Source organism: Pseudomonas sp. GW821-FHT03E01 (genome assembly GCF_059420765.1).
In genome coordinates this window covers 1-57,671 of record NZ_JBWKUI010000023.1, presented here as the reverse complement: position 1 = coordinate 57,671, position 57,671 = coordinate 1, and the positions used below count along the sequence as shown (strand labels likewise).

The 57,671-nt window shown below is 59.9% G+C and carries 46 protein-coding genes (1 of these 46 running past the window's edge); 12 read left to right on the top strand and 34 right to left on the bottom strand.

Annotation, left to right across the window (positions count from 1 at the left end; translation table 11 throughout):
- The 15 genes from AC07VO_RS28320 to pdxR form a co-directional block, all read right to left on the bottom strand.
- On the bottom strand, window positions 1-1,694 hold the 5' portion of the coding sequence (locus tag AC07VO_RS28320; protein ID WP_192350249.1) for a peptidase U32 family protein. Its footprint begins 304 nt before the window's first position; the window shows 1,694 of its 1,998 coding nt (coding positions 1-1,694); the start codon lies at window positions 1,692-1,694; the stop codon falls past the left edge of the window.
- Window positions 1,695-1,913: 219 nt separating this feature from the next.
- The gene (locus AC07VO_RS28315; protein WP_457327232.1) at window positions 1,914-3,386 is read right to left on the bottom strand and encodes a LamG domain-containing protein; glycoside hydrolase family 16 protein; all 1,473 of its coding nucleotides are present in this window, start codon (window positions 3,384-3,386) and stop codon (window positions 1,914-1,916) included.
- Window positions 3,383-4,447 carry a UDP-glucose 4-epimerase GalE gene (gene galE, locus AC07VO_RS28310; RefSeq protein WP_018928891.1) on the bottom strand — a complete coding sequence of 355 codons (1,065 nt, stop codon included), beginning with the start codon at window positions 4,445-4,447 and terminating at the stop codon, window positions 3,383-3,385. The genes AC07VO_RS28315 and galE overlap by 4 nt, the downstream gene beginning before the upstream one ends.
- Window positions 4,448-4,530: 83 nt before the next feature.
- A complete protein-coding gene (locus AC07VO_RS28305; protein ID WP_192350252.1) occupies window positions 4,531-5,949 on the bottom strand; it encodes an oligosaccharide flippase family protein in 1,419 nt (472 codons plus the stop codon).
- A 13-nt stretch (window positions 5,950-5,962) separates the two neighbouring features.
- Window positions 5,963-6,916 carry a glycosyltransferase family 2 protein gene (locus AC07VO_RS28300; RefSeq protein ID WP_086945652.1) on the bottom strand — a complete coding sequence of 318 codons (954 nt, stop codon included), beginning with the start codon at window positions 6,914-6,916 and terminating at the stop codon, window positions 5,963-5,965.
- Between the two features lie 17 nt (window positions 6,917-6,933).
- Window positions 6,934-8,247, bottom strand: coding sequence for an O-antigen ligase family protein (locus AC07VO_RS28295; protein WP_192350254.1), 1,314 nt, complete (start codon window positions 8,245-8,247; stop codon window positions 6,934-6,936).
- The gene (locus AC07VO_RS28290) at window positions 8,247-9,356 is read right to left on the bottom strand and encodes a glycosyltransferase (RefSeq protein ID WP_192350256.1); all 1,110 of its coding nucleotides are present in this window, start codon (window positions 9,354-9,356) and stop codon (window positions 8,247-8,249) included. The genes AC07VO_RS28295 and AC07VO_RS28290 overlap by 1 nt, the downstream gene beginning before the upstream one ends.
- Window positions 9,353-10,432 carry a glycosyltransferase gene (locus AC07VO_RS28285; protein WP_086945649.1) on the bottom strand — a complete coding sequence of 360 codons (1,080 nt, stop codon included), beginning with the start codon at window positions 10,430-10,432 and terminating at the stop codon, window positions 9,353-9,355. The genes AC07VO_RS28290 and AC07VO_RS28285 overlap by 4 nt, the downstream gene beginning before the upstream one ends.
- 9 nt (window positions 10,433-10,441) lie before the next feature.
- Window positions 10,442-11,149, bottom strand: coding sequence for a WecB/TagA/CpsF family glycosyltransferase (locus AC07VO_RS28280; RefSeq protein WP_018928897.1), 708 nt, complete (start codon window positions 11,147-11,149; stop codon window positions 10,442-10,444).
- 10 nt (window positions 11,150-11,159) lie between these two features.
- A complete protein-coding gene (locus AC07VO_RS28275) occupies window positions 11,160-12,551 on the bottom strand; it encodes an undecaprenyl-phosphate glucose phosphotransferase (RefSeq protein WP_192350265.1) in 1,392 nt (463 codons plus the stop codon).
- Window positions 12,552-12,695: 144 nt separating this feature from the next.
- Window positions 12,696-14,942, bottom strand: a complete 2,247-nt coding sequence (locus AC07VO_RS28270; protein WP_192350267.1) for a GumC family protein — start codon at window positions 14,940-14,942, stop codon at window positions 12,696-12,698.
- Window positions 14,943-14,945: 3 nt separating this feature from the next.
- Window positions 14,946-15,479 (bottom strand): polysaccharide biosynthesis/export family protein, encoded by a 534-nt coding sequence (locus tag AC07VO_RS28265; protein ID WP_026286626.1) that lies wholly within the window; start codon window positions 15,477-15,479, stop codon window positions 14,946-14,948.
- Window positions 15,480-15,492: 13 nt separating this feature from the next.
- Complete coding sequence (locus tag AC07VO_RS28260; protein ID WP_495007723.1) at window positions 15,493-16,653, bottom strand: outer membrane beta-barrel protein; 1,161 nt, start codon at window positions 16,651-16,653, stop codon at window positions 15,493-15,495.
- A gap of 235 nt (window positions 16,654-16,888) precedes the next feature.
- Complete coding sequence (gene rfaH / locus AC07VO_RS28255) at window positions 16,889-17,410, bottom strand: transcription/translation regulatory transformer protein RfaH (protein ID WP_192350269.1); 522 nt, start codon at window positions 17,408-17,410, stop codon at window positions 16,889-16,891.
- Window positions 17,411-17,898: 488 nt separating this feature from the next.
- Window positions 17,899-19,431: a MocR-like pyridoxine biosynthesis transcription factor PdxR gene (gene pdxR, locus AC07VO_RS28250; protein ID WP_192350272.1), complete on the bottom strand. Its 1,533-nt coding sequence runs from the start codon at window positions 19,429-19,431 to the stop codon at window positions 17,899-17,901.
- Between the two features lie 129 nt (window positions 19,432-19,560).
- On the opposite strand from pdxR, the gene AC07VO_RS28245 reads away from it, so the two are divergent.
- Entirely contained in the window at window positions 19,561-20,196 is a 636-nt protein-coding gene (locus AC07VO_RS28245) for an FMN-binding negative transcriptional regulator (protein WP_192350274.1), read from the top strand.
- A 37-nt stretch (window positions 20,197-20,233) separates the two neighbouring features.
- On the opposite strand, the gene AC07VO_RS28240 is transcribed toward AC07VO_RS28245, so the two are convergent.
- The 6 genes from AC07VO_RS28240 to AC07VO_RS28215 form a co-directional block, all read right to left on the bottom strand.
- On the bottom strand, window positions 20,234-21,226 hold the full coding sequence (locus tag AC07VO_RS28240) for a LacI family DNA-binding transcriptional regulator (RefSeq protein ID WP_019651691.1): 993 nt from the start codon (window positions 21,224-21,226) through the stop codon (window positions 20,234-20,236).
- 75 nt (window positions 21,227-21,301) lie between these two features.
- Window positions 21,302-22,804: a glycoside hydrolase family 32 protein gene (locus tag AC07VO_RS28235; RefSeq protein WP_192350276.1), complete on the bottom strand. Its 1,503-nt coding sequence runs from the start codon at window positions 22,802-22,804 to the stop codon at window positions 21,302-21,304.
- Window positions 22,801-23,934, bottom strand: a complete 1,134-nt coding sequence (locus tag AC07VO_RS28230; protein ID WP_138867408.1) for an ABC transporter ATP-binding protein — start codon at window positions 23,932-23,934, stop codon at window positions 22,801-22,803. Before AC07VO_RS28230 ends, AC07VO_RS28235 begins: the two co-directional genes overlap by 4 nt.
- 27 nt (window positions 23,935-23,961) lie before the next feature.
- Window positions 23,962-24,804 (bottom strand): carbohydrate ABC transporter permease, encoded by an 843-nt coding sequence (locus AC07VO_RS28225; RefSeq protein WP_018928908.1) that lies wholly within the window; start codon window positions 24,802-24,804, stop codon window positions 23,962-23,964.
- Window positions 24,801-25,763, bottom strand: coding sequence for a carbohydrate ABC transporter permease (locus AC07VO_RS28220; protein WP_086945640.1), 963 nt, complete (start codon window positions 25,761-25,763; stop codon window positions 24,801-24,803). The genes AC07VO_RS28225 and AC07VO_RS28220 overlap by 4 nt, the downstream gene beginning before the upstream one ends.
- A 21-nt stretch (window positions 25,764-25,784) precedes the next feature.
- Window positions 25,785-27,059 (bottom strand): ABC transporter substrate-binding protein, encoded by a 1,275-nt coding sequence (locus AC07VO_RS28215; RefSeq protein WP_018928910.1) that lies wholly within the window; start codon window positions 27,057-27,059, stop codon window positions 25,785-25,787.
- A 167-nt stretch (window positions 27,060-27,226) separates the two neighbouring features.
- Between AC07VO_RS28215 and AC07VO_RS28210 the strand changes: the two genes are divergently transcribed.
- Window positions 27,227-28,792: a carbohydrate porin gene (locus AC07VO_RS28210; RefSeq protein WP_192350278.1), complete on the top strand. Its 1,566-nt coding sequence runs from the start codon at window positions 27,227-27,229 to the stop codon at window positions 28,790-28,792.
- A gap of 120 nt (window positions 28,793-28,912) precedes the next feature.
- Here AC07VO_RS28210 and AC07VO_RS28205 read toward each other — a convergent pair whose 3' ends face one another.
- Window positions 28,913-30,799: a sigma-54-dependent Fis family transcriptional regulator gene (locus AC07VO_RS28205; RefSeq protein ID WP_192350280.1), complete on the bottom strand. Its 1,887-nt coding sequence runs from the start codon at window positions 30,797-30,799 to the stop codon at window positions 28,913-28,915.
- 346 nt (window positions 30,800-31,145) lie between these two features.
- Between AC07VO_RS28205 and AC07VO_RS28200 the strand changes: the two genes are divergently transcribed.
- The 5 genes from AC07VO_RS28200 (at window position 31,146) to AC07VO_RS28180 (ending at window position 36,557) form a co-directional block, all read left to right on the top strand.
- The gene (locus AC07VO_RS28200; RefSeq protein ID WP_457327229.1) at window positions 31,146-32,204 is read left to right on the top strand and encodes an ATP-NAD kinase family protein; all 1,059 of its coding nucleotides are present in this window, start codon (window positions 31,146-31,148) and stop codon (window positions 32,202-32,204) included.
- Window positions 32,205-32,237: 33 nt separating this feature from the next.
- Entirely contained in the window at window positions 32,238-33,215 is a 978-nt protein-coding gene (locus tag AC07VO_RS28195) for a thiamine pyrophosphate-dependent dehydrogenase E1 component subunit alpha (protein ID WP_018928914.1), read from the top strand.
- A gap of 33 nt (window positions 33,216-33,248) precedes the next feature.
- Entirely contained in the window at window positions 33,249-34,268 is a 1,020-nt protein-coding gene (locus tag AC07VO_RS28190) for an alpha-ketoacid dehydrogenase subunit beta (protein WP_018928915.1), read from the top strand.
- Entirely contained in the window at window positions 34,265-35,377 is a 1,113-nt protein-coding gene (locus AC07VO_RS28185) for an acetoin dehydrogenase dihydrolipoyllysine-residue acetyltransferase subunit (protein WP_192350284.1), read from the top strand. Before AC07VO_RS28190 ends, AC07VO_RS28185 begins: the two co-directional genes overlap by 4 nt.
- Window positions 35,378-35,471: 94 nt before the next feature.
- Window positions 35,472-36,557, top strand: a complete 1,086-nt coding sequence (locus tag AC07VO_RS28180; protein ID WP_225602761.1) for a 2,3-butanediol dehydrogenase — start codon at window positions 35,472-35,474, stop codon at window positions 36,555-36,557.
- Between the two features lie 71 nt (window positions 36,558-36,628).
- On the opposite strand, the gene AC07VO_RS28175 is transcribed toward AC07VO_RS28180, so the two are convergent.
- From AC07VO_RS28175 to AC07VO_RS28120, 12 genes are all read right to left on the bottom strand, one after another.
- Window positions 36,629-37,684 carry a hypothetical protein gene (locus AC07VO_RS28175; RefSeq protein WP_192350288.1) on the bottom strand — a complete coding sequence of 352 codons (1,056 nt, stop codon included), beginning with the start codon at window positions 37,682-37,684 and terminating at the stop codon, window positions 36,629-36,631.
- A 33-nt stretch (window positions 37,685-37,717) separates the two neighbouring features.
- Window positions 37,718-39,526, bottom strand: a complete 1,809-nt coding sequence (locus AC07VO_RS28170) for a hypothetical protein (protein WP_192350290.1) — start codon at window positions 39,524-39,526, stop codon at window positions 37,718-37,720.
- 3 nt (window positions 39,527-39,529) lie between these two features.
- Window positions 39,530-40,840 carry a hypothetical protein gene (locus AC07VO_RS28165; RefSeq protein ID WP_192350292.1) on the bottom strand — a complete coding sequence of 437 codons (1,311 nt, stop codon included), beginning with the start codon at window positions 40,838-40,840 and terminating at the stop codon, window positions 39,530-39,532.
- Between the two features lie 19 nt (window positions 40,841-40,859).
- Complete coding sequence (locus AC07VO_RS28160) at window positions 40,860-41,783, bottom strand: hypothetical protein (RefSeq protein ID WP_138867414.1); 924 nt, start codon at window positions 41,781-41,783, stop codon at window positions 40,860-40,862.
- 67 nt (window positions 41,784-41,850) lie between these two features.
- A complete protein-coding gene (locus AC07VO_RS28155) occupies window positions 41,851-44,229 on the bottom strand; it encodes a hypothetical protein (RefSeq protein ID WP_138867415.1) in 2,379 nt (792 codons plus the stop codon).
- Between the two features lie 10 nt (window positions 44,230-44,239).
- Window positions 44,240-45,379 carry a hypothetical protein gene (locus AC07VO_RS28150; RefSeq protein WP_019651677.1) on the bottom strand — a complete coding sequence of 380 codons (1,140 nt, stop codon included), beginning with the start codon at window positions 45,377-45,379 and terminating at the stop codon, window positions 44,240-44,242.
- The gene (locus AC07VO_RS28145; RefSeq protein ID WP_192350294.1) at window positions 45,358-46,803 is read right to left on the bottom strand and encodes an alkaline phosphatase family protein; all 1,446 of its coding nucleotides are present in this window, start codon (window positions 46,801-46,803) and stop codon (window positions 45,358-45,360) included. Before AC07VO_RS28145 ends, AC07VO_RS28150 begins: the two co-directional genes overlap by 22 nt.
- Window positions 46,793-48,025, bottom strand: coding sequence for a metabolite traffic protein EboE (gene eboE / locus AC07VO_RS28140; protein ID WP_192350296.1), 1,233 nt, complete (start codon window positions 48,023-48,025; stop codon window positions 46,793-46,795). The genes AC07VO_RS28145 and eboE overlap by 11 nt, the downstream gene beginning before the upstream one ends.
- The gene (locus AC07VO_RS28135; protein WP_192350298.1) at window positions 48,022-48,906 is read right to left on the bottom strand and encodes a TatD family hydrolase; all 885 of its coding nucleotides are present in this window, start codon (window positions 48,904-48,906) and stop codon (window positions 48,022-48,024) included. The genes eboE and AC07VO_RS28135 overlap by 4 nt, the downstream gene beginning before the upstream one ends.
- Window positions 48,907-48,942: 36 nt before the next feature.
- Window positions 48,943-49,716: an EboA domain-containing protein gene (locus AC07VO_RS28130; RefSeq protein ID WP_192350300.1), complete on the bottom strand. Its 774-nt coding sequence runs from the start codon at window positions 49,714-49,716 to the stop codon at window positions 48,943-48,945.
- Window positions 49,713-50,603, bottom strand: a complete 891-nt coding sequence (locus AC07VO_RS28125) for a UbiA family prenyltransferase (RefSeq protein ID WP_028940744.1) — start codon at window positions 50,601-50,603, stop codon at window positions 49,713-49,715. Before AC07VO_RS28125 ends, AC07VO_RS28130 begins: the two co-directional genes overlap by 4 nt.
- Window positions 50,600-52,486: a 3-dehydroquinate synthase gene (locus AC07VO_RS28120; RefSeq protein ID WP_192350302.1), complete on the bottom strand. Its 1,887-nt coding sequence runs from the start codon at window positions 52,484-52,486 to the stop codon at window positions 50,600-50,602. Before AC07VO_RS28120 ends, AC07VO_RS28125 begins: the two co-directional genes overlap by 4 nt.
- Before the next feature lie 103 nt (window positions 52,487-52,589).
- Here AC07VO_RS28120 and AC07VO_RS28115 point away from each other — a divergent pair, with 103 nt between their 5' ends.
- The 5 genes from AC07VO_RS28115 (at window position 52,590) to AC07VO_RS28095 (ending at window position 57,593) form a co-directional block, all read left to right on the top strand.
- On the top strand, window positions 52,590-52,922 hold the full coding sequence (locus tag AC07VO_RS28115; protein WP_192350304.1) for a hypothetical protein: 333 nt from the start codon (window positions 52,590-52,592) through the stop codon (window positions 52,920-52,922).
- A gap of 166 nt (window positions 52,923-53,088) precedes the next feature.
- Window positions 53,089-53,994, top strand: a complete 906-nt coding sequence (gene ltnD, locus AC07VO_RS28110) for an L-threonate dehydrogenase (protein WP_018928932.1) — start codon at window positions 53,089-53,091, stop codon at window positions 53,992-53,994.
- Window positions 53,995-54,004: 10 nt separating this feature from the next.
- Window positions 54,005-55,303, top strand: a complete 1,299-nt coding sequence (gene otnK, locus AC07VO_RS28105) for a 3-oxo-tetronate kinase (RefSeq protein WP_192350306.1) — start codon at window positions 54,005-54,007, stop codon at window positions 55,301-55,303.
- Window positions 55,300-55,938, top strand: coding sequence for a 3-oxo-tetronate 4-phosphate decarboxylase (gene otnC, locus AC07VO_RS28100; RefSeq protein WP_192350308.1), 639 nt, complete (start codon window positions 55,300-55,302; stop codon window positions 55,936-55,938). The genes otnK and otnC overlap by 4 nt, the downstream gene beginning before the upstream one ends.
- A gap of 194 nt (window positions 55,939-56,132) precedes the next feature.
- Window positions 56,133-57,593 (top strand): GntP family transporter, encoded by a 1,461-nt coding sequence (locus AC07VO_RS28095; RefSeq protein ID WP_018928934.1) that lies wholly within the window; start codon window positions 56,133-56,135, stop codon window positions 57,591-57,593.
- The last annotated feature ends 78 nt before the right edge of the window (window positions 57,594-57,671 follow it).

Sequence of the window (57,671 nt, the reverse complement as noted above, 5' to 3'; positions counted from 1 at the left end):
GCCTCATAGGCCGCGTCGATCAGCTTGACGCCGTGCCGGTGATAGAAGTCGCGGGCTTTCTGGTTGTAGACGTTGGCCAGGAACGACAGGTGGGACTCCGGGTACACCGGTGGCGGATTGGTCTCGGCCTTGCGACCACCCCGTGGGTGGGCTTCGATGCGGGCCGCGGTCAGCGCTTCGATGACTTCGCGGCGCAAAGCCTTGAGCTGGGAGTTCGGGATGAAATACGCCTGCGGTGCATCCAGCTTGATATCCGTGGCGTGGTATTGCGTGGTGCCCAACTGGCCGAGCAAGTCGTGCAGTTGCTCCAGGGCCTGTTCCGGCTTGTTGGCCAGGCCGAATGGACCGTCGAGGGCGACATTGGCGCTGACACCTTCCTCGCTGGTGGCGGTCAGTTCGAGGCGATCCTCACGCAGGCGAGCGACCCAGGCCAGACCCACCCGGCGCTCGGCGGAGGTCTTGAGCAGGGCTTGCTGCCAGTTGTGGTCGAGGTTGCGACTCAGCGGGTGATTCGGCCGCAACTGGTGCAGCCCCTTCGGCATTTCGTTGGGCTCGACACGGTAGCGGTAGCGCTTTTCACCGTCTTCTTCGAACTCGCCCTTGGGCTCGGCGATGTTGGTACGCCAGCCCACCACCTCGCGCTTGACCAGCACATTGAGGCCGTCGCCGTTGGACAGCGGTTCGTGGGTGACCACCAGCAGGTCGCGCTTGCCGACTTTCTCCACCACGCCCACCGGCAGGCCGGTGAAGGTCGGCGAGTCGAAGGCGCCGATGTCGATCTTGCGCTCGCTGACGAAGTAGTCGGTGCTGCCACGATGGAAAGTCTTGTCCGGATCGGGCAGGAAGAAGTGCGCGGTGCGGCCGCTGGAAGCGCGAGCCAGGTCCGGACGGTCTTCGAGGACGTCGTCCAGGCGCTGGCGATAGTAGGCGGTGATGTTCTTCACATAGCCCATGTCCTTGTAGCGCCCCTCGATCTTGAACGAGCGTACACCGGCTTCCACCAGCGCGCGGATGTTGGCGCTCTGGTTGTTGTCCTTCATCGACAGCAGGTGTTTTTCGTAGGCGATCACACCGCCTTTTTCATCCTTGAGGGTGTAGGGCAGGCGGCAGGCCTGGGAGCAGTCGCCACGGTTGGCACTGCGACCGGTCTGCGCATGGGAGATGTTGCACTGGCCGGAGAACGCCACGCACAGCGCGCCATGGATGAAAAACTCGATGGCCGCGTCGGTCTCGTCGGCAATGGCGCGGATCTCCTGGAGGTTCAGCTCGCGGGCCAGTACCAGTTGCGAGAAACCGGCCTGATCGAGGAACTTCGCCCGCGCCAGGGTGCGGATGTCGGTCTGGGTGCTGGCGTGCAGCTCGATCGGTGGAATGTCCAGCTCCATCACGCCCAGATCCTGGACGATCAGCGCATCGACGCCGGCGTCGTACAACTGGTGGATCAGCTTGCGCGCCGGCTCCAGCTCGTTGTCATGCAGGATTGTGTTGATGGTGGTGAACACCCGCGCGTGATAGCGACGGGCGAATTCCACCAATTGGGCGATATCGCTCACCTCGTTACAGGCGTTGTGGCGGGCGCCGAAGCTCGGGCCGCCGATGTACACCGCGTCGGCGCCATGCAGGATGGCCTCGCGGGCGATGGCCACGTCGCGGGCGGGGCTGAGCAATTCCAGGTGATGCTTGGGTAGGGACATGTTTTTTTAGTCTGGCTTGTCACGGTCAAGGTGCGCATTGTAGCGGCGAAACGCCTGACCGGCACCCATGTGCTGCCCGATGGCGTTTGTCCGCTGAGCAACACGAATAACCATCGGCTTCATCCCTTGGCCGAATCCGATGGCTGATGTAGTGAATCTGCCGCTGAGCAAGGATGGAAGGGGAAGGATCAAATTCAAAGACGCTGGATCAAGACCCGGCTATCGACCGCGCCGCCACACCTTGAGGTAGTCCACGCTGAAAGTGGAGGGCAGATCGGCGTCGTCGACAACGCCGAACCAATTCCACATGGCCTCGCTGTCAAAGTTGATTTGCATCGGGAAGAACCAGTGGGTGTTCTTGGCCTCTCGCACCAGGACGCCGTCTACGTACCAGCGCAAGGTGTCGGGTTGCCAGTCAAAACCGTAGACATGAAAGTCGCTGGCCAGGCGCCACGGGGCGATCCAGCTGCTGCCGTCGCTGAGGTGGGCGGTGCTTTGTGGCGTGGCCCAGACATGGGCGTTCATGTTGTATAGACGGTCGAAGGCGGCGCCCTTGGTCTTGCCGCCGATCTCGAATATGTCGATCTCCGTGGCATTGTCGGCAAGCCCCGTCCACGCTAGCCAGAAGGCGCTGGAACCCGCCGATTCCATGGGTTTGGCGCGGGCTTCGTAGTAGCCGTAAAAACTGCGCTCGATCGTGCGGACCATCGCCGAGCTATAGCCTTGGTAACCCAGCCGAACGTACTTTTGCGGCACGTTTTCCTTGCGGAAAACGATGTTGAGATTGCCATCACTCAGGTAGGCATTGTTCGGCGTGAACAGCGCCGGTTTACGCCCGAGCGATTCGGTGCCCGTGGCATTGTTGACGTGCCAGCGACTGGTGTTAAGGGTCGCACCGTTGAAGTCGTCGGAAAATTGGCTGTCCACCCTCCATTGGCCGACATTGGCCTGATCGGACAACGGCAGTTCGGCATTGATCCGCTGCGGTACAGCGTCCAGGGGGCCGATACGGGTCCAGGAATTGGCAGCCTTGGGGATAGCGACGGACCACTTTTGCGCCAGATACTGAAACGCGCGCTGCCGTTCCTCCAGAGAGGCCAGGTGACGGTCGTACACCAACACTTCCGCGATGTCGCCACGCAAGTCTTCAGTGCTACCGACCACATTGCGCCCCACCGCAAACGGGCCTATAGGCACGTCGTTGAGTTCCAGAACAAACAGGGTTGGATCGTAGGCGGTGGGCTGTTGCACGCTGATCGCGAAATTCGGTGCCACGTTGTCGTTTTCAGCGATCCACGGGCGCGAGCTGAACAGCCGCTGCCAGGTCTCGCCGCCGCTTTGCCCGTTCAGTCTGCGTGACACGATCAATAAGGTCATGGGGCCTTTTGCGGCACGAATTGTCTTGCCAAGGAACGCCGACGAGCCACTCAAACGCACCACCGAATGGCCATTCATGGCGTCCTCCACACGCAGCGGAAGTGCGGCGCCTGCGGCATCGTCTACGGTAACGTCATTGGATTTGCCGGACTTGTCGTGCCACCGCAGGAGGTGGTTCTGGGCATCGAAGGTCATTTTTGAAGCATCGGCAGCGTCGAGCCACAGCACCAGGCCGTTGGCCAGCGGCGGGGGAGTGCCCCCCGACGCGTAGCACACAACCGATACCAGGGCTGCCAAAAGGATGTACCTGCTCATACCCATTGCTTTAACACAATCGATGCGGCCAATCCGGGTTGGGAGCGGTATCCGTGCGGATTACACATTTGCCATCGCCAGGTGTCGATGATCATCTGCATCAGGTCGCGCTGTGCGTACCAGCCCAGATCACGCCCCGCCTTGGTGGGGTCGGCCCAACATTCGGCGATATCGCCGACACGGCGCGGCGCGAACCGGAACGGGATGGTAATACCGGTAATGTCCTCGAAGCTGCGGATGATTTGCAGCACGCTGTGGCCAATGCCTGTTCCCAGGTTCCAGACGTGGATACCGTTTCTGTTCTGCAACGCCCGCAACGCTTTGAGATGGCCTTCGGCAAGGTCGACCACATGGACGTAATCGCGCACGCACGTTCCGTCGACAGTGGGATAGTCGCTGCCGTATACGGTGAGTTCGGGCATTTGCCTCATCGCGACTCGTGTCAGGCAAGGCAGCAGATTGTTGGGCTTGCCATTGGGGTTTTCCCCGATCAGCCCGCTATCGTGAGCACCAATCGGGTTGAAGTAGCGCAGCACCGCAATGCTCCACTGCGGATCGGACAGGCACAGGTCGGTGAGCAACTCTTCGATCAGCAGCTTGGTACGACCATAGGGATTGATCGGTTTGCCTGTGCCCAGATCTTCAATGAGCGGTATCTGTCGGGGAATGCCATACACCGTGGCCGATGAGCTGAACACCAGTTTGAAGACCTCGAATCGGGCCATCGCATGGCAAAGATTGAGCGTACCAATGACATTGTTGGCGTAATAGTCGAGCGGCTTTCGAATGCTTTCCTCCACGGATTTGAGACCGGCAAAGTGCACCACGGCATCGATGTCGTAGCGGCTGAAGATTTCATCGAGCAGGTGGTTATCGCGGATATCACCTTCAATGAAGTCGACTCGCTTGCGAGTCAGATACTCCAGGCGCGCGAGCGATTCGCGGCAGCTGTTACACAAGTTATCGAGGACCAGCACCTGTTGACCGGCGTCAATCAGGGTCAGGGTGGTATGCGAGCCGATGTATCCGGCCCCGCCGGTAATCAACGTGGTTTTGTGCATGATGAGGCGTTCCTGTCACAAGGAAATTGCGCGAGTCAGGAGAATGTGGGCCGGGTAGGAGAAAGGTTGTCGGGTGCGTCCTCTCAGCGGGTGGTGAAAACCGATTTGAATTCTTGCAGCCAGCGCGGATGCATCACGCTGTACGCCACGGCATAGCTCAGCGCGCCAACCACGATGTTGCAGAACAGGTGCAGGTAGCCTTGAACACTCAATCGGAAAGAAACCATCAGGACGATCGCAGCCATGACCAACGAGGCAACCACGCTGCGATAGTTGGTTTCGAAAAACAGCCGCCAGTCATAGCCGATTGCGCGGTTCAACCCACGGATTTGCAGTGGCGTGATGATCGCCATCCGGGCTAGCAGGGCGAGGGCGGCGGCCATGCCGCCATAAAGGCTGCCGAAGCTATAGACCAGCGCCAGTGCCAGTACGGTGGTTGCCACTTCGGCCTTGATGGTCAGGTGGCTGCAATTGACCGCGACCAGTGCGGTTGTGGCGTACATGGCGGTATTGCCGATGGCTGCCGTGCACGCAAGCACTTGCAGCAGGGGAATGGCCTCGGTCCATTTGGCGCCGAAGATCAACAGGATCAGGTCATGCGCCGTGAGTGCGATGCCGATGAACAGGGGCGTCAGCAGGAAGCCGCTGACGGCAGTCGAATCGCTGATGATCGCGCGCAACCGCGAGGGATCGGCGCTGCGCCGGGCAAACACCGGCAGCGCATAGCTGATCAGGCCGTGATAGATCGCCGTGCGCGGCAGATCGATGATGCGCATCGCCATGTTGAACATGCCCACCGCGTTGCTGCCGGCCGTCATGCCCAGGATGACGGTGACCCCGCGCTGTAGCGTTTGCGAACTCAGCGCGTTGATGGCAACCGGTGCGCCGGCCTTCAACAGTTCGCGCAGGAGCGGGCCGTCAATGCTAAAGGCAATGCGGCGCGGGTCTGCACGCATCAATACGACAATGGACACGAACTCCATGATCAGTACCTGGGCAATGACCGCCCAGGCCCCCAACCCCCAAAGCGCGACAGCGATGCCACCCACGCCACCACATACTTTGCCCAGTAACGTGCGCGACGCCAACATCCTGAAGTTGCCGCTACGGCGCATTTGCGCCACATAGACCCGCGCCATCATGGTGAACAGGATTTTCACCGAGGCCACCGCTGTCATCCATCGCAGCACCGGTTCGGGTGTGTACAGCGTTACCGCGCCCGAGATGACGACGATGGACAGCAGGCTGACGAGTACCGACGCCCAGAAGGCTGTGGCGATGTGTTTGTCTTCCAGTCGTTCGAGTCGTACCAGCGGGTCTTCCAGAACCGAGGAATAAATCATCCCGATCAACTCGACGACGGCAATGATGACCGTGCCCACACCCAACTCTGTGGGCGACAGCAGCCTGGCATACGCGACAAAGGTAATCATCGACAGGAAAATCAGGCCGAATTTCTCGGTGAAAATCCAGATCAATTTAACCAGACGATGATTGGCCATGGCGGATACCGGCTCAATGAGCGGTGGTGGACGCAGGTGCCTTGCGCAATGATTGGACGCATGCATAGAGGAAGCGCAATGTCGGTTTGCCGTTCCTGAAGATCAGCGCTTGCCAGGAATACTCCAGCATTCGCCGGTACACACCGATCACTTGGGCATGCTCTCCTCTGCGGGAAAACAGTTCGAGAAAGTCGGAGAGGCTGCCCAGCGCGAAATCGATCCGTTGCTGCTTGCTGAGCTGCGGGCCAAAGTGGGCGAGGTACTCTTCGATGAACCTGATCTTGTGCGGGTAGTACCTTGTCGGTTGCGCGGTCATGTTGGCGCTGTTGACCATGCGCTGCAGCAGCACCTCTGGCACCGTATGGACCTCCCAGTGTTCGGCGATCCGGGTCCACATGAAGCGGTCTTCGGAGTAACGCAGGCTGGCATTGAAGCCGCCGAGTTGCATGATCACGTCGCGTTTGACCATCGCGGAGGACACGCCATTGAGGACGTTGGCGCGGATGAAATCGTCGAAATGCCTACCGTTTTTTTGCCGGTCTTCCAGTATTCGCCTGCCGTCGCTGTAGTCGTTATGCACGTAGCAATCTATCAGCCCCACCGGCCGTCCCTGACGATCCAGTTCTTCAAACAGTGCCACTTGTTGCTCCAGCTTTCGCGGATACCATCTGTCATCGGCATCGAGAAACGCCACAAGAGTCTCTTCAGTGTGCTGCAGTCCGTGGTTGCGGGCGCTGGCCTGGCCTTCGTTGGCTTGATGCAACAGCGTCAGGCGAAACGGCGCCTTGAAGTCCCTGACCCGTTGGGGGCCATCATCGGTGGAGCCATCGTCGATGACGATGACGTGATCGGGCAGTCGCGTTTGCCCGGCCACGGACGCCAGTGTTTGCTCAATGCTGTCGGCGCCGTTGTACATCGCGATTATGACGCACACGGTATTGGGTGAAGGGTGGGCTTGGTCTGGCATGGTTATTTCTCCTTTCGTTACGCCTTGGCTGAATCGCGCGGCAATGCCTCGCCGGACGGACGCTGACGCAGGGTTGCTGCTGACAACACGGGGTATTTCGCGTGGTGATGCCGAAAGGACAGGGCCAGGACGCAGAACACCAGAAACTCCGCCGAGCGGTAGTTGGGCACGACATACGCTACATAGTTGGTGAGCATGAATGATCCGACGATGACCATCGCGCTGACATGAAACCGTGCCGATTGGTCCGCCATCACGGCCCGATAGTGTTTTAGCAGTGCCTCGATCAGCATGAGGAGCAGCGCTATCAACTGAACGATACCGCCGTTCAGCAAGGTTTCGATGTAGCCGTTGTGGGCATTACCGATGTAACCCCAGCGGCTGATAAAGACCTCGGCGCTGGGGCTGGACCAGAAGGCGCCGAAGCCGTAACCCTTGAGGAATTCGGCGTCGATCAGCGGTGTGAGCAGGTCCCAGATCAACGTGCGGTCGGTGAGTGATGGATCGCGACCAGTCAGCTCCAGCAGCAGCGTGTAGTTGCCGTAGAGAAAGAAACAGATCAGCAAATAGACGATCGTCGTGCCGAGGAATGCGGGCCATGAACGGTTGATGTGCAAACGGATCAGCGTGAGGAAGTACCAGTAGCTCACGGTGCCGGCAACAATCAGTGCTGTGGCGGTGGCGGATTGGGCCAGTGCAATCGCGATCAGCGAGAACAACGAGCAGATGATGGCCCAGGGATTGCCCTGACGGATCATCGGCAGCAGTAGCAAAATGGCGATCGCGTTGATCCGGGCGCCGGCATTTTTATCCGGGAAAATCCCTTTGAATGCACCCTCGCGAACACCGCCGTTAATGAAGGCGACATCGGGCCTGACAAGCGCCAGTATCAAGCCGAACAACGCAGCGGCGCCGATGAGACAGCCGAGCATGAAGGCGATTTTCTCGAGGCTGTAGTTGTAGGCGATGAAACCCGCAAAGAAGACCACGCTGATCAGCGCCACAAAACGTTTGAAACTTAACATCGGGTCGTGGGACCAACTGATCGATACCGCCAGGCAGAGCATGAACACCAGCAGGAAGGCGTTGTTCCTGTAAAAGCTTTTGCTGAGGAAGACCTTGTTGCGGATGAAGAAGAACAGCGGTACCAGCAGGGTGATCAGACCGCAAATCTGATTGACCGCGTTGCCTTCGAGGTCTTTTTCGGCCAAGTCCAGATTTGACGTATCCGCCAGCCCGGAAAAAAATCCGATCACCTGGATGTAGAACAGCACACCGAACAGCGTGAAGGCGTTGCGCAGCGTGCTGTACCTGACTTCCAGTGTGTTCATCACGACTGGCTCCCGAGTAGCGCATCGAGATAAGTTTTCGCCGCGCAAGCGCTCACGAAACGGGCGGCGGCATCGATGCGGGCCTGGCGATTTACATCACGCGGCAACGTCAGCTGCATCGTGATGGCCTGCGCCAGCGCGTCAGGGGCGTCGACGGCCACCAGCGGAGCGATCGCGCCATTATCGAGAATCTCTTGCGGCCCATAGGGGCAGTGAGTCGATACCACCGGAGTGCCAGTGGCCATGGCCTCGACCAGTGCGTTGGGGCTGCCCTCGAAACGCGACGACAGTACAAAACAATCGGCCGCCGCCACTTCTGCCATCGGATCACTGGTATAGCCTGGTAAATCGAACCGGTCGGCCACGCCCACAGCAACCGCTTGTTCGAGCAATTGGGCCCTGAGCGCGCCTTCGCCGAAAATGATCAATCGGGCGCTGGGATCAGGCAGTCGGGCGAAGGCATCGATCAATACGTCAAAACCTTTTTGCCGCGCCAGGCGGCCCACGGCGACAATCACCGGGGTGGACTTTTCCTGCAGCCAGCGGTGGTTTGGACGCGCCGGTGCCTTGTCGCGAAAATCGTTGTCGAGCACCGGATTGTCGGCGATGGTGACATCCTGGGGGCGGGTTATGGTGGTGTCGATCAGATCCTGGGCGACGCCGCGCGAGACGCAGATCACCGGATTAGGGATCAGTCGATACAGCAATGGTGCCAGCAGATACGCTGTGCGCACCTTCAACGCAGGGTTGACATATTTGTCATGGGAAAACGCGTTGCGCTCGCTGACATGCAGGCGCGCCAGCGTACCTGACAGCGCGGCGGCAGCGATGGCCACGACGTTGACGTGGGTGAGGGCGGCCAGTAACGCGTCGAAGCGATTGTGGCGAAGAAAACGTGCCAGCGCCGGCACGGCCCTGGAGCTGCGCGCGCTGTGCAACTCGACCTGTTTTACCCGTGGGTCGAGGTGCGCCGAGTTCACGCCGGTGCCAGTGAGCATCAGTAAAGTCACGTCATTGCCAGCGTCAGTCAGCGCTCCAGCGAGGCGCGCCATCATTTTTTCGGCACCGCCTCCACCCAAGTCCTGCAGAATAATCAGCAATTTTTTCATTGATTCCATACCTGGTAATACGCCTGCGCGGCGTATTGACTGGTGTACTGGCGGACTGCATCAGCGGCCACTTGTGCGTTTGGCGCAGCCTGGTCTTGCGAGGCCAGGCTGCGCAGCATTCCTTCGGCCAGTGCCGGTACATCATTGACCTTGACCAGTTGGCCGAGTCGGCCGTTATCAAGCAGCTCCCTGGGCCCGGTCTCGCAGTCGCAGGCCAGCACGGGCGTACCCAGCGCCAGGGCCTCGATCAGGACGGTCGGCAAGCCTTCATGAAAGGAACTCAGGATCAGCAGTCGTGCATGCCTGATCAATGGGTAGGGATTGCTCAGGAAACCAGTGAAATGCACACGGTCCTCGATGCCCAGGTGGTTTGCCTGCAATGTCAGCGCGGCGAGTTGCGGACCATCGCCAATGATCACCAGATCCGGCAGCGCGGCGCTGCTCAAGGCCATGGCATAGGCATCGAGCAGCAAATGGAAGCCCTTCGGCTCCACCAGCCGGCCCACTGCCAACCAGAACTCGGTCGGCAACCCTCTGAGCAGGGGCGTCTGCGCGGCGCTGAGCAGTTGTTCGGTGACCACCGCATTGGGGCAATAACGGATACGCTGGCGACCCCAGGGCACCAGATCGGCGAGGGCCTGATGCAGGCCTTTGGATACCGCCACCACCTGATCGTTGCCGCAGAGGTACAACCCATAGAGCAGGCGCAGGGTAGTGAGGCCGATTTTCTGCTCGCCGCAATCCAGTGCCGCGTGACGGGCGTAGATGACCTTGCATGAGCGACCCAGGGTGGCAAACCAGGTGCAGAGGTTGGCCTGTTCCTTGGCGGCGATAAGGTGGGTTACACGCTCACGACGGATAAGGCGACGCAGCACTCCGATCGACTTGAGCAGACCGAAGAATCCGTTGCCGCCACCATTGAAGGTGGCCGCTTCTTCATCGTCCGCGGTATCGCCATTCATGACGAAATAACTGACTCGCTGGCCATCCTTGAGAAACTGCCGGGCCAGGCGTTGCTGGACACGCTCCAGGCCGCCATCGGGCTTGAAGTCCTTGAGGATGAACAGGATATGCATGGTTGGCGCTCAGGGATAAGTGATATGGATCGTCACTTGGCGCCGGACGATCATCGCCAGCAGATGAACAAAATTGGTCGGGTAATCGACCAGGTAGCGCTTGATGGTGTGGGGTTCGCGGTACATCCGATAGAACGCGCGCAGATGCAGACGGTTGATCAGCTCAGGGTAGTAATGGTGTGTGGCCGTCGCCTCTTGGCGTATGAAACCGCCACAGGTGAATGCCACACCGTTGAAGCCGGCACGCAGGGCATCCTGTTCGAACTGCTCTTGAAGCCCGGCGCCCAGACCGACGATCAGGATGTTGGCTTCACTGCGGCAGATGTCCGCTTGAATACACGCGGCCTGCGGTGCATCGAAATAGCCGTTGTGATGACCGGCGATAAGCAACGCCGGGTAGCGCCCCTTGATCTTGTTGATGAACAGGTCCAGTTCGGTTTGCCTGGCACCGACAAAATAGATTCGCTTGCCTTGTTTCTCGGCACAACTGAAGACAGCGTCGGCGATGGACGTGAAGTCGAAGCTGACCCGACCGATCGTCCGGCCGGTGATGCGCGACATGAAGGTAGACATCAACATTCCATCGCAAAAATAGGCGATGGACGTCGGACTCCGATCGAACAGACTGCCGATGGACGCAAAGTTAATGAAGGAAAATGCTTTGTTGGCGTCCAGCAGGTTCGGTGCGAAATGCCCGATCAGTTCCAGATCTATCATGGCTGACTCCTTAATAAATGTCCTTTGAGAACAACGTGAAAGGGGTCTTGACGAGAATCTTGATGTCCAGCCACAGCGACCATTGGTTGATGTAGTTGAGGTCCTGGGCGACGCGTTGCTGCATTTTTTCCAGCGTCTGGGTTTCACCGCGATGCCCGGTGATCTGGGCCAGCCCGGTGATGCCTGGCTTGAGGCGATGACGGGCCATGTAGGCGCGTACTTTGCCGGTGTAGTAAATATTGTGAGTGACCGCGTGCGGTCGCGGGCCGACAAGGGCCATTTCACCGAACAGCACGTTGAAGAGCTGCGGTAGCTCATCGATCGAACTACGGCGCAAAAAGCGCCCGAGCGGGGTGATGCGTTCATCTTCGCGAGAGGCTTGGCGCACTTCGCTGTCGTCATGCACATGCATCGAGCGGAACTTCCAGACCTTGATCACCTCGGCGTTACAGCCGTAACGATCTTGTTTGAACAACACCGGGCCGGGCGAAGAGAGCTTGACCGCCGCCGCCACGATCAGCAGCAAGGGGCTGAGCACAATAATGGCCACGGCGGCCAGGGTACGTTCGAACAGCTCTTTGCAGAGCAGGCTGCCGGGGTGCGAACTGATGAGGCTTTCATTGAGGTAGATGGCCGGCATTCGCTCTATTTCCGAGATCGATTGATTGAGCAACACCATGCTGCCGAAATCAGGAATCCAGACCACGTCGACATTCATATCCAGAAGGTCGATGTACAGGGCTTCAATGATGGCTGCCTGCGCCAACGGCAGGACGATGTAGACCCGGCGTACGTGCAGGTGGGTGATGATTTCGCGAATTTCGTCGATGCGGCCCAGCAGCGGCAAAATGCTCGGTGCCGGGCCGGTATGTTCGGCGGTCGCGATAAACCCCAGTACGGGTACGCGGTTCGGTCTGGACAGTTTCCTTGCAAGCCGGCATGCGGTCGGGCAAGTACCGATGATTACCGCGCGGCGTTCGTTACAGAGCTTGCGCGAGTGCAATCGAGCCAGGTAATGCAAGGGCAGGAAGCTTGCAGCCTGGATCAGGTAACCCAACACGGTCCAGACGATGATTACTTGACGCGAAAAAATCGCGCTGGTCTGGGTGACAAAGGCGATGCTGATCAGAACGGCCAGCAGAATCAGCCAGGCCGCCAGCAAACGACCGAGCCCCGACAACCACTCATGACGCTTGTGGTAAACCTGCATGACGCTGTAGATCGGAATCGAGCCGAGCACAGTGAGAACCATCAGGATGCGGTATTCACTGGTCAGGCTGCCGATCCTCCAATGCACCAGCAATATCAATAGCAGGTTGACCAGGCTGAGCGCACACACCCATTGGCCCCAGAAGGTCAGACCTCGCCGGTGCATCATTTGAGCGGTATATAGCGACGTCATCGGCTCAACCTCCAGGCATGGGTTGGACATCGGCGTCGAAAATTCTGCACGCCCTCGTTCCCGCACGCTGGTATCGATCGACTGGGATGAAGCAGTTTTTGGTGTTTGTTGGAAAGAAGCGACTCAAGAGACAGGCGCAAGGGTTTACCGGGTCAGATAGTCGTAGTTCTGGAACGTATCGCTATGGCTGTAGCCCTGCTTGCGCGCCTTGCGCAGGTCAACCTGGTTGAGCACTACACCGAACACCGGCGCGTGGCTCTGTTGCAGAATGGCGAGGCATTTCTGCACCTGGCTGACCGGTGTGCTTTCGGCTTTGATCACGTAGATCACCGCGTCCGAATGCTTGGCCAGCAATAGCGCGTCGCTGACCATTTGCGCAGGCGGGGAGTCGATGATGATGCGCTGGTAACGCGACTTCAGCGCTTCGAGCAGGGGCGCCAGGCATGGCGAGCTAAGTAGATCAAGCGGCGGGGGCGCAAGCTTGCCGGCCGGCAACATGTCAAGATTGCCGACAGTCCGGATACAGTCTTCGAGTCGGGCGGTACCCGCCAGGACATTGGCCAGCCCCGGGCTGTCTGCCGGAAAATCGAAATTGAGCGAAAGGCTGGATCGGCGCATGTCGGCATCGATCAACAGGACCCGCTCCAGCAATGCAAGCGAGTAAGCCAGGTTGTTGGCAATGGTGCTTTTACCTTCATCGGCCATGGTCGAGGCAACGAGCACTACCTGCGACGGCTTTTCTCCACTGTGCAACATCAGCCAGGTGCGCAAGTTGCGAATGGTCTCGCAAAAACGCGGATGCTCGTTGTCGTCAAACAATCGCGCCAGTTGCCGGCGGCTTCTCTTCGTGACCAGCGGTACCACACTGAGCAGGGGGATATTAAGCGTGCTTTCGACCGCTTCGTCGGTCTTGAAGGTTTTGTTCCGGGCTTCGGATATTAATGCCAGCGCCATGCCGATCAGCGCGGCCGCGATGGCGACAATCACCATGATCAGTGTTTTACGGGGTTTGCTCGGTTCCAAAGGCACAATCGCTGGGTCGACGATACGCGCTTTGGTGGAATCCATGTCTGAGGTGGCCGCAGTTTCCTTCAAGCGAGTGATGAAGGTCTCATACAACGCGCGACTGCTGTCGACTTCTCGCTGTAATTCACGCAGCTGGAACTCCTTGCGCGAGATATCCTGTATCTGCGTCTTGTTGCTGTTGAATGATTTATGCAGTGAGCTTTCACTGGCCTTGGCTAGCTGGTAATCCTGTTCGATGCTGGCAACCACCTGTCGAACCTGTAGACGCAAACTGTCGGTGGCCGTACGCAACTCGGCGAGGGCGGCGATCAGGGTCGGATGTTTTGGACCGTAACGCCCGGACAATTCTTCGACCTTGGCTTGAGCCTTGGCCTGTTGTGCCTGGAATTTCTGCACCAAAGCGTTGCTCAAGACGGCGGGCACACTGGAGAGTCTGCTCAGATCGCCATTGCTCAGGGCCTGGACCTGACGGTACCGGCTCTCGGCTTCCGCCAGGTTACGGCGGGCATCGATCATGCGGTTGCCGGTCATTTCCAGTTCGTTGGCGCTGATGGTGGCGACACCGCCGACATCGACCAGGCCTTGTTCTTCCCGATAAGCCTGAAGCTTGTCTTCGGCAATGCGCAGGTTATTGCGCAATTCGACCAGGCGTGAATTCATCCAACTGGCGTTGGTCTGCGAGGACTTCAGGCTATTGTCGAACTGGCTATCAATGAAGCCTTGGGCAATCGCATTGGCGGTTGCGGCCGCCAGGTCAGGGTCGGGCAGCAACACCTCTATGTTGAGCAGTTGGCTCTTGCCGACGAATTTGACGTCGGTGCGCTTCATGAGGTTCTGCGTGACCTCATTGAAAATGTCGGTTTCAGTGGGCGTTACCTGTTGGGGTATCAAAAAGTCCAGTGCCGGCCACCACTGGCCAAGATCAAGGTTTGCCAACCATTCGCGTGGCGTAAACCATGACTGCGGCTGCTGGCGGGGATCGGTCACCGGGTTAGTGGTGAGGTTGAGCTTTTTGACGGCGCGTTCGGCCAAGTCCCGCGATTGCAGAAGCGCCAATTGCGTCTGCAAGTAATCGACGGTACCGGAGCTTGAGTCCGTGACTTGCTGGAAGGTCAGCAGTGGTGGCGTTTTTTCTTTGATCAGCAGGGTGGCGCTGCCGATGTACTGCGCGGGAATGAATGACAGAATGGCCATCGCAAGCGCACAGGCAAGCAGCACCAACCCAGCGATTTTCCAATGAGCACGCCAGATCACCCTCCAGAATTTGAGCAGGTCAATGGTGTCCTTCTCCTCGCCATGCTGCTGGTGCTGAGGCAGATGCGCCTGGAGCGGACGTTCAACGTAGATGCTTGGGCTGTTATCCATGATTTAGAAAAAGCCTTGTGCAATGGAGATGGTGTCACCGGGAGCGATGGCGGTGCTGCGCGTGACCGTATCGGTCAATGGTGGTGAGCCATCGCCGCGCACGATGGTCACTCGCTTGATCGAGGCCCGTTCGGTCAGGCCACCGCCCAGTGCAATGGCTTTTTCCAGTGTCAGCCCGGGCTCGTATGGATAGCTGCCGGGCTTTTGTACTTCGCCATTGATGTAGAACGAGCGGTAGACGATCAGGTTGAGGCTGACCTTGGGGTCGACCAGGTAACCTTGCTTGAGCCCGTCGACGATGATCTTTTCCACCTGATTGGGGGTGAGCCCCTTGGCGGAGATCTCACCCAGGAACGGATAGGAAAATGTACCGGCGTCATTGAGGCGGATTTTGTCGAAGCTTAAATCCCGTTCTCCGAATACGGTGATGCGCAATACATCGCCGGCCGCCAGTTTGTACTGGGCGCCGGTGTCCGCTGCAAAAGTCACGGGCAACAGCCACGGCACGAACAACAAGGCAAGCATTCGCGAGTTCATGGGGGGAAACCTCTTAGAGACTTACGTTGAAGCTGAGCAGGAAGATGTTGCGTTCAAAACTATGGTTGTCGACGTCGGAATTGTCGTTGCGGTGGCGATAGCCCAATTCGATATCCAGCCAGCGGCGCATCTGGTATTCCACGGCGAAGTTGTAGTCGCGAAGGTTGTCGGTGCGGTTCTGCCCCTCGTACTCATAGCGGGCCAGCCCTGCTTCGGCCACCGTTGTGATCCGCTCGGTCCAGCCATGACGCCAGCCGAACAGCGCAGAGCTGGTCTTGACGGCGTCAGCACCGTCGTCGCCCTCGGCCAGCGCCTGGCGAGCAACGAACGAAAAGGTCGAGTAGGTTCGTGGCTTCCATCGCAGGTCCACCTGCCAGGTCGGGTTACTGAGGTCTTTGACACTGCTGTCATCAAAGTTCTTACGCTCATAACCAAGGCGTACTTTGCCGGTGGTGCGTGCGGTGAAGTCCCACTCGGCACCGGCCAGGACCGCATTGGATGTGCTGTTGAGACGGCTGTCGGAGAGCAGGTAGTCGAAGACGGTATGGTCGTACTCCAGCAAGCCGCGGGTATTACTGCCTATACGGTGGTACCAGGTGGTGGTCAGGCCGGTGGTATTGCGCTCTTTGTCTTTATTAATGCCGTCGGAGTTGTCGTAACGAAGTTGAGCGTAACTTGCGCCCAGATCGATCTGATTGGCAGCGCTCTTGGCGCCGTAGGTATAGAGACCATTGACGCGATTAGTGCGAATCTTGTCATTGATGCCATCGACAGCAGTCGATGTCGTGCGCTCGTATTTACGCGCTTCCCCTTCAAGTTTCAGGCGATGGCGGTCGGTGAACTCCATGATGCTGTCGAGCCGCACACGTTGTGCCGTATTCGAGGCGTCCGGATGATCATGATAAATGTAGCGGGTAGGCTGCCAGATAAGTCGCGTGGCACTGTTTCGATCTTCGGCCTTGAGTTCGAAAGAGGGCGCCACCTTGGTCACCATGGAAGACTGACGTCCCCGATCCAGCTCCCGGAAGTTGTCATCGTAGCTCTCTGAAAATAACAACGTGGGTGTGAAGTCGAATCCGTAGATGTTAATGGCCTGGGGGTCGAGACTCCAGGCCGCTCCGGGATATAGAGAGATCACTATCAGTGCGAAGGGGCCATGGGTCTTAAGGGTCATATCATTGCTCCTTGGGGATGAATCCAATGACTATAGACCGGAAAAACAGGGCCGAATGTGCGCGATGTAATATCGGCTGATGTCAGTGATTTCTTCATGCGAATGGAGTCCGTAAGTGTGAGTAATCACTCGCTTGGAAACAATCCATGAAATAAAAAAGGCATAAATTTTTGTTTGAATTTAAAGTTGGGTGAATGTGTTCAGGTTTTGTTATTGAAGTAAGTTGAATAGGGGCTTATAGATGGAGGCGTGCTCGCTCAATATCAGTCAGTGGAATACGAACCGGCTGCTCTCTATTCAGAAAGTGAAGCAGGATCATAACTCGCTCGTCACCTAACATGGTCATGAAAATACCTTCGAGTGTCGACAGCGGTCCTCGGATTATTTGCAGTTTTTCACCGGGCTTGAACGTGTGAGGTGCAAGAATTTCCGGTGGTTTATAACACCGCTCTTGCAAGTGTGTGATGACATCGTCAGGGACCATTGCCGGGCCGTGATTAAAATCGACGATTCGGCTGACGCCACGTGTAGAACGCAAAGGGGCCCACTTGTCGTCACGGCCTAGCTGAATGAAAAGGTACCCCGGGAAGAGCGGCTCAAGGGATTGATGGGGGCTACCATGTATCCTGCGTTGGCTAACGGTTTGCGGGCAAAATATGACATAGTTTTGCCGCAATAAATTGATTTTCGCCCGTTCGTCCTGACGTGGCTTGCACTGCAAAAGATACCAGTTAGAGGCTTGGGTAGTCGTCAGCATACTGGCAAGCTCCGTAACGTTGGTTTAAGCATGCCTGTTGCGTATCAGCGATGCCGTTATCCTTCCAGTGAACGCAATGAGGTTGTGGAAGTCGCGAAAGTGTTAAGCTTTTAAAACGGTGTATCAATGATGAAGCATGTAACGCCCGGGAAACGGTAAAGTGATTTCAAAGTGATTGCAAAGTGGAATGTGTAAACCTTAATTAACGCTGTGCATGATGTCGCCTTCAGGCACGAAATGAAGCCGATACTTTGCGATGGGCAAAGCTACCGCACGGTCCGAACCTTCGGCCCTATAAGAATAAGTACTTTCGTTCGTAAGCCTTAATTACAATGCAGTCGACAATGGATATTCATCCACTGGATCGTCGCCTTTGTCAGGTGTCGACCCTGTTAGGTATTGATCACTCAAGGTGGCCTGTCAAATGTTACTAGTCAAAAATATAGCCTTCTGTCCAATAAGTTATTAAGGTTGTCCAACTAATTGTTTTAAAAATGTTTTATGGCAATTGGCATGATTCTGCGGCCCGACGGGTTCGCGGCCAACGTGATGACCTGCGCAAGGCGCCTGGTGGCGGATTCAATGTCTTCGGCACTGAAACCGCCCAAGCCCAGAATCAATCCCGAACGGCCATTGCCACCGGCATACATCGGCGACACGGCACGTACCGATACCTGAGCTTCGGAAGCTTTGGCGGCGACCCACTGATCGTCGATACCTTCCGCCAGCCAAAGCACCAGATGCATACCCTGATCGCTCGGTTCCAGCCATGCAAGTTCGCGAGGAATCAGCCTGGCAACCGCCTCGATGATTTGCCTGTGGATGTCTGCGTATACGCCGCGAATTCGCCGGATGTGCCGATCCAGATGTCCTTCTGCGATGAATGCTGCGAGCACGTGCTGATCGGCGTTGGCGGGATGCCGATCCATCAGGACCCGCGCACCGCAGAAGGCTTGCACCAGGTAAGGCGGAACGATTGCGTAGCCGAGTCGCAACGAGGGGAACAGTATTTTGCTGAACGTCCCCAGGTAGATAACCCGGTCGGGGTCCAGCCCCTGCAAGGATGGAAAAGGGTGGCCGGCGTAACGCAGTTCACTGTCGTAATCGTCCTCGACGATCCAGGCATCGGACGCCCTGGCCCATGCCAGCAAGGCATCGCGCCTGGCCATGCTCATTGGCATGCCGAGTGGATATTGATGTGACGAGGTCACGAAGGCTGCCCGTGCCTGGGGGCATTGCGCTATGCCGTTTTCAACATTCAGACCCTCGGCATCAACCGGGACGCGGATCATTTGATTTGTATGGCCTGCGCTTTCCAGAATTCCTGTGATACCCCGGTAGGCCGGATCCTCCACCCACGCAAAATCTCCCACATCGAGCAGCACCTGACAGGCGAGATACAGGCCCTGTTGCGTGCCGGATGTAATGATGACCTGGCTCGCTTCACAGCGCACAGAGCGTGACTTGCGCACGTAATCCGCTACCGCTTCCCGTAACTCAAGCGCACCTTGTGGATCGCCGTATCCCGAGGGCGCTCCAGCCCCTCGCGCCCTGATGCGATTGCCAAGGCGACGCCAGATATCGTCAGGCGCCGCTTTGCCAATCGGCACCGAGACCGAGAACGGAATCTGCGCAGCCGCTCTAAATTGCTGGGCCACCTGAGCGAACCGTTCGATTCGGGAAGAGGGCGTCCACGACCTGGTTTCAGTTGGCCGGCCTTGCTCCTGCCGGGTGGTTGGCGACGCTTCTGCCAAAGAGCGGGCCACCCGCGTGCCTGCTCTGCCTTGGGATTCCAGGAAGCCCTCGGCGATCAACTGCTCAAAAGCCTCGATAACGGTGCCTCGGGCAATCGTCAGCGATTTGCCGAGAATGCGCGTCGATGGCAGCAGCTCACCAGGCTTGAGGTCGCCCCTGCGGATCGCGGACCTAAGCGCTTGAGCAAGCTGTCGTCCCAATTGACCGGCGGTTCGATCCAGCGTGCCCAGCGATGGAATTTCAACAACGTTGGCTTTACGTGCCATCAATTCTGGCTCAGTGATTCTGTTGGATATTGGCTCTATACCATGGGCCAGTTCATCCACACAATTCACACGAAGGCCACCTCACCACTGGCGCGCTGTCCCCACCCTTGAACGATTGAAGGAGTTGATATGTACGTACCTGCCCATTTTGATGAGCCTCGCGCCGAAGCCCTTCATGAACTGATCGTGCAGCACCCGCTGGGCATTCTGTTTACCAACGGTGAAAGCGGACTGGATGCCAACCACATTCCTTTCGAGTTGAAGGCTGCGCAGGGGCAGTTCGGTGTTCTCCAGGCGCACGTCGCGCGCGCCAATCCGGTCTGGCAAGACGTTAAAAATGGCGACGAAGTCTTGGTGGTTTTTCGCGGTGCCGAGGCTTACATCTCGCCCACCTGGTATCCGAGCAAGCACGAAACCCATAAACAGGTTCCGACCTGGAACTACAAGGTGGTGCACGCCCATGGGAGGATCACCCTTCACGATGATGAGCGCTATGTCCGTGGGTTGGTGGCGCTCCTGACCCGAACCCATGAGTCCTCCCAGCCCGAGCCATGGAAAATGACGGACGCCCCGAAGGACTACATCGCCTCGATGCTTAAAGCGATCGTTGGGGTAGAGATCGAGATCACTCGCCTGGTCGGTAAATTCAAGCTGGGCCAGAACAAGGAAGCGAGAGACATCCGTGGTGCAGGTCAGGCACTCAAGGACAGCGGGAAAATCGTATTGGGAGAGGCAATGCTCGCGAGTGTCGATGCCGAATCCTGAGGCACCTCGTGCACCGGCTGGTCTGCGGCGCTCGCACTCATAGCGACGCCCTGACCACCAATGGACAATCAACCGGCTGGGCTCCCTCTACCTCAAGGGCTTCGATCAGGTGGCGGGCAGCCTGGCGACCGATCTCGTAGTACGGCAGTTGCACCGTGGTCAGCGGCGGGATGAACAGTTCGGCGATACCGATCATGTTGTCGTAGCCGAGCACGGCGACATCGCCGGGAATTTTCAGGCCTCGGCTCAACAACAGCTGATAGGCACAAAACGCAATCCGGTCGTTGCCACAGATCAGAATGTCGAATTGTGGGCGACCCTCAACAATGTGCCGGTCGAGGATGGCGGCGGTTTCACCGTAGGCGTCATGCTCGGAAAGGTCGTATTGCAGAAGCGCGTCAGGCGCCAGCCCGAATGCCTGACAGGCGCGCAACAGGCCTTCTTGTCGCAGCCCCCAGGCCAGGCTCTGTTTTGGCAGATTGATGCACAGCGGGCGCCGATAGCCTTGGCTCAACGCGTGATGCACGGCGCGATACTGCCCCGTTTCGTCGTCCGGTACGTAACTGACCAGGCGACTGTCATCGGCCAGGCAATTGGCGAGTACCAGCGGTTTGCTCTTCAAGCGCTCGGGAATGCTGACGTGGCGAAAGCCCATGGCGCTGAAAATCAGCCCGTCGGGGCGGTGCGACAACATCAGGTCGATGTTCTGGTCAGTGGGCGGGTTGCTCAACAGGTTAAGGATGAAGACATTCCAGCCGGCCTGTTGCGCGGTCTGTTCGATGGACAGCAGCAGTTCCACCGCGAACGGTGTGGTCGCGGTATCCAGCGCGAACACGCCGATGGTGCGCGACTGGAGGTTGTCGCCGCGCATCTTGCGCGCCGACAGGCTCGGTACGAATTGCAGTTCATCAATGGCGCGACGCACCCGCTGAAGGGTTTCGGGGCTCAGTTTTTCCGGGTTGTTGAGCGCTCGAGAAACCGTCATCAAGGACACGCCGGCCAGCTGTGCAACGTCTTTCACTGAAGTCATGCGAGGCGAGCCCGGTCAGGTTGACGCAGAATCATGACACAGGGCCCGGGTTTCTCGCGACTCGAATGACAGCGCTCATACCCAACCTGAAGCGAGAGGCCACGCCTTGGGAATCGATGCACGCCCACCACTGCCGTGGTTAAACAACTTCACGCCCAGACTGTCGGGCCGCGGATAGAGGCGACTGCTGAGGCTGAAGCGGCCGTTTTCGTCGAACACCTCGATGGACGAGCGATCGAGAAACACGCGCAGTTCCAGTCGCTCTTGTGTCGGGTCTATCGGCACACTGCGCTGGCCGCTGACTTGCGCACCCGAGCGGCTGCGGTCCAGCACCAGGCGCTGTAATGCCGCATCGTAATAGAGCAGGGTTTCTTCAAGGCCATCGTCGCTGCAGCGCAAGGCGATGCCCAGGTGGCCGTCGGTGCAGCCGCGCAAATCCAGATGCACATGGATTTCCAGCAGGTCGCCATTCACTTCCGGCACCCAACAGGTTCCCGACTCATCCCGCCAAGGCGTACTCGGCAATGGCGCCTCGCGCAGCGCGGTGAGCTCCCGTGCCGGATACACGCAAAGGCGATCGTCATGCAGTTCAAGTTCGCGCGGCAAACCGAGCATGCCGCACCAGTGATGGGCCTGGCTCGGCATCGGGCTTTCCCACATGTCGAGCCACGCCCACACCAGGCGCCGACCATCGGCGGCCACCAGCGTTTGCGCGGCATAGAAATCGTGGCCGTTATCCAGCTCGATAAAAGGCCCGCCGGTGAAGTGCCATTGGCTGTCGAGTTGGCCCACTCGATAACCGGTCTGGTATTTGTTGAGCCGTTCGTAACCGTGGGGTTGCATGCCCTGAGGGGAGTACAGCAGCACGTCGCGCCCGTTCAGGCGAAACAGATCCGGGCACTCCCACATATAGCCATCGCCCTCGCTGCCGCTGGCTACATAATCGAGGAACTCCCAGGTGTGCAGATCGGTGGAACGATACAGCGGTAGCAGCGGTTGATCGCCCAGACGTGCGCCGGCAATCAGGTACCAATAGTCGTCCGCTTGCCAGACCTTGGGGTCACGAAAATGCATGATCGAGTCTTGCGGCGCGGTGTCGATGACAGCGCCATGCTTGACGAAGCGAATGCCGTCGACACTGGTGGCCAGGCACTGGACTTGACGGATCGAGCTTTCATCACCCACGTCCTTCAGCCAGGTGTGCCCGGTGTAGATCAGCGCCAGGGTGTCTCCACACACTACCGCGCTACCGGAAAAACAACCGTCGCGGTCGAAGTCATCGCCGGGCGCCAGGGCAATGGGCAGATGCTGCCAATGGACCAGGTCGGCGCTCTTGGCATGCCCCCAATACATCGGGCCCCACTTGGCGTCAAAGGGGTGGTGTTGATAGAAAACGTGATACTCGCCACGGAAGTACACCACCCCGTTAGGGTCGTTCATCCAGCCTGTCGGGGGGGCAATGTGATAACCGGGGCGGTAATCGTGGATGACCCGAGACAGGCCGTCACTCAGCGCCTGTTGCGCAAGGTCAAGGGAGTCAGGCATTGGATCGCTCATGGTATTCAAAGACAAAGTCATAGGGCGCCTGCTCGTGCCGGGCGCAGAGGGACGGTTTCAATGGCATGTGGGTGACGCTTCAAGGCTGTGCCGTCGGCGTCGAACAGGTGCAGGTTGTCGATGTCCAGCAGCAGCTCGACCCGGTCGCCCGCCTGCCATCCGGCGTGGACTTCACAACGACAGATCAGTGGCTCGTCCTGACCTGTCTCGAGGTGCACATAAGTTTCACTGCCCAGGTATTCGACCGCAGTCACCACGATGCCGGCGGCTCCTTCCGCTGCCTTGAGCGACACGTGTTCCGGGCGAATGCCCAGGCTCAGCAGCGTGCCCGCCGCCAGGTTCGAGCTGTCGAAGGGCAGGGACGTCATCCCCAACACGGGGCTGTCGACCAGGCTGGTTTCGCCCGGCGCCTGCAAGCGCGCCAGCAGAAAGTTCATTCTGGGTGAACCGAGAAAGCCGGCGACAAAGCGACTGGCCGGGCGCTCATAGAGTTCGCGCGGTGAGCCGACCTGTTCGACGCGACCGCCATTGAGCACGACAATTTTGTCGGCCAGGGTCATCGCTTCAACCTGATCGTGGGTGACGTAGATCATGGTCGAGCCCAGCCGGGCATGCAGCCGGGCGATTTCGTTGCGCATCTGCACCCGCAAGGACGCATCCAGGTTGGAGAGCGGCTCATCGAACAGCAGAATGTCCGGTTCCCGCGCCATGGCTCTGCCCATGGCGACACGCTGACGCTGCCCGCCAGACAGCTCCTTTGGCTTGCGTTGCAGCAGCTTGTCCAATTGCAGGATTTGCGCGGTTTTCAGCACGCGCTCGCGCAGGCTGGTCTTTTCGGTCTTGGCCAGCTTCAAACCAAAACTGATGTTGTCGTAGACGCTCATGTGCGGGTACAGCGCATAAGACTGAAACACCATGCCGACGCCACGCTCGCGCGGCTCCAGGTCGTTGACCCGACGCCCGTCGATCAGCAGGTCGCCGGCGCAGATCGAATCCAGTCCAGCGATAAGGCGCAGCAGGGTCGACTTTCCGCAGCCCGAAGGGCCGACGAATACCACGAACTCACCCGCCGCGATCTCCAGGTTGACGTCGCGCAGAATCCGCGCGCCGCCCAATTGTTTGTTGACGTTATCCAGTTTCAACTTGATCACGATGCTGTTCCTTGTAGTTGTCGGGCATCAACCCTTTAACGCGCCGGTAGTGAGGCCGGAAACGATTCGGCGCTGGAAGATCAGCACCAGAATCACCAGTGGGACGGTGACCAGCACCGATGCCGCCATCAACAACCCCCAAGGCAACTCATGGGGGCTGCCGCCGGAAATCAGGGCGATGGCCACTGGCACCGTGCGTTGGGTGTCGGTGAGGGTGAAAGTCAGGGCAAACAGGAACTCGTTCCACGCCGCGATGAAAGCCAGCAAGCCAGTGGTGACCAGTGCGGGCCAGAGCAACGGCAACAGCACCCGGGTCAGCGTGACCCAGGGCGAGGCGCCATCCATGATTGCCGCTTCTTCCAGCTCATGGGGCAGTTGACCCATGAACGTGGTCAGCACCCAGACGGTGAAGGGCAGGGTGAAAATCGTGTAGCTGAGAATCAACGCCCAGGACGTGTTGTACAGGCCCAAGGCACGGATCACCTCGAACAGCCCCGACAGCACCGCGACCTGGGGAAACATCGACACCCCGAGGACCATCATCAACACCGTGCCACGCCCACGGAATTTCACCCGGCCCAAGGCATAAGCAGCGGTCAGGCTGAGGAACAGCGCCAGCGTCACTACGCTAAGCGCAACCACCAGTGAATTACCGATAGCCCGCAGGAATGAGGCTTGGTTAAGCACCGCCGCGTAATTGGAGAAGTCGGGTTTTTTGATCCAGTAACTCACCTCGAACAAGGCGCTGGACGGCTTCAGCGACGTGACGATGGCGTAGTAGAAAGGGAACACCGCATACAGCAGCAACACCCCGATCAGGCACCAGAAACCGAAGCGCAACAGTGCTTTTTTCAGTAGGCGAGGGCTCATGACCGGACCTCCAGTTGACGGCGTCCGAGGTAGAGATAAAGCATGGCGATCACTGCAACCACCAGAAACAGCAGGGTCGAGGCGGCGCTGCCGTAACCGACGTCCTGGAACTCCACCAGGTGTTGGCGGGCGTAGACCGACATGCTCATGGTGCTCGATGAGTTCGAGGTCAGCACATAAATCACGTCGAACACCCGCAGGGAGTCGAGGATGCGGAAGATCGCCGCCACCAGCAATGCGGGCATCAGCAGTGGCAGCGTGACCCGCCAGAACACCTTCAGTGGATGAATGCCATCGACCCTGGCGGCTTCGTAGCAGTCACTCGGCAACATCTGCAAGGCGGCGAGCATCAGCAGGGTGACAAACGGCACGGTCTTCCAGACGTCGACGATAATCACCGCCCACATCGACAGATCGGCATCTGCGGTCCAGGCCAGAGGCGCGGTAATCAGGCCGAGGCTGAGCATCAGGTGATTGATGATGCCGAACTGGTCATTGAGCATCCATGACCAGATCTTCGCCGAGACAATGGTCGGAATCGCCCACGGAATCAGAATCAACGCTCGCACCAGGGAACGGCCGGCGAACTGGATGTTCAGCAGCAACGCCACCAGCAGCCCCAGCACGACTTCCAGCCCCACCGACACCACGGTGAAATGCAAGGTGTTGCGCACTGCATTCCACCATTGTGGATCGACCAGGATGCCCGACCAGCTGGAACCGTTGTGGAACAGATAATTGCTCAGGCCAACGAAGGTGCCGCCAGCGGTGTCCGCGAGGTTGGCGTCGGTCAGGCTGAACCAGAATGTCCGCAGCAACGGCCAGGCCGCTACCAGGGCCAGACACAGCAACATCGGCGTCAGAAATAGCCAGGCAGCGCGCACTCGGCGGCGCTGTACCGGCGTTTCCCTGGTGAGCAGGAGCTCGTCACAGGGAGCATGGGCAGTAGAGACAGACATGGTGATTTTCTTCCTTGTGGCTTACCAGTTCCGGTGTTTGATACGCGTGAGTTCGCCTTCCAGTTCGGTCAGCGCCTGATCGACCGGCAACTCGCCGGCCAGCACGCCATGCACTTGATCGAAGAACGCATTGGTGACCCGTGGATAACGAGCGGCGGTGATTGAAGCGGGGCGCATGACGCCATCGTTGAGAATGCTGTGCAGCTGACTGTAATAAGGCATGGCCGCGAGCAGCTCGGGATCCTGGTAGAGCGACTCGATCACCGGGTTATAGGCGCCAATCAACGCACGATGTTTTTGCTGTTGAGCGCTGGTCAGGTAGCTCACCAGTTCGGCGGCAAGCTTCGGGTTGGCGCTGTAACGCGATACCGCCAAACCCCACCCGCCGAGGGTGGAGGCATGGGTGCCGGTGCTGCCGCCGCGGGGCAGGGGAGCGACCCCGACCTTGTCTTTTACCGCACTGTCCTGGCTTTGCACCAGGGCCCAGACATAAGGCCAATTACGCATGAACAACGCATTGCCCGACTGGAATACGCCGCGTCCTTCTTCCTCGGTGTAATTGAGCACGCCACGCGGGGAGATGTCGCCTACCCAGCTTTTGGCCAGGGTCAACGCCGCTCTTGAGGCCTGGCTGTTGACCACGATGTCGCCTCGTGGATTGACCAGCCCTCCGTCCGGTTGGCTGCTGATCCATTCCAGCGCATTACACGTCAGGCCTTCGTAGGCACGCCCTTGAAAGATGTACCCCCAGGCGTTGGCGTTGCCGGCATTGCGCTCGGCCTGTTGTACATCCTTGGCGGTAGCGGTCATTTCCTCCCAAGTCTGGGGGACTTGCTTGTTGTATTTCTCGAGCAAGTCCTTGCGGTAATACAGCAGGCCCGAGTCGGTGAACCACGGCATCGTCACCAGCCGTCCGTTCACCGTGGCGTTGTCCACCTGTGCCTGGAAGTAGCCTTGGGTTGCGTCGGCGGGCAGCACCTCGCGCAGATCCAGCAGATGTTTGGCCAACATCCCCGGCCACACCATGTCGATCTGAATGATGTCGATGTCGCTGGACTGCGCACTGAGGATCTGTTGATAGAACGACAACCGCTCGGTTGCCGAGTTAGGCGTGGACACCACCTCGACGTGATTGCCGGTCTGTTGAGACCACGCCTCGACGGCCTCTTTGCACAGTTGTAATTCCGCGCCCACCGCACCGCAGGAAATCGTCAGATTGGCTGCGCTGGAGAGGGATGGAAGCCCGGCGCAAAGGGCAAGCAGTGCTGCTGGAAAGAGTGATTTGAGCTGTTTCATAAAGCCCTCTTTATTTTTGTTTTTAGAAAAGTTAACGTTAACATCGCCAAATGTAGCAGCGTATTTGCGATGAGGCATCCTTTTTTTCGTGGATTTTGACAATTAACAATTCACGAAAAAAAGGCCGGTCGCAGGACAAAAAATAAAAACAAAACAGGAAATCCCCCATGCAGAAAGCATCAAGCTGGCTACTCGCAGGCGTACTCGGCACCTCGGCGGCCACTGCTCAGGCCGCGACTCTGGAAGAACGCATGGCCGCGTTTGAAGCCCGCGCCAGCGCTGCGGAAAAACGTGCAGCCGCCGCCGAACAACAAACCCAGGCGCTCGCCAGGGAATTGCAGCAGCTCAAACAGTCCACTCCCGCCTTGCAGCCTGTTGCGTCCACTGCGACCGCCACTGCGGCGCCCACTTTGGATACGCGGTTGGCAAAACTCGAAGCCCGTCAGCAAAGCCTGGAGAAGGAGGGCAGTGCCGGACACCTCACCGACGGGTTCAGCTTCAAGGGCTACGCCCGCTCCGGATTGCTGATCAACGATGGCCTGGGGGGCGGGCGGGGCGGTCCTTATACAACGCCTGCCGGTTCAGTCGGTGGTGCAGTCGGGCGACTGGGTAATGAAGACGATACTTACATGCGTATAGACCTGTCGAAAGAAGCCTATGCGCAGAACGGCACTCATTCCAAATTCACGGTTTCCATCGCCGATGGAGTGGAAAGCTCCAATGACTGGACGGCCGCCGAAAGTAACCTGAATGTGCGCCAGGTATTTACGGAACTCGATCATCTCGCCGCATTCAAGGGCAATTCGACGTTCGAGAACGCCACCCTGTGGGCAGGCAAGCGATTCGACAGGGACAACTTCGATATCCATTGGCTGGACTCGGACGTCGTCTTTCTGGCCGGCACCGGGGGGGGGATCTACGACGTGCAGATGAACAAGAACTGGCGCTCGAATTACTCGTTGATCGGGCGTAACTACGGGGATTTCAGTGAGGGCGGTGTCAATGCCGATGTGGAAAGCTACATCCTCACCTCCAACCAGTTCTTCGATAATGGTCAGTGGCAGTGGATGTTCAATGGCATTGGCTCAAAGAAAAACGACTTTAGCACTCGCACCAATGAAGCGGGCCTGAAGCCTGCGGACTCCGGCTTGCACAGCATGATCGCGAATCATCAGAAAAACTTTTTCGGCAGGGAAGGCTTCTTCAAGACGGCGCTGCTCTACGGGCAAGGGCTGGGGGCCGAGGTCAAGAACATTGGCTCGGACGGCGAACTGATCGACGACGCCCGTGCGCTGCGCCTTGCGCTGTACGGCGAGACACCGATTGCACCCCACTGGCGCATCGGTCCAAGTCTGCTGGCCGAACAAAGCAAGGATCGCTACGTCAAGGGTGACGACTACCGCTGGATGACCCTGAACATGCGGTTGGCCAATGAAATCAACAGCAATTTCGAGATGGCCTACGAAATGAGCTGGCAAACCATGAACCTCGACCCCAAGGGTTACCTGCAACGTAATGCGGTGGACGGCAACTTCTGGAAATTCACCATCGCCCCGACCTTCAAACCCGACGTTGGAGACCTGCTCACACGCCCCGAGTTGCGAGTGTTCGCCAGCTTCATGAACTGGTCTTCGGACCTGGACCGATACAGCTCCACAGACAACTTTGGCAAGACCGACTTCAACGCCGGCGGTGTGTGGCAATACGGGATACAGATGGAGACCTGGTTTTAATAGCCGGGGCTTGCTCCCACATTTATTCGATGCCGTTCACCAATACTGTGATCGATGCAAGTCCATTGTGCTGTCCGGTGGCCAACGCTCATTAAGCGGGGCCGCCGGATGAACTTGTGGTCAGCCCCTGCCAGGCATGTCGATGCCATGTTGATGCACCCGTCGATACAGCGTTGCCCGGGAGATGCCCAAAGCCTTGGCCGCGGGGGTGGGTTTCCAGCGATGACGCACGAGGGCATCGATGAGTGCCTCGCGTTCAGGACTGGCGCAGCGTTCCAGGGTGTCAGCTGAAGCCGGATCGTTGAGTCGACGGCCGGGCAGATGCTCAGGCAAGTCACTTAATAGAATCAAGTCGGTCTCGCACACCGCGCAGGCGTAACGCAATACGTGCCGCAGTTCGCGCACATTTCCCGGCCAGCGATAGCCGAGCAGGCATTCCAGTGCGGCGCTTCCCAGTTGCATCGCCATCGCGCAGGCCGACGATTCTTCCTCGAGTATCCGGTTGATCAATGCCAGTCGATCACTGCGTTCGCGCAACGGCGGCAATTGGAATCGCGCACCACTGAGGCGGAAGTACAGGTCCTCGCGAAACTCCCCGCTGGACACCAGGGCTTCCAGATCGCGGTGGCTGGCGCAGACCACCTGAATGTCTATCGCCTTGCTTCTTGACGCTCCCAGGGGCGCCACTTCGCCCTCGGCTAAAACCCGCAGTAGCCGGGTTTGCAGGGTCAGGGGCATATCGCCGATTTCATCGAGAAACAGGGTGCCGCCATCGGCCTGCTCCAGCAGGCCTTGCATGCCTTTATTCGAAGCCCCGGTGAAGGCGCCGGCTGCATAACCAAACAGCTCGCTTTCGATCAGGTTTTCGGGAATCGCTGCGCAGTTCACCGCAATAAAAGGTCGATCACGGCGCAGACTGGCCTGGTGCAGCTGGCGGGCGAAGACTTCCTTGCCGGAACCGGTTTCGCCGTGGATCAGCACCGGCAGATTACGGTCTTTGACCCGAACCGCAAGGCGCAAACTTTCTTCCAGTCGCGGGTCGAGTTCGGCGGGTGACAGTACCCGCCGAGCCGGGCTGCGTTTCACTTGCCGTGGCGCGCTGAGTCGCCCATGCAAGACATGGCGGCCACCCCGGCAGTGAAACAGGCAGAGTGATTCGTCTTTGGCGCGATGCAATAACTGCTGATCGAACACTTGGCCGATGTGGTCCGGCAGTTGACCAAAACTTTGCGACAGCCACTGCCGCGCCGCGGGGTTGAGTGCCTGCAGTTGGCCGTCGTCGTCCCAGGCGAGCAGGTAATCGGGCTGGCTGTCGACGTAGCCCGGGCTGTTGTGGGCCCGCAGCACCCAGTAACCCTGGGCACTGTTCATGAAAAACGCCTGTTCTATTTCCCGTGCGCTCTGCACCACCATTTGCCGGATCAGATGCTGCGAACGACGGTCGTCCGGCGAACGCACCGCAGACACATCGAGCACCCCGAGCAGTTCCCCTCGAGGGTCGAAGACCGGAGCGGCGGAGCAGGTGAGTCCGATAAAAGCCGCGCGGAAGTGATCCCGCTTGTGCACCGTAACCGGTGTTCGTGCGGTCAGCACCGCAGCCACCCCGCAGGTGCCTTCCTCACCTTCTGACCAGCAGGTGCCCAGGTACAGGCCTGCTTTGCGGCAATCATTACGGATGGAGGTTTCCACGCGATAGTCGATGGTCTGGCCCTGGGCGTCGGTGAGCAACACGCAGTAGTCGGCATCGCGCACGCGACCATGGAGTCGGGCGACTTCTTCGCTGGCGATGCGCAGGAACAGTTCGGAGCGTTCTCGACACTCTTGCAGCACGTTCTGGGACAGGATCCGCGGCCCTTGTAATGAGCCAGGGTCCAAGTGGTGTTGCTCCATGGAACGGCGCCAGGAATCCAGGATCAAGTCCGGCACGGGCAGTTGCGGCAGGTGCGCTGCGTTCTTCAAAACACGGCTGACGCAATCCACATGCGCCTTCGAGTGTGCGGAAAGCATTAGGGCCTCCGATTCGATCTTCTTTTAGTTGTGCGGGCTATTAAGCGCCGTTCACGGACGGTCGACAAGCATCGGTTCACCCCACTGCGAAGCTGAGACGCGACGTCTCAAGGTCTGACCTCTAACCCGTGCAGGCTGACATGGGACGTCTCAATCGAGCGGGATCCCATCACTTGGAAATGTAGTCAAAACCGCTCTGGAACGGGCTTTTCGGCGATCTTTTGCGATTCTGGCACCGGCCTTGCTCTAACCCCGGCAACCAGCACGACTGGCAACCCGATAATAACAAGAGGTGCCCTATGTCCTCCTGCCGAGGCTTTTACTCTGCCGTACCCGCGGTGGCGACATGAGTCGCTTGCCCCTGACCGTCGGCATCATTGCCAATCCGGCGTCCGGCCGGGACGTAAGGCGCCTGACGGCGAATGCCGGGTTGTTTTCCAGCACCGACAAGGTCTCGGTGATCCAACGGCTGCTGGCGGCTTTTGGCGCCACCGGTGTCGAGCGCGTGCTGATGCCCACCGACATGACCGGCATCGCGGCGGCGGTGAAGAAGAACAGTCATGGCCGCCAGGCGCGTGACAGCCACTGGCCAACTCTGGAGTTCCTGGAACTGACCTTGCGCCAGAGCGTGGCGGACACTCGCCAGGCCGCGCGCTGGATGGCTGAACGCGGCGTGTCGCTGATTGCCGTGCTCGGCGGTGACGGCACCCACAAAGCGGTGGCTGCCGAAGTCGGCGACATTCCGCTGCTGACCCTGTCGACGGGGACCAACAATGCCTTCCCGGAACTGCGTGAGGCCACCAGCGCCGGGCTGGCCGGCGGGCTATTCGCCAGCGGCCGGATCCCACCCGAAATTGCCTTGCGTCGCAATAAACGCCTGCTGGTGCGGATTCCGAGCCGCGACCTGTGCGAAGTGGCGCTGGTAGACGTGGCAGTGTCCCCGCTGCCCTTCATCGGCGCCCGTGCAATCAGCCGTGGGATCGATCTGGCGGAGATGTTCGTCACCTTCGCGGAACCTCAGTCCATTGGCATATCGGCCCTCTGCGGCTTGTGGTTTCCGGTCTCGCGCCAAGCCCCCAACGGTGCCTGGATGCGCCTTGATCCGCAATCGTCCGAAGCCTTGCTGGTGCCCCTGGCGCCCGGCCTGTTGCAAGGCTGCGGCGTGCTCGCGGCCGCCAGCCTTGAACCCGGTGTTGCCCATCGCCTGTGCCTGAGCAACGGCACCCTGGCCCTGGATGGCGAACGGGAAATCGAATTCAACGCCCATGACTTGCCCACCGTGACCCTCGATGCCGGCGGCCCGTTGAGCATCGATGTCAATGCGGCGCTGGTCTATGCCGCGCAAGAGCGGCTGCTGGCCATCGGTCGTGAACACCCGCAACACCCTTTGAACCTTGCACTTTGAAACTTGAGCCTCAAGACACCCTGGAGAATAAAAATGTCGACACAGCTGACTGCTGATCAATTGCTGCATGCCTATCGGGTGATGCGCACCATCCGCGTCTTTGAAGAGCGCCTGCATGTGGAGTTCGCCACCGGCGAGATTCCCGGTTTCGTCCATCTTTATGCCGGTGAAGAGGCCTCGGCCGCCGGTGTCATGGCTCACCTGAGGGATGACGACTGTATCGCCTCCAACCACCGTGGCCACGGTCATTGCATCGCCAAGGGCGTTGATGTGCACGGGATGATGGCCGAAATCTACGGTAAGAAAACCGGAGTCTGTCAGGGCAAGGGCGGCTCCATGCACATCGCCGATTTCGAGAAAGGCATGCTCGGTGCCAATGGCATCGTCGGTGCCGGTGCACCGCTGGTGGTAGGGGCGGCCCTGGCCGCCAGGCTCAAGGGGACCGACGGCGTCGCCGTGGCGTTCTTCGGCGATGGCGGTTCCAACGAAGGGGCCGTGTTCGAAGCGATGAATATGGCCTCGGTGTGGAACCTGCCGTGCCTGTTCATTGCCGAGAACAACGGTTACGCCGAGGCCACGGCGTCCAACTGGTCGGTGGCCTGCGATCACATCGCCGACCGCGCAGCCGGTTTCGGCATGCCTGGGGTCACCGTCGACGGCTTCGATTTTTTCGCCGTTCACGAAGCCGCCGGTGCCGCGGTGGCGCGCGCTCGAGCCGGTGAAGGACCGTCGTTGATCGAGGTCAAGCTGACCCGCTACTACGGTCACTTTGAAGGCGACGCCCAGACCTATCGGGCACCGGACGAGGTCAAGTATTTCCGCGAACACAACGACTGCCTGATGCAGTTTCGCGAGCGCACCACTCGGACCGGTTTGATCGATGCCAGCCAGTTGGACCAGATCGATGGCGAAGTGGACCTGTTGATCGAAAATGCCGTGCGCAAGGCCAAGTCCGACCCCAAGCCAAGCGCCGCCGATCTGCTCACCGACGTCTACGTTTCCTATCCCTGAACGCCCCCTATAACAAGAATCGAGACCTTTATCATGGCGAGAAAAATCAGTTATCAGCAGGCAATCAACGAAGCCCTGGCCCAGGAAATGCGTCGCGACCCCAGCGTGTTCATCATGGGGGAAGACGTCGCCGGCGGTGCCGGTGCTCCTGGTGAAAATGACGCCTGGGGCGGGGTATTGGGCGTGACCAAGGGCCTCTACCACCAATTTCCCGGCCGCGTGCTGGACACGCCGCTGTCGGAATTGGGTTATGTCGGTGCCGCGGTAGGCGCAGCGACCTGCGGCGTGCGCCCGGTGTGTGAGTTGATGTTCGTCGACTTCGCCGGTTGCTGCCTGGACCAGATCCTCAATCAGGCGGCCAAGTTTCGCTACATGTTCGGGGGCAAGGCTTCCACCCCGTTGGTGATTCGCACCATGGTCGGCGCGGGCCTGCGGGCCGCCGCCCAACACTCGCAAATGCTCACGTCGCTGTGGACCCACATCCCCGGCCTGAAAGTTGTCTGCCCGTCATCCCCTTATGACGCCAAGGGCCTGTTGATCCAGGCCATCCGCGACAACGATCCGGTCATCTTCTGCGAACACAAACTGCTCTACAGCATGCAGGGCGAGGTGCCGGAAGAGCTCTATACCATCCCGTTCGGCGAGGCCAACTTCCTGCGCGACGGCAAGGACGTGACCCTGGTTTCCTATGGGCGCACGGTCAATACGGCGATGGATGCAGCCCGCAGCCTGGCAGGGCGGGGGATTGACTGCGAGGTCATCGACCTGCGTACCACCAGCCCGCTGGACGAAGACAGCATTCTGGAAAGCGTGGAAAAGACCGGGCGCCTGGTGGTGATCGACGAAGCCAACCCGCGCTGTTCCATGGCCACCGACATCTCGGCCCTGGTGGCGCAAAAAGCGTTCGCCTCGCTCAAGGCGCCCATCGAGATGGTCACCGCGCCGCACACACCGGTGCCGTTCTCCGACTCTCTGGAAGACCTCTATATCCCCGACGCGGCGAAGATCGAAAACGCCGTGCTCAAGCTGATCGAGTGGAGCAAGCGTTCATGAGCCAGATCCATACCCTGACCATGCCCAAGTGGGGCTTGTCCATGACCGAAGGCCGGGTCGATGTCTGGCTCAAGGAGGAGGGCCAGGCGATCGCCAAGGGCGATGAAGTGCTCGACGTAGAAACCGACAAAATTTCCAGCAGTGTCGAAGCGCCGTTTTCCGGTGTGCTGCGCCGGCAGATCGCGCGCCAGGATGAAACCCTCGCGGTCGGCGCATTGCTCGGCATCGTGGTTGACGGCGAAGCCAGTGAGGCCGAGATCGATGCGGTGATCGAGCAGTTCCAGTCCGCGTTCGTGCCAGGTGACGGTGCCGAGGAAGACAGTGGCCCGAAGCCGCAGAAGGTCGAACTGGACGGGCGACTGATCCGTTACTTCGAGCGTGGCGAAGGCGGGGTGCCGTTGGTGCTGGTGCACGGGTTCGGCGGTGACCTGAATAACTGGATGTTCAATCATGAAGCATTGGCCGCCGGGCGCCGGGTGATAGCTCTGGATCTGCCGGGCCATGGCGAGTCTAGCAAACAGTTGGAACACGGAGATCTGGATGAGTTGAGCGGGGTGCTGCTGGCTCTGCTCGATCATCTGGATGTTCCCGTGGCGCATCTGGTGGGGCATTCCATGGGCGGGGCGGTGTCGCTGAACACGGCGCGCCTGGCTCCCCAGCGGGTGCGTTCCCTGAGCTTGATCGGCAGCGCCGGCTTGGGTGCGGAAATCAACGGCGATTACCTGCAAGGTTTTGTCGAGGCAGCCAGCCGCAATGCCCTCAAGCCACAATTGGTGAAACTGTTCTCCGACCCCGAACTGGTCAATCGGCAGATGCTCGAAGACATGCTCAAGTACAAGCGTCTGGAAGGGGTGGATGCGGCCCTGCGCCTGCTGGTTGCGGGGCTGTTCAAAGAAGGGCGGCAACAACTCGATCTGCGCGGCGTGGTGCAAGAAAACCGGCAACCGGTGTTGCTGATCTGGGGCAGTGACGACGCGATCATTCCTGCGACCCACAGCGCTGGCCTGACTGCTCAGGTCGAAATCCTGTCGGGTCAGGCGCACATGGTGCAGATGGAAGCGGCCGAGCAGGTCAATCGGCTGATTCTGGACTTTGTCCAACAACACTGATGCCTCCCTTGGCGGCCGGCCATTTGCCGGGCGCCAAGGCCAACGATTTCAAGGAGATTCCAACATGAGCCTTCCAATTGATCCGACCCGCAGCATGCGTGCCGCTGTCTGGCATGGTCGTCACGATATCCGCGTCGAAGATGTGCCGTTGCCCGTCTCGCCACCGGCGGGCTGGGTGCAGATTCGCGTGCAATGGTGCGGTATTTGCGGCTCCGACTTGCATGAATACGTCGCCGGGCCAGTGTTCATTCCGGTGGATGCGCCGCACCCGCTGACCGGCATCAAGGGGCAGTGCATTCTCGGTCATGAGTTCTGTGGCGAGATCGTCGAAATCGGCGCCGGGGTCCAGGGGTTCAGTGTGGGCGAACCGGTGGCAGCCGATGCCTGTCAGCACTGTGGCACTTGTTATTACTGCACCCATGGGCTGTACAACATTTGCGAGAACCTGGCGTTCACCGGGCTGATGAACAATGGCGCGTTCGCCGAGTTGGTCAACGTACCGGCCAACCTGCTTTACAAGTTGCCGGCCAACTTTCCCGCCGAAGCCGGGGCGTTGATCGAACCGCTGGCAGTGGGCATGCACGCGGTGAAAAAGGCCGGGAGTTTGCTGGGGAAAAATGTGGTGGTGGTTGGCGCGGGAACCATCGGCCTGTGCACCATCATGTGCGCCAAGGCGGCTGGCGCGGCCCAGGTCATTGCTCTGGAAATGTCGGGAGCGCGCAAGGCCAAGGCCCTGGAGGTGGGGGCGAGCCAGGTGCTGGACCCCAATGAGTGTGACGCGTTGGCTGAGGTGCGGCGGCTGACCGGCGGGCTGGGGGCGGATGTCAGTTTCGAATGCATCGGCAACAAACACACGGCCAAGCTCGCCATCGACCTCATCCGCAAGGCCGGCACGTGTGTGCTGGTGGGCATCTTCGAGGAGCCCAGCGAGTTCAATTTCTTCGAGCTGGTCGCCACCGAAAAACAGGTGCTGGGGGCACTCGCCTACAACGGTGAGTTCGCAGATGTAATCGCCTTTATCGCCGACGGCCGGCTGGACATCACGCCGCTGATAACCGGGCGTATTCAGCTGGAACAGATTGTCGGGCAGGGCTTTGAGCAATTGGTTAACAACAAGGAGCACAACGTGAAAATCATCGTGTCACCCGCTCGAATCCGAGACGCCTCAGAAAGCGATTGACGCGAACCGAGCCTGAACATTCCTGCCAAATTCGGGGCAGGTAATGTTCAGGCAACGTGTGGCCCACCTTTTCAGAGCTGCACCCGCCGCAGCCTGCCGCTCAACGGGACGACGGTGTTGTCTGGCACGGGCAGTGGCCGGCCGGTCAAACCCATGCCTTCGCTCACCAGTACCGCATCCTCCAGCAGACACAGGTTGGAAGGGGTATCCAGGTCGCGGGCGAGCACGGCGACCTGGGCGGTATGCAAGTTGCAGCTCAGCAGTCGCCCGGTAAAACGGGTAAAGCCGCCATGCAGCGGTTCGCCGTTCCAGTCGGGTGGCAAGGGTTGCTGCAGGCGGTCGCAGAGCTCCAGCACCAACACGTTGCCCTTCGGACACAGCGCCAGTCCGGTGGGCAGTTGCAGGCCACGAATCAGGAGCTCGACTTGCCCACTGTCAGGCCAGACCCGAATCACCTGGCCGGCCTTCTCGGCGAAGTCGATACCCTTGCGCGTCGGGTCGCCCTGCAACTCTCCGGAAAACAGACTGATCAGCACTGCGTCGGTCGCCGGTTCGTACACCAGGGTCACCGGGACGGCTTCCTGGCCCTGGTCCAGTTCGGGCAATCGGACCAGCACGCGTTCGTCCTGTCCGCTGGCGAATTCCACCAACTGATTGGTATCGGGTTTGACCGCCAGCCAACTGCGGCGGGTCGGGTGGTAACACAGCGCATTCAGATTGCCACGGCTGTGAAACACCGGTTCGGGCGGTGTGAATTGCAGGTCCAGCAGTTTGGAACCCTCGACGTAATCGGTCTGGCTGACCAGACAGCGCCCGTCACCGCAGGCGATGTCCGACAGCCCCATGATTTCATCGCGCAGCATGCGAGCCTGCATGTTCATGGCGCGAAAACCTTGCGCCAGTATCTCGCCGGGCAGATAGGCGCCGGGCTTGTGCGGATCCGGTCGCAGTCGACTGATACGACCGCTGAAGGGCTGTTCCGGCAGGCCCGAGCCGGCTTCGGTCAGCAGCAGGCTGCCATCGGCCTGCACGCAAATGCCCCGAGGGTTCAGCAGGCCTTCGGCGATGATGGTGCTCGGGCACAGGGTTTCGCTGGGCCGCGCAGGGATATTAATGGGAATGGGCATAGGGCTCTCTCCATGAATAACGGATGGATGCGGTTACTGCGGCGGTTGCCACGGTTCACCGGTGAGATAAGCCCGGAGCAGCGCCCGCTGGCAGGGCGACATCGAGCGCACCACAGGCATGAACAGCGTGGTGCCTTTGTACGCATCCGAAGTTCGGGCGAGAATGGGGTTCTTGGCGCCCATGACCGCGTCGGGCTGATTGAGCGGGATGTAGCGCGACATGGCGGGGAAGGCCAGGTAGTGAAAGCGCAGGACGTTCGGGTACATCAGCTCCCAGGTGATGTGGGTGCCCGCGGGGATGCCGAAGTCGGTCTGTGCGTATTTGCGGAAGCTGGTGAAGTAGCCACTGCTTGGAAGGCCATTGGCTGTGTAGGTCAAGGCGACAAAACCCGCCTGGGCGGCAGAACCCGCTTTGACGGTGACCGGGAAACTGATCGCGAGCTGGCCAGGGTTAACGGTCAGCGATGCAGGAAAATCGAGGAAATCCCAGTATTGCGGTTCATCGTAAACAGCAGGAGCAGCAGCCTGCAGGTCGATTTCGGTGGCTTTGGGGACCGGACCGCCCAAGTACCTGACCTGCAAGGTGATCGACAGGCCATTGGGGTAGTCCTCCAGATACACGTTGCGCTGATCGGCATACACCCGATAGGTCGATTCGGTGGCTTGCAACGTGGTACCGGCGACCTTGCCGGGCGCGTTGATCGCCAGGGCGGCGGTCTGCACTGCCTGTAGCTGGTTGGCGGTCAGGGGCAGGTCGACGATGCCGCCATACACGTAGTAGTCGAATAGAAAGCGGTTGGTCGGGTCCAGGGTGGCCAGTTCAGTGGTGCCTGCGGTGATGGTGACGGGGCCGTAGTTCGCGTTCGGTCCGATAGGGCTGGTGATATCGTCCCTGACGGCCCTGAAGGTTTGCTTCGGAATGACGTTCACCATGTCGATGCTCAGGTAACCGTTGCCGCCCAGGTCGGCATAGCCGGCATTCCCCGTACTCTGGTTGACCAGTTGCCGGCCCGGCTGGCAGTTCAGCGGCTCGTCGGCGAAGGCCGGGGCCAGTGTACCGATGACCCTGCCGATGCTCGGGTTGGGGGTGTATCGGCCGGCGGCATAATCGGCGTCCAGTTGTTCCGTGGTCATCGTGGGGCACATTTCGAACATGACGAAACGCAGGACAATGCCGGTCGCACCCGGTGCCTGGATGATCGAGCGCAGGCCACTGCTGTTCTGGTTCCAGCTGACGATGCTGCTCAAAGGGAAGGTCAGTTGAAACGTACCGCTGGCGTGGAAAGATCCCGGCGCATCCATTTTCGCGGGCAACAGCACACGTCCCGCCACGTCGAAACTGCTGCACACGGTATTACTGCGAATCAGCAACTGGATGTCGCTGTTACCACCAATCTGCAGGCCGCCGACGAATATCTGGGTGGTCGTTGAGGAGGTGGGGTCCAGGTCCACCATCATCGGGCCGGAGACGGGGCCTTGTCCGGTCACCGGATCCACCGAGCCGAGCAGATAAACCGGCTGGCCCACCATGTCGCCGGTGGTGCTGATGCTGCCCGGATTGCCCTGGGAACTGATCAAGGCGTTCTGCATGTCGACGACATGCTGCCCATAGTGATTCCAGCCGCCAGCGGTGTAGTAGTCGCCGTCGGGCGCGTTGATCATGTTGTTCAGCTGATCGTCGGTATAAGACTGAGCAGTCGGTGCCAGGGTCGAGGTGGTCAGGTCGAAGAGCGGCCATTCCTCATTGCCGTCGTAAGGAATGGTGGGGGAGTTGTTTGGCAGGCTGACGTCCGTGCGGATGCCGCCCCAGAAATTCAGGCGTGGTCCATTGAGAATGCTCATGATCTATTCCTCGTCCTTGGTGGTTTTGCCGACAGGCGCGTTGGCGAATTTGAACATGTAGGAGAAATCGGCCTTGTAGGGACTTTTGACCGGTGTCGCCATGGAGTGGCAATTCATGCAGCTGCTGTTGGGCTGGATGTAGCTCTCCATGGTGACGTTGGCCGAGAGCGACGGGGTCGGCTGGCCCAGTGGATTGCTGGGGTTGTCCGGCATCAGCGGGCGCTGGGTGGTGATGAGTTGGTAGTACTTCAGCACGCTTCTTTGCAGGCCCGGGTCGGTGCGGTAATTGGTGTTGACGGCGTTGGTGATCTCGGCAATCGGGGTGACCCGGTTCAGCGGGTTCGGGGTCTGGAACGTGGTGCCGGGTTTGGGCACGCAGACCAGTTGTCCGCCCTGAGTCTGCCAGTCGCAGGGTGACTGGTTGAGGCTGACGAGGGGCGCGGTGGGGTTGAAGTAGGAATAGGTTGTGCCGGGTGTCGGCTGATCGACCCACTCACCGTGTACCAGTTCCTTGGGCGGAACGTTGTCGATCTGCTCGAAGGTCGACCAGATCCACTGTGGATAGCCATTGACCTTGGTGATGATGTGCAGGCCCACCAGGCCCAGGTAGGCCTCGGTGACACCGGTGCGCTGGCCCTGGTCGTTGAACGTGGCCACGCGCGCCAGCATGGTCAGGTAGTGGCTGGCATTGTCGTTGGGGGTGAGGATGCGCCAGCTCGACTTGACCTCGATGACCCCATTGGGGAAGTTGATGTTATTGGCTTTGGAAACGACGTCGGCGTTATAGAAGTTGTTGTTGACGATGTAGTCGTAGGACGTCTCGTTGGCCGAGATGTCGTAGTAGGTCGGGTTACCTGCCTGGTCGATCAGCCAGCCGCCGACGGCCTGGTCGACGGCATTCACCTGGGTGCTGTTCTTCAGCGCGGCGATGTTGATGATGCCCAGGCTTTTGGCGGTCTGCGGGGTATTCCACGGGCCAGGATTGGCACCCCTCGGCAGAAAGATTTCCTCCACGGTCTTGTAGGTTTGCCAAACGGTGTAGCCGGGATCCCCAAGCTGTTTGGCGCAGTCGGGATCACCTCGTTGCCCATCCTGTGCGGGCCAGTTCAAAGCGATGAACATCTGCCAGCTGTATTGATCGAACTGGTCCTGACTGGCGGTGGCGACCGGCGCGGTGCTGGGGGGTTGGCAACTCAGGTTACTGGCCTGCGTCGACGGCATGGCCTGTTCTCGGGCCAGGGCCTGCTCCAGGATCAAGGCCGGCAGACTGGCCAGGCCCACTAACATCACGCAGAAACGGAATGTGGTTTTCATGGCGATCCTTCGTCGTTATTCAGGGTTTGCGTTGCATGAGCTTGTTCCACTGCGCCTTTTGGCCGTTGCTCTGTGACGCCGGTGGCTCGAACAATTGGCAGGGCGGCGGATTCGCCGGGCACATGGCGGCCACTTGCGCCCAGGTCTGGGCCGGGTCCGGTTTGGCGATGCGGAAGTTGGTGTAGTTCTGGCTGACGATGGGGGCGTTGGCGACGCTGGCATCACCGGAGAAATAGAACGATTGCGGATGCCGGTAGGGCGGTTGTCCCGTGACGTTCTTGTAGAAGGCGTAGCCGAACAGGATCGGGCCTTGTGGCGAGTCGACATCCAGGGCATAGGCTTGCACGCTGCCATTGAGGTTCTGGCTGCGCGCGGCACTGTAGGGCAGGTGCTTGATGAAATCCTGCCGTGGTGGGTGGTTCATCGGCGAGAACATGCAGCAGGCCGGCATGTCCTTGGGACGGTCCTGGGGATAGGTCAGGAAGTAGGCCTTGTTGCCCAGCGACACGAAGGAGCAGGTGTAGTTGTTGTTCTTGATCGGGAAGATCGGCAGGCAGTATTTCTCGTAGTGTTCCATCATCGCGCCGAAGCCGTCGCCATCCGGCGGGATGTAGGCGGTGTCGTAGTAACTGGTGCCGCGAGAGACGGTGTAGTCCGCCGGGGTCAGGGTGGTGGGTGGATTGCTGTAGGGCGGCGGGTTTTTCTCGTAGTTGTGCATCACCCGGTACATGGTCCAGTCGCTGATCCAGTAGGCCGGGAAAAACGGATCGGAAGGCTCGCCCGGTGCTCGTGTTGCGATGCAATTACCGTTCTGTTCATTGCACCCCTCGGTGTTGTGCACCCCCATGGTGAAGTACACGGCACCGCTGTCTGCCTGGGCGAATAGAGCCGGGATGAGTAGCAGGGTCAACAGCAACAGCCGGTTCAAAATGCTGGCTTTCATATGACACTCCTGTGAAGTGCCGGGTGACAGACTCGTCACCCGGTGGTCCTGCTTGAGCGTTGTAGTTTTAGCTTTGTTCGTAGTCGCTCATGCTGAGCGGGATGGGCGGGTAATTGCGTTTCACCAGGGACTGCGCCCACAGCTCCAGTACGGCGCGTCGGCTTTGTGACATGTCGCGGGTGATGGGCATGGCGAGTGTGCTTTCCTCCTGGTACTCCTTGCTGATCAGCACAATCAGTTGGTCGATGGCGCCTTCAACTCGTGCCTGGGAGTTGAGCGGCATGAACTTGTTCATGATCGGGTACAGGTAATAGAAGGTCTGCAAGATGCGTGGGTAGATGAAGTTCTCCCACAACAGCGTCGCGGCGTTCTGACGCGTGCAGATGGAGTTCCAGTAGGTGATGAAGTCCTGTTGCAACTGAGGATCCAGTGGCAGGACGCGCATCGGGGCGAGGAAGTCTGTGTAGGCCTGGGTGTAGTTGAAACTGAAGGGGACGGCCGGGTTGTTGTGATCTTCCTGCACGAAGAACCGCAGAGTGGGAAAACCCGGGGCTCGAGCACTCACGCCCAGTTGGGCAATGCCGCTGGCGTTGGTGGTGATCTTTGCAACAGAGTAATTGACGATGCTGTTCTGAGCATCGCGCAGCGTCCCGGTTCGGGAGATGGCTGAGTCGAATGTCAGGCAAGGGCGCAAATTGACCGCGACTGGTTTGCCCAAGTCATGCAGGAACTGCTGATAATTTACCGGTATTCCCGAAGGCCCGGCATTCGACGTATCCACGGCCTGTAGGGCGATGAGTCCACGGCCGCTACCGGTAGCCAGGTGGCTTGATATCGCGAGCATGTCGTTGAATTGCGGCAGATTGGGCTTGTTCAATGTACGGTCTGCCGGATGGTCGTAGAACAGTGTGAAGTCGGCCGGATTACTGAATGCCAGATAGTAGTTGCTGGTGGTCACCGAGAAGGGGTTGCCATACTCCGCCACCCACAGCACGGTGTTGGCCGCTGGCTTGCCATCCTTTTGCACCATGATTTGCAGCGTCTTGTGATCACCCACGTCGATGAAACTGCCGCTTTCTATCACTTCGGCGGTCCACATCTGCTGAGTGGAAGCGATCTGGGGCGTTTGTGTGCCCTGTAGCTGCAGCTCCAGAGGGCCGGCCTGCAGGGTCGCCTTGTCTGCGTCGTTGAGCGTGAAGTCCAGAAGGCCGGAACGTTTGTCGAAGGCAGCTTGTCGATACTGCTCGAAACCGAAGTTGATCACCGGGTTGAACTGTCCATCCTTGCGTACGCCCAGTAGATAGTTGCCGGCATGGAATTTTTCGGCCGTCGGGATCGGGGCGTTGGAGTCCACTGGATAGAACGGAAAAGTGTTGCCCAGATCCAGCGACAGGGTGTTGCCGGTAATCTGGGCCGACATCACACCCAGTGTGATGCTTGTGGCATCGACAGGCTGGTTTGTTTTGAAAACAGGTACCGGATTGGCAGATACCAGGCGCCGGCCGGCGGGTGCGGTGGGGTATTCGTCGGCAAACCAGAGACCCAAGGTCGCTGCGGTGCGGCTGTAGGCGGGGTTGAAGAATATATCGGAAACGTTGTCCAGGCCCTTCTGATACATCGCTTGCACTTTGGCCATGTCCGCGGCTGTCGTGGAGTGGGTATTGATCGGCGGGAAATCGTTGAAAATGCCGTTCTTGTCATAGTAGGTCAGGTAGGTGGAAAACCTGAACATCAAGCCACGAGCTCCTTGTTGCTTCATCTGCTGTTGAAGCTGACTCAGCAGCGCGGAGTTGCCGATAACCCATTCCAGGTTTTCCTGAGGAAAGCAGGTCTGCCAGGTGGTGGTGACATACTTCAGACCACCGAGGGCCCCCCAATTGAAGTTCAGGAATCGATCCAGCATCCGGTATTGCCGATTGAGGGTCAGGCCGCATTTATCATCCCCCAACATCAGCTTGTCGAAATACAACGCGGTGAAGGTGTTCTGCCACGGGCTGATGTCCACGAAGCGCGCGGCAGTAGGACTGGCGCTGCCAAAGGGGTTACCGAGCAATTGGTAGTTCTTGCCGACCAGCGCATCCTGGGCGATGTAGTTGTTGGCCTGCAGCTCGCCGCCGATGACCACGGAGCGGATATCGTCGTAGCTCACCGTGCCGCAGGCATTGTCGCCAAACAGATCCCATTCTGCGGGAATGTAGGGGGTCGGACTGCCATTGGTCGGCACCATCGACACATAGTCCGGGACGTTGTTCACGGGACTGATGACCCAGGGCATCAGCTTGTTGGGGGCGTTCTGGCGCGTGATGTCGTAGAAGTTCACAAACGGCCAGTTAATATCCATGTTGACCGCGTCATAGAGTGGAAACACATCGTTGTTGTTGGCTGTTGGCGGGTTCCAGAACATGTGGCCGTTGAGGTAGATACGGGGGAAATTCAATACGCTCATGTCATGCTCCTTAGCGTTGCCACTGGGCGTGTTTCAACGACCAGACAAAATCCAGTTTGTTGTAACCGGCGAAAGCCGAGTTCGGCAGCGGGGTGGTGGGGTAGACAATGCCGCCCTGTTCTTTCAGGGCGAAATTGAAGTAACCCTTTTGGTTCGAGTAGGCGGCGGTGCCGTGGCAGGCCAGGCAGGATGAGGTGTTCTGGAAGGCCGATTCCAGCTGGGAGTTGGCCAGCACCTGAGTGATGGGCTGGAATTCCACCCCGATCAGTTCGTACTTCGACAGGGAGGGATTAGCGGCCTGAAAGCTGGTATTGACCGATTGGGCAGCCGGTGTCGGTCCTGTGGTGTTGGTCATCGGGGTGGCCGGTACGGCATTGGTCACGGTGTACTTGCTGTTGTTGATGTTTTCGAAGGTGGTCCAGACCCAGTTGGCGTTCAGCTTGTTGACGACGTGTAAGCCGCTTAATGCTGCATAGCCGACCTTGTATTGACCGTTTTTCAGGTAATAGGCCTGGGCGATGTAGTAACCGTCTTTCTCCAGTTTCTGTTTGTAGGTCGCGTCGGAGCCGATCCACAGCCAGGAGGATTTCAGCTCCCAGGCAATGGGCGGAAACTCCAGATTGCTGGTCAGGGCGGCCTGGCCGTTCATGTTGTAGACCTGCTTCTGCACGATGTAATCGAACGTGCCCTGGCCCATCAGCAGCTGAAAGCGTACAGGGTTGCCTTTTTCTGTTGAGGGCACTGCGCCGCCCATCTGCAGAATCAAGCCATCGACCTGTTGGGTGGCATTGAGGTTATGGAAGGTTCGGGACATATCCATTCCTAGCGCCTTGGCCTGTGTAAGCACCGCGTTCGGCGGCGGCACAGCCGTGCCATAGGGGGCGGGCTTGGCGCCGTTGGGCAGGTAGACCTGATCGGAAGGCTTCATGGATTCCCACTCGCGGTTGGGGCTCCCCGCGGCAGCGGGCTGGTTCAGGCAGACGAACCAGTTCCAGGCCATGGTCTCGGGGCTCTGCGCAAACGCGGCCCGGGTCTTGTCGACGTCTCCTCCAAATTGCAGAAAGTTGCTGCAGTCAAAGGTGTTTGTGCTCTGAGCCTGAGCCAAACCGGCCAAGGCACTCAGAACTGTTATAGAAATGGCTCGCCGCATGGAAGCTCCTTGGCATTGGCCGGGTCGGTGTGTGAATGCCCCAGGAAGTGTTCCAGGAGCAGTTGCTTCACTGCCGTGGCCGCAAGGCGCTGGGGCAACGGCAGATCGCAATTGGTGATGAGCAGCGGGCCGGTGTTCTCGCTGTCGGGCAGGCGACCATGGCTGCCACGGACCAGGCGGGTGTCCAGCGGAATCAGGTCCATGTAGTAGCGAAAGCCGAGCTTTTTCTGCAGCAGGCGGCGCGCCACTTTCAATTTGGGGAAGCGAATGGCCGGGTCGATGAACAGTTCCAGCGGGTCGTAGCCGGGCTTGCGATGGATGTCCACGGTGCGGGCAAAGTCGGGTGCCTTGCGATCGTCGAGCCAGTAGTAGTAATCGAACCAGTAACCCGGCGCGGCCACGGTCACCAGCTCGCCGCTGCGCGGATGATCCAGTTGCCAGGCCCGTTGTTCGGCTTTATCCAGCACCTGCTCGATGCCGGGCTGGCGCTGCAGCAGCGCTTTGACGCGAGGAATGTCTTGCGCCTGTTTCACGTAGATGTGCGCGATCTGATGATCGGCCACGGCAAAGGCCGCGCTGGCGCCGGGGTCGAGCAACTCCCAGGTCAGCGACTGGCGCACCTGCAACAAGCCTTCCGAGCGCAACAGCCGGTTAATCGATACGGATTGCTGTACCGCTTCGATCCCATATTCGGACAACAGCATCACCGCCGCACCTTGCTCCTGGGCAAAGGCCAGCAGGCGACCCACTTCACTGTCGATGGCCCGCACCTCGTCGGCAATCGACGGATGATCGGGGCCCAGTCGCTGCAGGCAGTAGTCGAGATGCGGCAGGTAAACCAATTGCAGATCGGGTCGATCAATCTGGAACTCGGCGATGGCGCAGTCGACGATCCAGCGGCTCGACGCGATGCCGGCCGCCGGGCCCCAGAAACCCGGAAACGGGAATTCGCCGATCTGCTGCTCGATACGCTCATGCAACGAGGCCGGCGACGAATACAGGCCGAACAGCTTGCGGCCATCGGCCGGGTAGTGCGGGCGTGGGGTGATGGCGGCGTCCACGTCCGCATACATGTTGTACCACCAGAACAACTGGCTGCAGCGAAAACCCGGGAGTTCGCGCTTGAGCGTCTGCCAGACCTTTTCTCCCTGGATCAGTGCGTTGGGTTGCAGCCAGAAACGCACTTCGGCCTGGTCGCGAAAATACCAGCCATTGCCCACGATGCCGTGTTCCGACGGCGACGCGCCGGTGAGGATCGAGGCCTGCACTGTAGAAGTGACCGCCGGAAACACGGGTTGCAGGCTGGCCATTTTCGCCGTTTTCAACAGGGCATTGATGTGCGGTGTCGCCGGCCCCAGCAGCGCGGGGGTCAGCCCGACCACGTTGATCAGCAGCAGCGGTTGACGCGGGTGATCAGAGGGCATCGGCGTACGCCTCCCGCACTTGGGGTTGCAGCAATTGACGCTGGCGCAGTTGTTCTTCGACCCAGTGCAGTTCTGCGGCGATTCCCTGCAGTTGGGCGTGCTCGGTGTTGGGCCGCAGTTGCGCGGGCAGGACGCCCCAGCTGTAGGTTTCCACTTCCAGCACGGGACGAAAATCCCCATGGTCTGCGAGAAAGTCGAAAGTCTGCGACAGCGCGATCTGGCTGCCGCTGAGCTCACGCAGCAGCAAGTGTTCGCTGAACAGCGGAATGTGGAAATGAATCCGCAGTTCGGGGTATTGCCCCAGGTTGTTGGCGCAATCGTCGAGGGCGGCGGGCAGGTCGGCCCAGCCCGATAACCGCGCCTGTGCATCGCGGGCTTTGACTTGATGCAGGTAGGTGGTTTCGGCGAAGTCGCTCAAGGTCTTGAGCACGTGTTCGCGCCGGTTGTGGTCTTCAGCGGGCAGGCGACAAATCAGCGCGTTGGACAGCTGGATCTTGCCGACAGGCACCCGGGCCTGGCGCAGCTTTTCCAGCGACTGATAGCAGTGTTCGAAAACCACGGCCTGGTGGCAGACATCAAAACACAGCGCCAGATAGTCATGGTGCGGGTCGCTGGCTTGGTAGCGGTGGAAGAAGGCGATGGCCTGGTCGGTGTTTTCCAGCACGCAGTCCGGCTCCATCTCCAGGCAGAACACGATCTTCTTGCCCGTCTCCCGATGCAGCCTGGCCAGTGAAGCCGTGAGTTGGCGCAGCAGATGTTCGGCACGCTGCTGTCGCCGCGGGTTCCAGTCGGCGGCATAGCCCAGTGGTACGGTGGAAATCACGCCTTGGGGGCAATCCGACGGCAGGGCGTGCGCCAGGATTCGGGCCAGATTCAGGCTGTACGCCAGCCGTTTCGGATCAGTCCAGTTGGGCAAATAGACGTCGGCTTTCACCGCGCCCTGATGAAATTGGCCATAGGGAAAGCCGTTAAGTGAAGTCAGCCGCAGCCCACTGCGTTGCAGCAGGCTGAGGAAATCCGCGCGAGCTGACGCCTGCTGTAGTTCGGCCGCGGCGAGGGCGCTGATCCACAGCCCACTGTCTTGCTCGTTCAGGCCGCGCAGGGTGCGCACACCCCGGAAATGCCATTCGATGGATGACCGTAGTCCCGCCAGGTCACGGGTCGGGTGCACATTGCTGCAATAACCGACCTGCGCGGCAGCCCAACCCGTGCCGGCACTCATTTGATCACCGGTTCCTGGCCACGCAGGGCAGAGTTCTCCTGCCACTGCCGACGCTGGTCGATGGGCAGCGGGGTGCTGACCAGGGTCTTGTCCAGTTGGCCGCTTTGGGCAAAAAAGTCCACGGGGTTGTGGAACAGCACCTGTTCGACCTGGCTTTCGCTGAAGCCGGCAGCCAGCATCGCTTCGCCCGTTTTCGGCACCTTGAGCGGATCGCTGATGCCCCAGTCGGCAGCGCTGTTGACCACCATTTTCTCCGTGCCGTACTCCTGCAACAGGGCGACCATGCGCTGTTCCGACATCTTGGTGTTGGGGTAGATCGAATGGCCGCGCCAGCAGTCGCTGTCCAGCACCAGCGGCAGGGTCAGTTCGTTGAGGTGGTCGATGATCACCAGGTGCTCGGCAATCCCGACTTCGCGAATCACCGCCAGGGTGCGTTTGGTCCCACCGATCTTGTCGCGGTGCGGGGTGTGCACCAGCACCGGCAAATTGAATTGTTTGGCCAGCTCCAGCTGAGCAGCGAGGAAGCGATCTTCCTCCGGGGTGATGTCGTCGTAGCCGATTTCGCCGACCGCCACAACGCCGTCTTTCACCAGGTAGCGCGGCAGAATCTCCAGCACTTCATTGGCCACCGACAGGTCATTGGCCTCCTTGGGGTTGAGGCCGATGGTGCAGAAATGATGAATGCCGAACATGCTGGCGCGAAAGCGCTCCCAGCCCAACAGGGTGTCGAAATAGTCGATGAAACTGCCGACGCTGGTCCTGGCCTGACCCTGCCAGAAGGCCGGTTCGATCACCCCCGTGATACCGGCGGCGGCCATGTTCTGGTAGTCATCGGTGGTGCGGCTGACCATATGAATATGCGGGTCGAAGTACTTGAGCATGGTAAATCCTCGTCAAGGAAAAGGAGTCGTTGAGTGTCAGTTCTGTGAGGTGCCGGCCAAGTACTCATGCCACTCAGGCGGCAAGCGTTGCTGCTGACTCAGGCCGGCCAGGCGCTGGTGTTGCGCCGGGCTGAGCAGGTCGAAGGCAATCACTCGGGGCAGCCCGGCGGACACCGTTCGTTCGGCGGCAAGCTGTTCGTCCAGCAGGTCGAGGGCCAGCTGGTTGAGGGTGACGCTGTGTCGTTGGGTCAGGCCGATCAGGCGTCGTATATCGAGCCCCATGCCCAGCGCCTTCAGCACCAATTGATGGAAGGCCCGTTCGCTGTAATGGCGCGATGGGTAAAGGGTGTCGAGCGCGAGGGCGGCGAACACCTGGCTGTTACTGGTACGCCCGGCCTGCAGCGCCAGTTCCACGCAAAGCCCGCGACTGTCGAGCCAGTCGAGGGCCTTCAGAGTGGCGATTTTTTCTTGATCGTCGCCCCACAGAAACAGTTGGCGCAGCAAGGGCAGTTGCCCGGCGAGGGGCTGTTGCTCCAGGACCTGAGCCAGCAACAATGCCCGCGCCAGCTGGACGTTGCTCCAGCCGGGACTGTGGGGCAGCGGTTGTTCCTTGAGGTTGCGCTTGCACTGGCTGCTCAACAGCGCCGCGGTATTGGCGTCCGGGCGTTGGGCAAGCCGCTCCTGGGCCTGGCGCCACCACTGCAGCTCGGTGTCATCGAGCTGTTGGGTGAGGGCCTGGTGTTGTTCGGCGAGGCAGTCGTGGCGCATTTCGAGGGCCGCCGATGGCGATGCAGTGACGTCCATGTTCATGTCGGTTTGATCCAGCGCTGGAAGTGTGGAAGCAGGAAAAACACCAGAACGCATAACAGGCTGCCCAGCGGCTGGTTGGCCACAGCCAGCACCAGGGCATCAAACAGTGGCAGAGCCGCCAGGCCAGCGCCGATAAAGGCACGGACTTGCCGTTGCTGCGGGTTGGCCAAGTGGTGCCAGTAATGCCAGCCCAGCCAGCCAAGCCAGAGCAGCAGCACCGGCCAGAACCAGGCGTTGTCGGAATAGATCGCCAGCGCCAGCGGGCTCAACATCAGCAGTAGAGGCAGGCGGCTGAGCAACTGGTTGTTGTGCTCCTGACGAGCCAGGTAGGTCAGGCCGCTGATGTAGACGCCAAGCAACATGGCGCACAGCCAGATCGGCTCCGGCGGCACCGCCAGGCTGGCCGCCGCCGTCAGGTAGAGGGCCGAGCGGCAGGCGCCCATCAGCCAGACGCTGTGGGCGTATTTCTTGTGCAGCACGTTGTAGCCGAGGATGCAGCCCACCAGCAGGGTGGCGCTACCCAGCAACCAGTGCGGTTGATCGATCAACCGGCTCAGGCCCAGTACCGAGGCCGCAGCCAGTATCAGCAACAGCGCAGTAGCCAGCCCCACTTGCTGGCGGCTGACCAGGCCCAACGTGATCGGGCGCGGGTTGTGGTGCTGTTGGTCCCAGTCGGCGTCCAGCAGGTCGTTCAATAACATGCCGGCCAGATACAGCAACGACAGCGCGGCCAACAGCAGGATCCACACCAGCGACGACGGCGGCGCCAGGGCACCAGCGCTGCTGGCGAGCAGGGCGGCGGCCAAGGTGTTGGTCCACACGGTGGGCAGGTTGGATACCCGGCCGAGGGTCATCCAGGTTTTCAGGTTCAGTGGTGTCTGGCTCATTGCGCGCAGCCCTCGCTGAGGGTGAGCGCCGGATCGATGCGGGTCGACAGCCGTTGCAGCGCCTGTTCCATCCGCGCGGCATCGATCTCGTGCAGGTCCACCGACTCGCCGATCCGGCTGAGCATGGGGATGGAGAGTTGCCCGCCCAGGTGCTGGCGGAATTCCTCCAGACCGAGCAGAACCAGCGAGCGTCCCTGTGCATCTTTCAAGGTCAGTTCCGGCGGGCTCAGGCTGAAGCCGAGCTTGAGCAACAGGTTCAGCAGCCGTTCGGTGTCGGCATCGCTCAACAACCCCAGGGCATTGGCATAGAGCCCATCCAGGGCCATGCCCACCGCTACGGCTTCACCATGGCGCAGTCGGTGCTGGCTGAGGTTTTCCAGTTTGTGCGCGGCCCAATGCCCGTAATCCAGTGGCCGTCCGTTACCGCGCTCGAAGGGGTCGCCGGCACCGGTGATGTGCGCCAGGTGCAGTTCGGCGCAGCGGCGAATGGCATAGCGGCTGGCCGAGTGATCGAAGTGGGCGAGGGCGTCGGCCTGTTGTTCCATCCATTGGAAGAAGGCCTGGTCTTTGATCAGCGCCACTTTTACCGCCTCGGCCAGCCCGGCGATCTGGTCGCGGCGGGTCAGGCTGGTCAGCAGCTGGAAGTCGTTGATTACCGCGGTGGCGGGGTAGAAGGCGCCCAGCAGGTTCTTCTGGCCGAAGGCATTGATGCCGTTTTTCACCCCGATGCCGGCGTCGTTCTGCGCCAGCACGGTGCTCGGGATGCGGATCAGGCGAATGCCACGGTGGAAGGTGGCGCAGGCGTAGCCCACCGCATCCAGCACCGCACCGCCGCCCAGGGCCAGCACATAGCAATGCCGGTCCAGCCCATGCTGCAGCATATCGGTGTAAAGCTGCTGCAACACCTGTGAATCCTTGCTCAGTTCGCCGGCCGGCACTGCAATCGGCGCGGCCTGCAAATGCAGGTCCGCCGCATGGGCGGCAAAGTAGGCGTCGATCTGTTCCAGCAGGTGCGGGGCGCTTTGCAGCAGTTGTTCATCGGCGAACACCAGCACCGTCACCGGGCCCCGGTGCTGTGGGGTGAGTCTTGCGGTGAGCTGGCGGTGCAGACACGGATTGGACGGCTCGAACAGGTGATCGGTGAACACCACCGGGTAGTCGTAACGGACCTCGAAACGCCCGTGCAGGGAATGCTCGGCGTTTTGCTTGCGCAAGGTTTTGAACAGGCTGTACCCGGCGATAAACAGCCCGGGCAACACCATGCTGGCGAGCAGGGTCACCAGCAGCGCGTTCTGCTCGACGAGGTAGATGCCGATGGCGCTGTAGGCCAGTGCCAGACCGGCATTGGCCAGGGTGGTCACTAACACGAACGCGGGCAGCGGATAACGTTGCATCCCGGCGGCCACCACCGAGGTTTCGGCCAATACCGGCACGCCGCGCAGGCAGATCAACGACAGCGTGCCCAGCTTGTATGCCAGTTGCCCCGGCTGGCGCTGATGCAGGCCCAGGCGGCCGGACAGCAGCCGAAAATAACCCGCCCCCAGCGCATACCCCAGCCCGGCCCCCAGGCACAGCCCCACGAAAATCACCAGGTAGCCGCCAACAGCGCCGAGCATGGCCACGGCCAGCAGCGCGACCATGCTCGAAGGCACCGGCAGCACCACGTCCAGCGCGAGCAGGGCGATCAGCAGCAGGGCCAGGTTGAGTTTTTGGGTGGGAGTGGAAGGCTGGTACAGGTTGAGATGGGTCAGGAAGTCCTGGATCTGTTGTTCGAACAACAGAAAGCTGGCGATCACCAAGCCTGAGAAGCAAAGCAATGAAATCCAGAAATGACCGGCAGGCCCCCGTTGCGAGAACGCACGATACCCATGGCTGCGCTTCATCAAGCATCCCTCTTTATTTTTATGACTGATTCCGTGTCAGTAATTAAAAGCAGCGTCTGGTTGGTATTGGATCGATAGGTTCTCTCGCCTGAAGGGCTGGTTTATGTACGGTTTGGTTACGCCTGTAGAGATAGTTCTGAACTTAGACGGTCGTGGTGTTTTTGCAAGGCGGCCTGATGGCGATCTGACTTTTTTCACCTGCGTGAACGCGACCCGTAGCAGCTGTCGAGCCTGCGAGGCTGCGTTCGGCGGCGCAGCCGTCGTGAATCCGGCTGACGTGGTTTGCCTGATGCACCGCGAGTTCTGGTTTTACGACTGCTGCGCAGCCGAACGCAGCCTCGCGAGCTCGACAGCTGCTACAAAAAAGCGTGTCGCGGCTATCGATGTTTTTGGGGTGATGTTAAAAAATGTTATTTTAAAAAAATACTTCACATAATCCGCTCATTGGTGGATTATCTGCTCAACCCGTGTCAAGCAGCTCGCAGCTGCCACTGTGTTGGGCGATCCGCTGGCCATGCCGCCGGTGCCCATCTCTACATCGCGGCCCGCCGCCTGCGCTTTACCGGCGTGGAACAGGCCGTTGCTTCCCTCAGGAGTACCCCATGAATAACAAGAATGTCGGTGTTGTCGGTCTGGGCGCGATGGGGTTGGGCATTGCCCGCTCACTGTTGCGCAGTGGTTTCAATGTGCATGCCTGTGATGTGCGTGCGCAGGTAACTGAACAGTTTGCCGGGGAGGGCGGCGTGGCGTGCTCTTCGCCCGCGCAGATGGCGGCGGCGTGCGACGTGATCATTACCGTGGTGGTGAACGCCGAGCAGACCGAAACCGTATTGTTTGGCGAGGGTGGCGCCGTCGCTGCGTTGCGCCCGGGCAGCCTGGTGATCGGTTGTGCCACCGTGGCCCCGACCTACGCTGTCGACCTGGGCCAGCGCCTGACCGCCCAGGGCTTGCTGTATCTGGATGCCCCGATCTCCGGTGGCGCAGCCAAGGCGGCTGCCGGTGAAATGACCATGATGACGTCCGGCCCGGCCGACGCTTACGCCAAGGCCGAAGCCGTCCTGGCAGGCATGGCTGGCAAGGTTTATCGCCTGGGCGACAGCCATGGCCTGGGTTCGAAGGTCAAGATCATCAACCAGTTGCTCGCCGGTGTGCACATCGCGGCCTCTGCCGAAGCCATGGCGCTGGGCCTGCGTGAAGGGGTCGATGCCGACGCGCTTTACGAAGTGATCACCCACAGCGCCGGTAATTCCTGGATGTTCGAAAACCGCGTGCCGCACATTCTCAAGGCTGATTACACGCCATTGTCCGCGGTGGATATTTTCGTCAAGGACCTGGGCCTGGTTCTGGATACCGCACGGGCCAGCAAATTCCCGCTGCCGCTGTCGGCCACCGCCCACCAGATGTTCATGCAGGCTTCCAGTGCCGGCTTCGGGCGTGAGGACGACTCGGCAGTAATCAAGATTTTCCCCGGCATCGAGTTGCCGACTGCCAAGACCGAGCCGGTTTGAGGAACACCCAATGAACACTACCCCTGCACGCCCATTGCTGGGCTGCATCGCCGACGATTTCACCGGTGCCACGGACCTGGCCAACATGCTGGTGCGCGGCGGTATGCGCACCGTGCAAAGCATTGGCATTCCGAGCAGCGAAGTGGCGGCCGGGCTCGATGCCGATGCGATCGTCATCGCCCTCAAGTCACGCACCATTCCAGTCGCCGAAGCGGTCGAGCAATCCCTTGCCGCGCTGGCCTGGTTGCGTGAGCAAGGCTGCGAGCAGATTTTCTTCAAGTACTGCTCGACGTTCGATTCCACCGCGGCCGGCAATATCGGCCAGGTCAGTGAAGCACTGCTGGCGGCGCTGGGCAGCGACTTCACCCTGGCGTGCCCTGCGTTCCCCGAGAATGGCCGGACGATCTTTCGCGGTCACTTGTTCGTCCAGGATCAACTGCTCAGCGAGTCGGGCATGCAGAATCACCCGCTGACGCCGATGACCGATGCCAACCTGGTGCGGGTGCTGCAGTCGCAGACCCGTCTGAACGTCGGCCTGTTGCGCTACGACACCATTGCCCAAGGCGCCGAAAAGGTACGCGGGCGCATCGCCGAACTGCGGGCTCAAGGTATCGGTATGGCGATTGCCGATGCCTTGTCGGACCAGGATCTGTACACCCTCGGCACGGCCTGTGCCGACTTGCCGTTGTTGACTGGCGGCTCGGGGCTGGCCCTGGGCTTGCCGGAAAACTTCCGTCGCGCCGGTAAATTGCGCGACCTCGATGCCTCGAAACTCCCGGCGGTGGCTGGCGGTGAAGTGGTGTTGGCCGGCAGCGCTTCGATCGCCACCAATGGCCAAGTCGCGGCCTGGCTCGAAGCCGGTCGACCCGCGTTGCGGATTGATCCGTTGGCCCTGGCGGCTGGCGAACCCGTGGTGGCCCAGGCTCTGGCCTTCGCCAAGAACAATGAACAAACCGTATTGATCTACGCCACCAGCGCACCGGACGAGGTCAAGGCCGTGCAGCAGCAGCTCGGCGTCGAACAGGCCGGCAGTCTGGTGGAAAACGCCTTTGGCGAAATTGCCCAAGGCTTGCGTCAGAGCGGCGTGCGGCGCTTCGTGATCGCCGGCGGTGAAACTTCGGGCGCGGTGGTTCAGGCGCTGGGCGTACAACTGCTGCAAATTGGCGCGCAGATTGATCCGGGTGTGCCGGCAACCGTCAGCAGCACCGATGAGCCTCTGGCCCTGGCGCTCAAGTCAGGCAACTTCGGTGGTCGGGATTTCTTCAGCAAAGCGCTGAAGCAACTGGCCCAGACCGGAGGTGTGCAATGAGTAATGAAAACGCCCTGCGCGAAGAAATCTGCGACGTTGGCCGCAGCCTGTATGAGCGCGGTTACACCGTCGGCAGCGCCGGCAATATCAGCGCACGGCTGGACGATGGCTGGCTGATCACGCCGACCGATGTCTGCCTCGGCCGCCTCGATCCGGCGGCCATCGCCAAGGTCAATCTGGCTGGCGAATGGGTGTCTGGCGACAAGCCGTCGAAGACATTGGCGTTGCATCGCCAAGTCTACGACCGCAACCCGAGTGTCGGTGGTGTGGTGCATACCCATTCCACTCATCTGGTGGCGTTGACGTTGGCAGGTGTCTGGCAGCCGAACGACATCCTGCCGCCATTGACGCCCTATCAGGTGATGAAAGTCGGGCATATCCCGTTGATCAGCTACCAGCGTCCCGGCTCGCCAAAGGTGGCCGAACAGGTCGCACAACTGGCCAACAGTGTTCGCGGCGTGATGCTCGAACGGCTGGGGCCGGTGGTCTGGGAGAGTTCGGTGTCCAGAGCCAGTTACGCCCTGGAAGAACTCGAGGAAACCGCGCGGTTGTGGCTGATGAGCAATCCCAAGCCCGAACCGCTCGATCAGGCAGCACTGGACGAGCTGCGAGCGGCCTTCGGCGTGCACTGGTAATGCGCTGAAGTTTTTTAACACGATAGACCGATAAAGCAGGCCCTGTTCGGGAGACGCGCAGCGACTCCCACGACCCCGGCTTGCCTGAAAAATACAATAACAAGAGGACATCCAGGCATGACTCATCTTCACTGCGGCATTTTCAGACCCGGTTGCAGCACCCTTGTGTTCACCCGGCGCGGAGGGCTTGTGAAATGAGCCCGTTAATCCTGATGGTTACCGCGGGGCTAGGGATCGCTCTGTTGTTGTTTTTGGTGCTCAAGTACAAGTTCCAGCCGTTCGTGGCGTTGATGCTGGTGAGCATTTTGGTGGCGCTGGTGGCCGGGGTGAAACCGGCCGACCTGGTCGCCACCATCGAAGGCGGCATGGGCAAGACCTTAGGCCACATCGCGATCATCATTGCCCTGGGCGCGATGATCGGGCGGATCATCGAGCTCTCCGGTGGTGCCGAGGCGCTGGCCAAGACGCTGATCAGCCGTTTCGGCAATCGACGCACGCCGCTGGCGCTGACGATTGCCGGGTTCATGGTCGGGGTGCCGGTGTTCTTCGAGGTCGGTGTGATCATCCTGATGCCGCTGGCCTATGGCGTTGCCCGCAGTGCACGCAAGCCACTGTTGGTGTTTGCGCTGCCGATGTGTGCTGCGTTGCTGACCGTACACGCCTTCCTGCCGCCACACCCCGGCGCGGTGGCCGCTGCCAGTCAGTTGGGTGCCGACCTCGGTCGCGTGCTGATGTTCGGTCTGCCGATCACCGCGTTCCTCTGCTATGTCGGTTACCGCGTGGCCGGGCGCATGACCCGTCGGGTGTACCCGATGACCGACGATATCCGCGCCGAAGTCTATGGCCCGCATGTCACCAACGAAGACCTGGTCGCCTGGGCCAATGGCAACGGCAAGAGCGCTGAACGAGCTGCCGTGGCCGCGTCGCACATGGGCCTGGAAGAGTCCACCAGCGCGATCGTTTCCAAGTTGCCGCCGGCACCCGCGCCGGGTTTTGGCATGATCGTCAGCCTGATCGCGCTACCGATCATTCTGATTCTGCTGGGAACACTGTCCAACTCGTTGCTGCCTGCCGACTCGGTCCTGCGCGGCATCATGACCGTGCTCGGTGCGCCATTGGTGGCGCTGCTGATCGACACCTTGCTGTGTGCCTGGTTGTTGGGGTCGCGTCGGGGCTGGAGTCGTACCCAGGTGTCTGACGTGATCGGTTCGGCCTTGCCAGGTGTGGCCATGGTGATTCTGATTGCCGGTGCCGGCGGTGTGTTCGGCAAGGTGCTGGTGGATACCGGCATCGGCGCGGTGGTCTCCGATTTGTTGCGCACCACCGGTCTGCCGGTGCTCGCGCTGGGCTTTCTGCTGACCATGCTGTTGCGTGCGGTCCAGGGCTCGACCACGGTGGCGCTGGTGACCACCGCCGGCATCATCAGCCCGCTGATCGCGACCCTCAACCTCACCGCGAATCACATGGCGCTGCTGTGCCTGGCCATGGGCGGTGGCGGGTTGGCCATGTCCCACATCAATGACGCTGGTTACTGGATCTTCACCAAACTGTCCGGGCTGAACGTGGCCGATGGCCTGCGTACCTGGACCGTGCTGACCACCTTGCTCGGCACGCTGGGTTTCGGTATTACCTTGCTGATCTGGCCGTTTGTCTAACGAACTGTCGACTTGTAGGAGCCAGGCTTGCCGGCGAAGGCGTCTTTAAGAGCGCCTTCGCCGGCAAGCCTGGCTCCT

What these genes read in the sequence shown, in the direction of transcription:
- AC07VO_RS28240 (WP_019651691.1), bottom strand. Translation starts at nt 21,226, where the DNA reads ATGACTTCAGTGAAAGACGTTGCACAGCTGGCCGGCGTGTCCTTGATG.
- AC07VO_RS28145 (WP_192350294.1), bottom strand. Translation starts at nt 46,803, where the DNA reads ATGCCCTCTGATCACCCGCGTCAACCGCTGCTGCTGATCAACGTGGTC.
- AC07VO_RS28280 (WP_018928897.1), bottom strand. Translation starts at nt 11,149, where the DNA reads ATGATAGATCTGGAACTGATCGGGCATTTCGCACCGAACCTGCTGGAC.
- AC07VO_RS28300 (WP_086945652.1), bottom strand. Translation starts at nt 6,916, where the DNA reads ATGCCAGACCAAGCCCACCCTTCACCCAATACCGTGTGCGTCATAATC.
- AC07VO_RS28260 (WP_495007723.1), bottom strand. Translation starts at nt 16,653, where the DNA reads ATGACCCTTAAGACCCATGGCCCCTTCGCACTGATAGTGATCTCTCTA.
- AC07VO_RS28185 (WP_192350284.1), top strand. Translation starts at nt 34,265, where the DNA reads ATGAGCCAGATCCATACCCTGACCATGCCCAAGTGGGGCTTGTCCATG.
- AC07VO_RS28170 (WP_192350290.1), bottom strand. Translation starts at nt 39,526, where the DNA reads ATGAGCATTCTCAATGGACCACGCCTGAATTTCTGGGGCGGCATCCGC.
- eboE (WP_192350296.1), bottom strand. Translation starts at nt 48,025, where the DNA reads ATGAGTGCCGGCACGGGTTGGGCTGCCGCGCAGGTCGGTTATTGCAGC.
- ltnD (WP_018928932.1), top strand. Translation starts at nt 53,089, where the DNA reads ATGAATAACAAGAATGTCGGTGTTGTCGGTCTGGGCGCGATGGGGTTG.
- AC07VO_RS28135 (WP_192350298.1), bottom strand. Translation starts at nt 48,906, where the DNA reads ATGCTCAAGTACTTCGACCCGCATATTCATATGGTCAGCCGCACCACC.
- AC07VO_RS28305 (WP_192350252.1), bottom strand. Translation starts at nt 5,949, where the DNA reads ATGGCCAATCATCGTCTGGTTAAATTGATCTGGATTTTCACCGAGAAA.
- AC07VO_RS28195 (WP_018928914.1), top strand. Translation starts at nt 32,238, where the DNA reads ATGTCGACACAGCTGACTGCTGATCAATTGCTGCATGCCTATCGGGTG.
- AC07VO_RS28275 (WP_192350265.1), bottom strand. Translation starts at nt 12,551, where the DNA reads ATGACGTCGCTATATACCGCTCAAATGATGCACCGGCGAGGTCTGACC.
- AC07VO_RS28315 (WP_457327232.1), bottom strand. Translation starts at nt 3,386, where the DNA reads ATGAGCAGGTACATCCTTTTGGCAGCCCTGGTATCGGTTGTGTGCTAC.
- pdxR (WP_192350272.1), bottom strand. Translation starts at nt 19,431, where the DNA reads ATGGCACGTAAAGCCAACGTTGTTGAAATTCCATCGCTGGGCACGCTG.
- AC07VO_RS28215 (WP_018928910.1), bottom strand. Translation starts at nt 27,059, where the DNA reads ATGAAACAGCTCAAATCACTCTTTCCAGCAGCACTGCTTGCCCTTTGC.
- AC07VO_RS28095 (WP_018928934.1), top strand. Translation starts at nt 56,133, where the DNA reads ATGAGCCCGTTAATCCTGATGGTTACCGCGGGGCTAGGGATCGCTCTG.
- AC07VO_RS28160 (WP_138867414.1), bottom strand. Translation starts at nt 41,783, where the DNA reads ATGAAAGCCAGCATTTTGAACCGGCTGTTGCTGTTGACCCTGCTACTC.
- AC07VO_RS28180 (WP_225602761.1), top strand. Translation starts at nt 35,472, where the DNA reads ATGCGTGCCGCTGTCTGGCATGGTCGTCACGATATCCGCGTCGAAGAT.
- AC07VO_RS28295 (WP_192350254.1), bottom strand. Translation starts at nt 8,247, where the DNA reads ATGAACACACTGGAAGTCAGGTACAGCACGCTGCGCAACGCCTTCACG.
- AC07VO_RS28265 (WP_026286626.1), bottom strand. Translation starts at nt 15,479, where the DNA reads ATGAACTCGCGAATGCTTGCCTTGTTGTTCGTGCCGTGGCTGTTGCCC.
- AC07VO_RS28245 (WP_192350274.1), top strand. Translation starts at nt 19,561, where the DNA reads ATGTACGTACCTGCCCATTTTGATGAGCCTCGCGCCGAAGCCCTTCAT.
- AC07VO_RS28210 (WP_192350278.1), top strand. Translation starts at nt 27,227, where the DNA reads ATGCAGAAAGCATCAAGCTGGCTACTCGCAGGCGTACTCGGCACCTCG.
- AC07VO_RS28165 (WP_192350292.1), bottom strand. Translation starts at nt 40,840, where the DNA reads ATGAAAACCACATTCCGTTTCTGCGTGATGTTAGTGGGCCTGGCCAGT.
- AC07VO_RS28200 (WP_457327229.1), top strand. Translation starts at nt 31,146, where the DNA reads ATGAGTCGCTTGCCCCTGACCGTCGGCATCATTGCCAATCCGGCGTCC.
- AC07VO_RS28150 (WP_019651677.1), bottom strand. Translation starts at nt 45,379, where the DNA reads ATGCGGCGAGCCATTTCTATAACAGTTCTGAGTGCCTTGGCCGGTTTG.
- AC07VO_RS28130 (WP_192350300.1), bottom strand. Translation starts at nt 49,716, where the DNA reads ATGAACATGGACGTCACTGCATCGCCATCGGCGGCCCTCGAAATGCGC.
- AC07VO_RS28270 (WP_192350267.1), bottom strand. Translation starts at nt 14,942, where the DNA reads ATGGATAACAGCCCAAGCATCTACGTTGAACGTCCGCTCCAGGCGCAT.
- AC07VO_RS28190 (WP_018928915.1), top strand. Translation starts at nt 33,249, where the DNA reads ATGGCGAGAAAAATCAGTTATCAGCAGGCAATCAACGAAGCCCTGGCC.
- AC07VO_RS28205 (WP_192350280.1), bottom strand. Translation starts at nt 30,799, where the DNA reads ATGCTTTCCGCACACTCGAAGGCGCATGTGGATTGCGTCAGCCGTGTT.
- AC07VO_RS28175 (WP_192350288.1), bottom strand. Translation starts at nt 37,684, where the DNA reads ATGCCCATTCCCATTAATATCCCTGCGCGGCCCAGCGAAACCCTGTGC.
- AC07VO_RS28155 (WP_138867415.1), bottom strand. Translation starts at nt 44,229, where the DNA reads ATGAGCGTATTGAATTTCCCCCGTATCTACCTCAACGGCCACATGTTC.
- AC07VO_RS28115 (WP_192350304.1), top strand. Translation starts at nt 52,590, where the DNA reads ATGTACGGTTTGGTTACGCCTGTAGAGATAGTTCTGAACTTAGACGGT.
- galE (WP_018928891.1), bottom strand. Translation starts at nt 4,447, where the DNA reads ATGCACAAAACCACGTTGATTACCGGCGGGGCCGGATACATCGGCTCG.
- AC07VO_RS28235 (WP_192350276.1), bottom strand. Translation starts at nt 22,804, where the DNA reads ATGACTTTGTCTTTGAATACCATGAGCGATCCAATGCCTGACTCCCTT.
- AC07VO_RS28125 (WP_028940744.1), bottom strand. Translation starts at nt 50,603, where the DNA reads ATGAGCCAGACACCACTGAACCTGAAAACCTGGATGACCCTCGGCCGG.
- AC07VO_RS28225 (WP_018928908.1), bottom strand. Translation starts at nt 24,804, where the DNA reads ATGAGCCCTCGCCTACTGAAAAAAGCACTGTTGCGCTTCGGTTTCTGG.
- AC07VO_RS28290 (WP_192350256.1), bottom strand. Translation starts at nt 9,356, where the DNA reads ATGAAAAAATTGCTGATTATTCTGCAGGACTTGGGTGGAGGCGGTGCC.
- AC07VO_RS28220 (WP_086945640.1), bottom strand. Translation starts at nt 25,763, where the DNA reads ATGTCTGTCTCTACTGCCCATGCTCCCTGTGACGAGCTCCTGCTCACC.
- AC07VO_RS28120 (WP_192350302.1), bottom strand. Translation starts at nt 52,486, where the DNA reads ATGAAGCGCAGCCATGGGTATCGTGCGTTCTCGCAACGGGGGCCTGCC.
- AC07VO_RS28285 (WP_086945649.1), bottom strand. Translation starts at nt 10,432, where the DNA reads ATGCATATCCTGTTCATCCTCAAGGACTTCAAGCCCGATGGCGGCCTG.
- otnK (WP_192350306.1), top strand. Translation starts at nt 54,005, where the DNA reads ATGAACACTACCCCTGCACGCCCATTGCTGGGCTGCATCGCCGACGAT.
- rfaH (WP_192350269.1), bottom strand. Translation starts at nt 17,410, where the DNA reads ATGCTGACGACTACCCAAGCCTCTAACTGGTATCTTTTGCAGTGCAAG.
- otnC (WP_192350308.1), top strand. Translation starts at nt 55,300, where the DNA reads ATGAGTAATGAAAACGCCCTGCGCGAAGAAATCTGCGACGTTGGCCGC.